Genomic DNA, 57,671 nt, shown 5'->3' with positions numbered 1-57,671 from the left:
TCGTCACCGGGCGCGGCGCCACCGCCGGCGAGGCGCTGGCCCTGCACATGGATGTCGACGTTCTGGCGTTCACGGGGTCGGGAGCAGTCGGGCGACGGCTGCTGGAGTATTCGGCGCGCTCAAATCTGAAGCGAGTCTATCTTGAGCTCGGCGGCAAGTCGCCGAACGTGGTCTTCAACGATGTCGTGGACATCAAGCAGGCCGCCAAGGTGTCGGCGAACGGCGTCTTCCGCAACTCCGGTCAGGTTTGCGTGGCCGGCTCGCGGCTGCTGGTACAGTCCAGAATCTATGACCGGTTCTTGAGCGAGCTGCTCGCGGTCACAGCCAAGCTCAGGGTCGGCGATCCCCTCGATCTCAGCTCCGATATCGGCGCCGTCAACAGCGATGCTCAATTGCGCAAGAATCTCGACGTCGTACGGCAGGCGGAGGAGGAGGGGGGAGAGCGGCTGTGTGGGGGTGAGCGGCTGCATGAGACCGGCGGCGGCTACTACATGGCTCCGACAATCTTCGCCGGTGTGAGCCCCGGCATGCAGCTGTGGCGCGAAGAGGTGTTCGGCCCTGTGCTTGCGGTGACGCGGTTCGAGGATGAGGACGATGCGGTGCGGCTCGCCAATGCGAGCGTCTACGGACTGGCCGCCGCGGTCTGGACCGGATCGCTCCGGACAGCGCATCGGATGGTGCGCGCGATCAATGCCGGCGTGGTGCATGTCAATACCTATGGCGGCACTGATCTGACGGTGCCGCTCGGAGGTTTCAGGCAGTCCGGCTTCGGCCGCGACAAGTCGCTGCACGCGCTCGACGAATACACCGATCGGAAAACCGCCTGGATTGCGCTATGACGCCGCCAGCACATCCGGCGCTCGACCGGCTGATCGACGCGGAGCAGGCGCGCTTCCTGCGCGAACATCCGCGCTCGGCGGCCGCGTGGCGGGAGGGGCAGCGACACTTCCTGTATGGCGGCCCGTCGCACTGGATGCGTCGCTGGGCGGGCGGCTTTCCGGTCTATGTCGATGCGGCGTCCGGTGCCCATGTCAGGGATATCGACGGTCGCGATTATGTCGACTTCTGCCTTGGCGATACGGGCGCGATGTGTGGCCACGCGCCCGAGGCCGTGACGCGAGCGGTTACGCGGCAGATCGCGCGCGGCGCCACGATGATGCTGCCGACCGAGGACAGTCTTTGGGTCGGCGCCGAGCTGTCGCGCCGCTTCGGTCCCCGCTATTGGACCCTGACGACCTCGGCAACCGATGCCAACCGCGCGGCCATTCGGATAGCACGCATGATCACCGGTCGTGCCAAGGTCCTGGTGTTCTCCGGCTGCTATCATGGCGGGGTCGACGAGGCGCATGTCGAACTTCGCGACGGGCGGGTCGGGCTGCGCAACATGATTCACCCAAATGCAGTCGCCTATGACGCCGTGGCGAAGGTGGTCGAATTCAACGACGTTGCGGCGATGGAGATGGCGCTTGCGGAAGGCGATGTCGCCTGCGTGCTCACCGAGCCCGTGATGACGAATTTCGGCATGATCCCGGTCGCCGACGGGTTCCACCGCGCCCTGCGCGAGGCGACGCGGCGCGCCGGCACCGTGTTGATCATCGACGAGACGCATACGTTGTCGTGCGGGCCGGGCGGCTACACCGCGCTTCACGGGCTTGCGCCGGACATCCTCGTCGCCGGCAAGGCAATCGCCGGCGGCATTCCGGCCGGTGTTCTCGGTCTCGATGAGGCCGTTGCCGAGCAGCTGTGGCACATCGTGCCACAGGTCAATCCGCGGCAGCGACAATCGGCGCACCTTGGGTTCGGCGGCACGCTGGCTGGCGGCGCGTTGGCGGTGGCCGCGATGCGTGCCGTCCTGGAGGACGTGCTGACGGCCCCAGCCTATGCACGCATGATTGGACATGCCGAATGCCTCGCCGCGCGGGTCGGAGACTTGATCTCCCGCAACGCTTTGCCCTGGCACGTGACCCAGATCGGCGCCCGCATCGAGATCATGTTCATGCCTGATGCGCCGCGCAATGGAGCCGACGTGATCGCGGCACGACAGCCGGATCTCGAGACGTTGATGCACGCCTACTACATGAACGAGGGCATCCTGATCACGCCGTTTCACGGAATGCTGCTGACCTGCCCTGCAACATCGTCCGCCGATGTGGACACGCATGGCGAGATTTTCGAGCGCTTCGTCGGGCTGGTCCGAGATGCAGGAGTGATCTGATCGTGGCGTCGCCGTTCGACCTGACGGAGCGCGTTGCTCTGGTGACCGGCGGCGGCCGGGGTATCGGCGCTGCGATCGTGACGCGGCTGGCGGAGGCGGGAGCTCACGTCGTGATCGCCAATCGCTCGCGTAATGTGGCCGAATCGCTCGCGGCCGATTTGGGCGGACGGCATCTCGCGGCGAGCGTCGCGGGGTTCGATAAACTCGATCGTGGCGGTCTGCACGAGCTCGTGAGTGACGTGGCTGGCCGTTTCGGCCGGCTCGACATTCTGGTGCACAACGCAGGCGGCTGTCCCTGGGCCGGCATCGAGGAGCTCGACGAAGACAAGCTCGATCAGGCCATGTCGATCAACCTCACCGCGGCCATCTGGCTCATCCAAGCGGCCGTGCCGTTCATGCGCACGCAGCAATATGGGCGAATTTTGGTGACTTCGTCGATTTCGGCCCGGCTGGCGATGGGGGGAGGCGCGCACTACTCGGCCGCAAAGGCAGCGATAAACGCATTCATCCGAGGCACGGCCTTCGAATTGGCGCGCGACGGGATCACGGCAAACGCCGTGGAGCCGGGGTTCATCGCCAAGCCCGGGCGAGGGACCTTTAGCACTCCCGAAAATCTGTCCCGGGTCGCTCGCCATATTCCGATGGGACGGATCGGGACTGCCGACGACGTTGCCTACGCGATGCTTTATCTCGCCTCCGAGCAGGCCCGCTACGTCACCGGGCAGACCATTGTGGTCGACGGGGGAGCGACGCTTCCCGAGACGGGCTTTGCAGTCGAACGACAATGGGGCTGATGCGCGAGCCGTTGGCGCCGCAGTAGCCGCGCGCCGCGGCGATTACTCATCAACAAATGAAGGCCAGTCGTGACACCGATCGACGCGAACGGGTCGCCGGGAGCGGCCCGTGGTCGTGTGCGGGGCGGCCGTCCGTCCGGCAGGTACGGGACTCGCTGCGTCATCAACCAAACGGCTGATTGTGACAGGCGGACGCGCGGAACAAGCTCAGGGCGCAATCGGGATCGGGGAATGAGCGAGATCAAGACTAGCGCCGACATGCTGTTCCGAAACGGGCGGATCTACACTGTCGATCCCGGCCGTCCCTGGGCAAGCTGCGCGGCGGTGAAGGCAGGGCGCTTCGTCGCCGTCGGCGAGGAATCCGACATCGAACCCTTCGTCGGCAGCGACACCGAGGTGGTGGATCTTGCGGGCCGTATGGCCATGCCGGGCATCGTCGACATCCACAACCACATCATGATGGGTGGTCAGGCCGATCTCTACGAGCTGCGCTTTTCGTCGAGCCATTCGATCAGCGAAATCGCGGGTGCCGTGAGGGGGGCGGCGGAGAAGGCGGCTCCCGGAAGCTGGATCGTCGGTGGACAGTTCGGCAACGACCTGTTGCAAAGGCTCAACACCGATGCCGCGGCAGCGGAGCTCAACGCTGCGAGCCTCGGCCACCCCGTGCTGCTGCGCGACGACAGCTATCACAATCGCTGGGCGAGCGCCGAGGCGTTACGGCTCGCAGGTGTCACCGAGGAGACGGAGAACCCCGTCGACGGCGAGATCGGCCGGGATCTCGACAGTGGCAGGCTGACCGGGCTGATGGTGGAAGCAGCCTCGGGCATCATCGAGCGCGCGCTCGCGAAGGTCGGCCATTACACCGCGGAGATGGACCGCGCTGCGGTCGCCCGTTCGATCGCCGTGCTGAACTCGTTCGGCGTTACCGGCTTCGTCGACGCCGCGAGCATGCAGCCGATCCTGGCCGCGCTGAAGGGGCTTGACGACCGCGGCGAGTTGTCGGCGTGGGCGGTCTGCGCCATGCCCATCGTGGAGCCCGGCTTCATGTTCGGCACCTCGGGCGAGGAACTGTTCGCGTTGCGCGATCAGTATCGCTCCGCCCACGTGAAGCCCGACTACGCCAAAATGTTTCTCGATGGCGTCCCCGGCGCCAAGACGGCCGCTTTTCACGAACCCTACGTGGCCGATCCCGTGCGCGGCTGCTGCTTTCGCGGCACCACCATGCTGACCGTGCCGGAGCTGATCCGCTGGCTCGGAAAATGCGAGAAGCTCGGCCTCGCGGCCAAGATCCACTGTGCCGGCGATGCCGCCGTCACGCAGGCGCTCGATGCAATCGAGGTGGTGCGCTCGTTCAACGGGCCGACGGCACTCATCCATCACGTCGCGCATGCGAGCTACATTGCGCCCGACGATATCCGGCGCTTCGCCGATCTCGGTGTCGCGGCCGACCTCTCGCCGATCATCTGGTTTCCGACGGTCTTCCTCGAGGCGCACAAGGCAGCGATGGGCGCGGAGCGGGCACAGCGGTTCTGGCCCAATCGCGATCTGAAGCTGGCCGGTGCGTTGATGGCCGGCGGCTCGGACTGGCCGGTCATCCCGAACCCGGATCCCTGGCACGGCATCGAAGGCATGGTGACGCGACGCAATCCAGCGGGCGACTTTCCCGGCCTGGCGCTCTGGCCCGAGCAGGCGCTCGACCTGGCAACAGTGATCGAGATCTACACCATCGATGCCGCGCGAGCCGCTGGCCTCGGCGGCTTCACCGGATCGATCGAGGTCGGCAAGTCTGCCGATTTGATCGTACTGAACCAGCCGCTCTTCGAGATCCCTGCTGATCAGCTCGCGGAAACGATTGTGCAGATGACCTTCTTCGAGGGGCGCAAAGTCTATGAGCGAAACCATGAGCAGTGACTCGCTCATTCCAATCACCGTTCTGACCGGCTTTCTCGGTAGCGGCAAGACCACTGTGCTGAACCATCTGTTGCGTCAGCCCGGCATGGACGGGGTGGTCGCGATCATCAACGAGTTCGGCGAGGTCGGCCTCGATCATCTCCTGGTCGAGACGAGCGAGGAGCGCTTCGCACTGCTCGACAATGGATGTGTCTGCTGCTCGGTCCGCGAGGATCTCGTCGCGCTGCTCGACGACCTGTCGTCGCGTCAAGCCAGAGGTGCGCTACCGCCGGTCCGGCGCATCCTGGTCGAAACCACCGGTCTTGCCGATCCGGTGCCGGTGCTGCACACGTTGATGACGGCGCCGAGCGTGGTCGCGCGCTATCGGATCGATGGTGTCGTGGTGACTGTCGACGCGGTCAACGCGATCTCCTCGTTCGAGAGGCACGAAGAAGCCGTCAAGCAGATCGCGATGGCCGACCGGATCTTGTTGACAAAATCCGATCTCGCCGAAGCTGGGACCCTCGCTGCGGTGGAGCAGTCGATCCGCTCCATCAATCCGACGGCCCCCGTCATCCGCGTGGCGCACGGAGCGATCGCGCCGGACGCCGTATTCGAGGCCGGCCTGTTCACGCCGCAGGTGCGATCGGAGCGGGTCGAAGCCTGGTTTGCAGCGGCCGCCGCGGCCCACGCGCAGCCGCATCCTGATCATCACGCGTACGGCAAGCGCATCTCTTCCTTCAGTCTGGTCGTGAACGAGCCGATCCGCTGGGCCGCCTTCTCGCGCTGGCTGGACTACGTCGTCGCGCTCAAGGGAGACGACCTGCTTCGGTTCAAGGCGCTGGTCAACGTCGAAGATCGGCCGCAAGGGCCCTTGGTGGTGCACGCGGTGCAGCATGTGCTGCATCCGCCGATCGCGCTGGAGTCATGGCCGTCGGACGACTGCAGCTCCCGCCTCGTGTTCATCGTCCGCGATATTGCCGCCCACGCCATCGAGCACACGCTCGCGCGTTTCGGCGAAATCAGTCGCGACAGCATTGCGCGGCCGGCTGCATGAGACCGGCGGCTTTCCATTAACGCTTGATTTGCAGGAGACATGTCGTGACGAAGATCGGTAGCGGGAAGGTCAGTCGGCGCAGCCTGCTCAAGGCCGCCGGAACGGCAGGATTGGCGGCGGCCAGCAATGTGCCGCTGGTGAATATTGCAGGAGCCGCGTCGAGTACCATCAAGATCGGCTGGTGCGGCTGCCTTTCGGGAGTACGCGCCCCCTTTGCCGAGCCGGATCCCTGGATCCACGAGCGGATGAAGGGTCTGGTGAAGGACGGTCTGAAGATCGGCGGCAAGAACTACGCCGTGGAGTTCGTGATCAAGGACGATCAGTCCGATCCCAACCGTGCGTCGGTGGTGGCCAGCGAGCTCGTACTGCGAGAGAAATGCGATCTCATCCTGGTCGAGGATGGCGATGCGGAGATCCCGATCGGCGAGCTGGCGGATGCGCGCGGCGTGCCGACGATTTCGACCATGCTGCCCTGGCAAGGCTGGATGTTTCCGCGCAAATCCACGCCCGATAAAGGCTTCCCCTACACGTTCCATTTCTTCTGGGGCGCCGACGACGTCGTGAAGAATTTCGTCGGCATGTGGCAGTCGGTCGAGACCAACAAGAAGGTCGGGACGCTCTACATCGACAATCCCGCAGGCACGGCGTTTTCCGATCAGAAGCTCGGCCTGCCGGCCGGCATCAGGCAGGCCGGCTTCCAGGAGGTCTCGACCGGCAGCTTCCAGATCGCAACCGATGACTTCTCCAATCAGGTGTCGACCTTCAAGAATGCCGGTGCGGACATCGTCTCGGGCTTTGCCTACGGCAATCATTGGGTCACGTTGTGGAACCAGGCCGCGCAGGCCGGCTTCAAACCGCAGATCTGCACCGTCGCGGCGGCTTTCCTGTTTCCAAGCGCGGTCAATGCGCTCGGCGACCGCGGCGACGGCATGTCGACGGAGGTGTGGTGGACGCCAGCCTATCCGTTCAGATCCTCGCTCACCGGCCAGAGTGCCGCCGAGCTTGCGGCCGAGTGGGAGAAGACGACCGGCAAGCAATGGACGCAGCCGATCGGCTATGCGCACGCGCTCTGGGAGGTCGGCTTCGCGGCGCTGCGCAACAGTGATCCCAAGGACAAGACTTCGCTGCGCGATGCCATCGCCGGGCTCGATCTCGAGACCGTCGTCGGCCCGGTCAAATTCAAGGGTAGCCCGATTAAGAACGTCGCGGTGACCTCGCTGTCGGGCGGGCAATGGCGCAAGACCAAGAGCGGCAAGTCGCCCTACGAGCTCCTGATCGTGCACAATGGCACCGCGCCGTTCATCCCGAAGCAGGCCGATCTCGCACTGCTGTCGAAGCTCGCCTGAGGGATGGCCGCGTGCTGCGCGTAAAGAATCTCTGCAAGAATTTCGGGGTCATCCGGGTTGCGGATGACCTCGACTTCGAGCTCGCTCGCGGCGAGTGCCTCGGCGTGATCGGTCCGAACGGCGCCGGCAAGAGCTCGATTCTGAACCTGATCGTCGGACTGATCAAGCCGGATGCCGGCACGATCATGCTCGATGGCCGCGATATCACCGCCGAGCCGCCGCATCGCCGGGCCCGGCTCGGCATCGGCCGCGCCTTCCAGATTCCGCAGCCATTCCCCCATCTGTCCGTCTATGAAAACGTGCTGGTCGCCGCAACCTATGGCGGCCGCCTGCACGGCGCCGCGGCCACCGACTGGGCCATGGAGGTGCTTGGCCGCACCTCGCTCGCCGGCAAAGCGGATCGCGTCGCCGGCGCCTTGCCGCTGATCGACCGCAAGCGGCTCGAATTCGCCAAGGCGCTCGCCTCCAGGCCGCGCCTGATCCTGCTCGACGAGATCGCTGCCGGACTGACCGAGCCGGAGGTCGAGCGGCTGATCGACATCATCGCGGGCGTGAAGGCCGATCACGCCATGATCTGGATCGAGCACATTCCGCACGCCCTGCGCGCCGTCGCCGATCGCATCCTCGTGCTGAATTTCGGTCGCAAGGTGCTGGATGGACCGCCTGCGGAGGTGATGGAGAGCCGGACGGTCAAGGAAATCTACATGGGGCTCACGGCCGATGACATTGCTTGAGGTGGCGGGCCTCGACGTCTTTCACGCCGATCTGCAGGCGGTGTTTGGTCTCGACTTTACGGTCGCCGAGCGCGAAGCCGTGGCGCTGGTCGGCGCCAATGGCGCTGGCAAGACCACCTTTCTGCGTGCGCTGGTCGGACTGATCGACAGCAAGCGCGGCAGCGTCCGGTTCGCCGGCGGCGACATCGTGAACATGCCGGCCGAGCGCATCGCGCGGCTCGGCCTCGGCATGGTGCCCGAGGGGCGCATGCTGTTCGATACGCTGACCATCGAGGAAAACCTCCTGATGGGGCAGGTGAGCAGGCGGCCGGGGTCGTGGACCCTGCGGCGCGTGTACGACCTGTTTCCGGCGTTGCAGGAGCGGCGCAACCACATGCCGCAGCAGCTCTCCGGCGGGCAGCAGCAGATGGTCGCGATCGGCCGCGCGCTGATGTGCAATCCGCGCCTGCTGCTGTGCGACGAGATTTCTCTCGGCCTGGCGCCGGTCATGGTGGAGCAGATCTACGGCGCGTTCGCCGACATTCGCAGCGAAGGGACGGCGCTGGTGCTCGTCGAGCAGGACGTCAAGCGCGCCGCGAGTGCGAGCGACCGCATCTACTGCCTGCTCAAGGGACGCGTGTCGCTGTCGGCGAGCGCAGGCGAGGTCGGTCTCGCCGAGCTGACGCAAGCCTATTTCGGAATGTAAGCGAGGGGACATGGCCTGGTTGGAGACGCTGGTGAACGGGGCGCTGCTGGGCGGGCTATACGGCCTGCTCGGCATCGGGCTTGCGCTCGTTTTTGGCGTGATGCGGCTGGTCAACATTGCCCATGGCGAGTTCATGGTGCTGGCGGCCTATCTCGCCGTGATGCTCGTCGGCCTGTTTCCGCAGGTGCATCCGCTGTTCGTGCTGATCCCGGTTGTGGTCGCGGCGTTCGGCGTCGGCTATCTCTATCAGGCAGCTATCATGAACCGGGTGGCCCGCGCGCCGGACCCGCTGGCGCCGCTCTTGCTGACCTTCGGGGTTTCGATCGTGCTGCGCAACCTGATGGTCGAGATCTTCGGCGCCGACGTCAGGGGATTGCAGCTCGGCGAGCTCTCCCGCGCGAGCATCAGTCTGTTCGGGCTGACCATCGGCGTCATGCCGTTGCTGACGCTCGGCGTGGCCGTGTTGTTGTTCCTGCTGCTGCAATGGGCGCTCAAGCGCACGGTGTTCGGCCGCATCGTGCGGGCCACCGCGGACCGGCGCGACATCGTCCGCCTGTTCGGCGTCAGGCCGGACATGGTCTACAACTACGTCATGGGCCTGTCGCTGGCGCTCGGCGCCATCGGCGGCGTGCTGCTGGCGGTTCGCTCAAGCTTCACCCCGTTCTCCGGCGTCGAACGCCTGCTGATCGCCTTCGAGGTCGTGGTGCTCGGCGGCATCGGTTCGTTCTGGGGCGCGCTGCTCGGCGGCATCGTGCTCGGCATGGCGCAGCTCGCCGGCCTGAAATGGGACGCGAATGCGGGCCTGCTCTATGCGCATCTGTTGTTCTTCGTGATGCTGCTGATCCGGCCCGCCGGCCTGGTCGCGAGCAGGGCGTGATCCGATGAGAGCAATCGTGATCTCCTCGACCATCGCGGCGGCGCTGCTCGTCGCCGGCCCATGGCTGCTCGGCGAGGGCACCTTGCGGTTTGCGACCGAGTGCCTGCTGGTGCTGGCGATGGCGCAGATGTGGAATCTGCTGGCCGGGTATGCCGGGCTGGTGTCGTTCGGTCATCAGGTGTTCGTCGGCATCGGCGCCTACGGTCTGTTCCTGATCTCCGATACGTTCGAGCTGTCGCCTTACTGGGTTCTGCCGGTCGCGCCGCTGGCCTGCGCGACCGTCGCTGCGATCATCGCGCTGCCATTGTTCCGGCTGCGCGAGGCGTATTTCTCGATCGCGATGTGGGTGTTCTCGGAGATTGTTGCCGCCCTCGTCATGAAGGCCGGCTGGCTTGGCGGGACGTCGGGCCTGCCGCTGAAATCGAGCCGGCTCATGGATCTCGACTGGTTCGAGCCGGCGCTGTTCTGGATGGCCGGGACGCTGGCGCTCGGGACAATCGGCGGCCTGTTTGTTCTGATGCGCTCCGGCTTCGGACTCGGCCTGATGAGCGTGCGCGACAACGATCTGGCGGCAATGAGCGTCGGCGTCGACGTCCAGCGCAATCGCTTCATCGTGTTCGTGTTGTCCGCCGCCGGCTGCGGGCTTGCCGGCGCGGTCTCCTTCCTGGGCAACCTCTATGTCTCGCCCGCCGCGGCGTTCGACGTGAACTGGGTGGTCTACATGATGTTCGTCGTGATGATCGGCGGCATCGGCACGCTGGAAGGGCCGATCATCGGCACGGTGATCTTCTTCGGCTTGCGCGAGCTGATCACCGACCAGCTCGGACTATCCGCCGGCTGGTACCTCGTCGCGCTGGGTTCGGTCGCCGTGATCATCATGTTGTGGTCGCCGCGCGGGCTGTGGCCGCCGCTGCGCGATCGATTCGGGCTCAATTTTCTCGGCGTCGGCCGGACAGCCCCTGCCGCGCCCGCGCTTGCTCCGCTGGCCGACAAGGCCGGACAAATGGGATAATGCGCCATGTCTGTGAACGGAATGCCGACCACCGCGACGGCTCCCGACGAGATCTGCTTTCTCAGCGCCACGGAGCAGCGCAAGCTGCTCGCCTCGCGGCGCATCAGCGCGCGCGAATTGCTGGACCTGCATCTCGATCGCGTGAAGCGCGTCAATCCATCCTGCAACGCCGTGGTCGCGCTGGATGAGGAGGGCGCGCGCCGTCAGGCCGTCGCCGCCGACGCGATAATGCCGCGTGGCGAGCAGGCCGGGCCGCTGCATGGCCTGCCGATGACGATCAAGGATTCCTTCGCCGTGTCGGGCATGGCCGCGACCTGCGGGCTCGAAGACTTGCGCGACCATCGCCCGCCGTCGGACGCCGTCGCCGTGGCGAAGATCCGCGCCGCCGGCGCCGTGATGTTCGGCAAGACCAACCTGCCGGCGGGAGCGGCGGACCACCAGTCCTGCAACACGCTGTTCGGCCTGACGCGCAATCCGTGGGACGGCGAGCGCACCGTCGGCGGCTCCTCCGGCGGTTCGGCCGCAGCGCTCGCAGCCGGCCTGACGTCGCTGGAGCTCGGCAGCGATATCGGCGGCTCGATCCGTGTGCCCGCGCATTTCTGCGGTGTCTATGGTCACAAGCCGAGCTACGGCCTCGTCAGCACCGAGGGCCACATTCCGCCACCGCCCGGCCATATCGCACCGGCTGAGCTCGGTGTCGCCGGTCCCTTGGCGCGCAGCGCCTTCGATCTCGAGCTGCTGTTCGACGTCGTCCAGGGCATGTCCGAGATCGAGGCTGCAGGGGCCGAGCTGCGGCTGCCGCGCGCACGGCATCAGGATCTCCGCGCCTTCCGCGTGGCGGTGTGGAGCGATGCAAAGTCCTATCCGCTCGACAATGGCTACGCGGCGGCGATCGACGCCTTCGTCGATGATCTCGTTCGCCTCGGCGTGACGGTCGACAGGGAGGCGCGTCCGCCGATCGATCCTGCTGCGAGCTACCAACTCTACCTGCAGACCTTGTTCGGCATCATCGGGGCCGGGCTGCCGCCGCCCGCCCGCGACGCGCTGCTCGCCGCGGGGGAGCAGGCGGAGCAGGGCAGCTACGCGCGCCGCGTCGCCGACGCGGTCAGCCAATCCTTGCCGCAGCATCTCGCCGCGGCGGAGCAGCGCCATCAGCTCTATCGCGCCTGGCGTCGCTTCTTCGCCGACTACGACGTGCTGATCTGTCCGGTGACGCCCACGGTGGCGTTCCCGCACGATGTCGAGCGGCTCGATCTCGCCGCGCAATTCACCCGTCGCCTGGCCGTGGATGGCGGCACAATTCCGTACATGGACAATCTGGCCTGGCCCGGATTGGTCACCGTCGCCAACCTGCCGGCCACGGCCATTCCGACCGGCCGCAAGGTCGGCAGCGTCCCCGCCGGGGTGCAGGTCGTGGGACCGTATCTCGGCGATCGCACCACGCTGAAGTTTGCCCAATTGGTCGAGCAGGCCCTGGGCGGCTTCGCCCGGCCACCCGGCCTCTGATTGGCTGTCAAAGGATCTGTCATGGACATCAGCACCGGTCGGCCGGTTACGCTTGCGCCCCGCGGAATGGTGACTTCGCCGCATGCGCTCGCTTCGAGCGCGGGGGTCGACATCCTGCGCGCCGGCGGCTCCGCGGTCGATGCCGCGATCGCGACCAGCGCCGTGCTGTCGGTGGTCTATCCGCACATGACGGGCCTCGGCGGTGACGCCTTCTGGCTGATCCATGACGGCCGCAGCGGAGCGGTCAAATTCCTGAACGGCGGCGGCAAGGCAGCCGGATCGGCCTCGCTGCCGGCGTTGCGCGAGAGAGGGATCAGCGAGATCCCGCTGCGCGGCATCATCCCGGCCACGCTGACGGTGCCGGGCGCGGTTGCCAGCTGGACCGAGGCGCATCGCGCCTTCGGCTGCCTGCCGCTCGCCAAGGTGCTCGAGAACGCCATCGCCTACGCGCAGGATGGCTTTCCCGTCACAGCCCGGCTGGCGAGCTTCATCGAGCTGATGCGTGACGAGCTTTGTCGCCAGCCGGAGGCGGCCGCGCTGTTCATGCCCGGAGGCGCAATCCCCGCGGCGGGCGCGAGGCTCGCAAATCCGGATCTCGCCCGGACGCTGCGCGCTGTCGCGGACGCGGGCTGGGCCGGCTTCTATGGCGGGCCGGTGGCCGACGAGCTGACGCGCGTCTCGCGCGAGGCGGGAGGCTTTTTTGGCGACAGCGATCTGGCACGGCAGCGGGCGGGCTGGGGCACGCCGCTCGTCGGCCGCTACCGCGGCGTCGAGATCTACAACACGCCGCCGCCGACCCAGGGCTTCTCGGTGCTCGAGATGCTCAATCTGCTCGAGCCTCACGGACTGCACGAGAAGGATCTGCTCGGTCCCGACCGCGTGCATCTGATGGTCCAGGCCAAGCAGATCGCCTATCACGACCGCGACCGCGTGCTCGCCGACCCCGCCTTCGTCGATGTGCCGGATCAGGAGCTCATTTCCAGAGCCTATGCGGACAGCCGCGCCGGACTGATCGATCCTCGTCGCGCGCTGCGCTGGGATCAGATTCCCTCCTATGGCAGCCTGGCCGGCGACACCGTCTATGTCGCGGTGGTCGACGGCGACGGCAACGCGGTCTCGCTGATCCAGAGCCTGTACGGTGCGTTCGGATCCTGCCTGGTCGCCGGCCGCACCGGAATCGTGCTGCAGAATCGCAGCGCGTATTTCTCGCTCGAGCCCGACCATCCCAATCGGCTCGAGCCGGGCAAGATCCCCTTGCACACGTTGATCGCCTCGATCGCCAAGCGCGATGGCCGGCTGTGGAGCGTGCTCGGCTGCATGGGCGCGGACGGGCAGCCGCAGATCCAGCTCCAGCTGTATTCGGCGATGATCGATCACGGCCTCGACATCCAGGAGGCCATCGAGCTGCCGCGCTTCCTCTCCGGCCGCTTCGGACTCGGCGAGGCCCGGGATACGCTTCACATGGAAGGCCGCTTCCCGGAGGAGACGGTCAGCGAGCTGGCGCGGCGCGGGCACATCATCAACCGCTGGGGCGCATGGAACGAGATGGCCGGCCACGCCCACGGCATTACGCGCGACCCGCAGAGTGGCATTCTGGCCGGAGGTTCAGATCCACGGAGCGACGGTGCGGCCCACGGTTGGTAGTTCGGCGCGGACGTCGGATGGGGGCGCGACCGCTGTAGCGTGGCCTGCCGTTTACCAGGTCGAGTGCGAAGACGCCTCAACTTGGCTTCCCGCCGTCGAGCGCTGCGCATCGACGATGAGCGACCCATTCAGTGAATTGGAGCCTCTTGCCGCGCTTCTTGAACACCCAGTGCGCTAGTGCCTTGGGTTAGTGCCTTGGGTTAGTGCCTTGGGCTGGCGAACAAAGTCGTCTCCAATCCAATGTGGTCCGAGAGATAGTCCTGCGGGCCGGGGGTGACGACCCAGCGAATGCGTGACTTGAAAGCGCGCCGGCGCACACGCGAGACGTCGAGATTGAAGCCGTGAAATGCAGTCGCACGTTCCATGAACAGGTAGTCGATCCTGGATCCGGTGGGATTCGCGTCGTCCGGCTGCATGTCGTCGCAGTAGTAATCGACATCGTCCGACATCGTTGGCGTGGCAAGGGCCGGATCGTAGGCTTGCCGATATGCCTCGCTGGCGCGATAGACCTTACAGTTGGTATTGAAGTCGTTGTAGATCGGCTCGTCGCCCTCGCCGTGACGGTCGGTCAAACCATCGCTTTTCATCGTATCGAACGGGACGGTCCACAGGTCATAAAAGCCGGCCTGCTCCATCGCCGCGACCAGATTGTGGTATTCGTCGGTGTCCGCGCCGATGTTGAAATCTCCGGCGACAATGGCCACGTTGGATGGAAGGTGCGTCGCCTTGATGAAGGCAATCAACTCGTCAATCTGCCTGCGCCTGACGTCGATCTTCTCCGCGTCGGTCGGGCCGGGCGACAGAAGGCCGCCGTCGCCGGCATAAACATGCGTCGAATATAGCTCGATCGCACCAAAGCCAACCGGGATACGCGTGAGCTGCACCCCCTTGTTCGCCCATTTGTCGGAATCGAACATGTAGCTCATCTCGCATCCGCCGGGCATGACTCGCGACACGCCGTCCGCGGCATAGACATGCCCACCGCCATTCTCGATCGTCCGCGTCGGGCTGAGTACGAGAATCCCACTCTGCAGCTGCTTGTAGGCGAGGGAGCCGGTCGGTCCCTCGACATGCTGCGCGGTGCCATGTGCCAGGATCTTATCCCTCGTATCCTGGTCCCAAGCCTCGACCAGCGATACGAGGTCGTAGGCGAACACCCTCCGGCCGATTTCGTCGGCGCGCTCGGGGATAACCGGCTTCTCCATGGCGCTCACTTCGAACACGCCAAGTACCGGCGCGACCATCTGCATCAGCAGCTCGAATACGACCTCCTCCGGGATCGAGAAGAGGCTTATCAGCCAGTCGAGGTCGGAACTGAGATGTTCGATGATGTATCCGCCGAGCGAGAGGCAGTCGCCCACCAGCTTGCAGGCATCGTTCAGCGGGTTGACGGAAACGCCGCAGACTTCCACGATCGGTGGGAAGATGCGGTCGCAGACATCTCCGATGTCGGCCCCGACCATCTCCAGTGCCTTGCCGATGAACTCGGCCGACGAGACCCCGAGACAAGCCGCGAAGTGGCCCACTCCCCCGGCAGCGGCGACGATCTCCTTCAGTCCGATCTTCGCGCGCAGGCACCAGATGTTGTAGTGCAAAAATGAAATTCGTGTCGTGGAGGGGCCCGACAGGCGCCAAGCTGCGTCGGCGAACGAAGCCGTCGGCAGGGTCGTTCCCGGTGCCGCTCCGGGGTAGCGCAGCCTGGACAAGAGGCTGTGCAGCGATTGCGGCGGGTGAAGTGCGTCGGCCTGCTGCGCGAGCTGATTGAACGACGTGGTGGGCATGCGCGCGTCCTCCTGACTGGTGAATCAGCTTGCCTGGAAGCGGTAGGCGAGCGTCGGCCAGGACAGCCAGCGTTCCGGCGCCCGTCTGACCTCCTGTTCGATCTTCTGGTTCACCCAGGCAGCGAGATCCTCCGGCTGCTTGCCGGCGGTGGGCAGTGTCGCCACCACCTCCACACGGTTGTCCCTGGGCGCTATCAGCGCCAGCGTGTAGCCGTTGCGGATCGCAAGCCTCAGAATGGCGGCCGGGGTCTTGGCGGGGCGCCCGAAGAATGGGCTGCGGATGAACTCGGTGCCCGGATGAATGTTGTCCATCATCGCGAACACGTTGCGGCCTTCGCGCATGTACGCGGCGAGCGCCGACGCACCGCCTTCGGCCCGGAAGTTCAGTGTGGTGCCTGCGTCCTTCAGCTCGGAGAGCCAGGGAGCATCATTCGATACCAGAACGACCACATGCTTTTTTTCCGCAGTGCCGAGCAGGCTCGCGAGCTCCGGGAAGTACCATCCGACAATCAGCAGCTTCTCCGATGCCGGCAGGTTCAGATCGATCTGCCGCGTCTTCCATGCACTTAGATTGCTCATGGCCTCGAGCCAGGCCCGCTGATGAGCCGAGCTGAAATCGGCGCGGGCGCGAGGATGGGGGGCGGCGAGCAGCTTGCCTGCCCAGGCAAAGGCATGGTCTGCGCAGGCCGGAACCGACCTCTCGACAGCGTCGACCTTCAATCCGTGAATGCCGCTCAGGACGGTGTGCAGATCATTGGGCATTTCAAGACCCCGCCAGTTCGCATGTTCTGAGCGCGGCCTGTCGCGCGCCAGAACATCCTACTTGATAGCTAACGGTCGCAGGCGCCAGCCGATGGAGCGTTGACGTGAATCAACCCGCGGCGGCCGAGTTGACGATATTTTAAGCTACATCTTCAACGGGAGGCGGCGAACATGACGAGCGACATCAAACTCACCGACACGTCGGTCATCCTGGAAGGATCAACGACTGTGCTGCAGAGCGGCAACGTCAGGATTCCCGTCGACGCGCAGGGCTATCCCGGCATGCTCAGAATCGAGTTTGACGGTGCGGAGGCCCACGCGGGGCGTCTCTTGTTGGCTCCGGCCTGGCTGGGGCGAGCGATGATGGTATGCAACGTCGAGACGGTGCAGCTCCAGAGCCCGAAAGTGCCCCCGGCGGCGCGCGCGGCGCTCTCGCACTCCCAGGCAGACGAGCTTGTTCTCAACGATGGCAAGCATTACGCGGGGGGCGTTTCGATTCACGGTGCTGCGAAACTCGAAGACATGACCGTTAAAGGCGCCGCGCGGTTCGAGAAAACCGTTGCCGCTCCAGACGGAATTGTGGCCGGTGGCGTTACGATCGCAGTCCCCGCAACGCCTGCACTGCAACCGGGTCCAGTTGCGAGCTCCCACACCAGCATGGAGATCAACTCGTCGACCATTCGTGTGACCACGACCCATGTCGGGATGATCGGGCATCAACCCGCGCCGGACGTCCTCGACCTGGTCGCGGAGATCCGCAGCCTTCGCGACCGGGTGGCCGCGCTGGAGAAGAAGGCCGGGGTTCCCGTGCCGGCCTAGCCTCGAGAGCCTCCTCGCGTTGGTCGCGCCGTGGCAAAGCCAAATGTCATGTGTTGGCGTGATCCAACACCGTACCATGTCGGATGATCGCGAACTTCATCAAGGTCGATTCCTCACGGCTGCAAACCATCTCTTGGAATGTCCAGTCAATGGCCGTACGTTGGTGGGCGGGACGGAATTAGCCCAAAGCAAACACCGTGGAGAACAGTTGGTCTGATGGATGAGGACGACCCGAGCGATCAAATCTCCCTCATCGAGCGGCGGATCGAACAGCTTGCCGAAATGGCCGAGCGGTGTCGAAAGATCATCCTGGCCTCGAAGATCGTCATATCCGGCGGCGCCGCATTGCTGCTCGGGGCGGTACTGGGCCTGCTCGGGTCCAATGCGGTCGTCGTCCTCGGGGCGATTGCCGCGGTGCTCGGCGGCATCGTTTCGCTCGGATCGAACGTGAGCACCTTGCGACAGACCATGGCGGCGATGGCTGCCGCTGAAACGCTGCGCGCGGACCTGATTGGCAGCATCGATCTTCGGCTGGTCGGCGAGGGGCGAGCGTAGCCCGAAATGCGATGGCTGCGGTCGCAACTACCGACATGGTCCGTCCATGAAAACTGACAGGGAGACCACATGCTCAAGGGGATCGATCCGCTGCTCAATGCCGACGTGCTCTACGCGCTCAGAGCGATGGGGCATGGCGACCGTCTCGTGATCTGCGACACCAACTTTCCGGCGGATGCGATCGCGCGGCAGACCGTCTTCGGCGAGTTGCTGCGCATCGACAATGTGAGTGCGGCCAGGGCCGTCCAGGCGGTGCTGTCGGTTCTTCCGCTCGACACCTTCATCGAAGATGCCGCCATCCGGATGGAGGTCGTCGGCAAGCCGGAGGAGGTGGCGCCGGTGCAGCAGGAGGTCCAGGCGGTGACCAACAGCGCCGAAGGCAGGCCGTGGCCGCTGGTCGGCGTCGAGCGCTACGCATTCTATGAAATGGCCAAGAGCGCCTACTGCGTGATCGCGACCGGCGAGCGCCGGTTCTACGGCTGCTTCATCTTCAGCAAGGGCGTCATCCCGCTGGATGGCGCATAGCGATCACGATGCGGGCCGGCGCGCCGCATCTGGGCAGGGGTGTGCATGCCAGTAGGTCGCGATCGGTCATCCGCCTCGCGTTCGACGCGTCGCGCCCGCCGCGGCTCAATGGGCGCCAGGGGAAGCGACCCGGCGAGAGGTCGGTCTTGCATGTCGCTGCGCTCATGGCGGCTACGGGACTGGTCACGACGGCATAAAAGGGAGTCCAGCGCCGGGCGAGCGCCACGAGACCTCGCCCGGTGCCGCGCCGAGGTTTCAATCAGAAGCGGCCTCAGCGGCAATTCCAGGTCGTGCCCTGCGCGCAGACCGCGTTCGGGCTGTCGCCGCCATAGACCTGATAGGGGTATTCGCCCTTGCGGTAGTAGCCATAGGCGTGGGGGTTCACGCCATAGTAGGCGGGAGCCTCGTAATAGGCCGGGCCGCCATAGACCGGACCATCGTAGTAATCATAGGCGTCGCGGCTTGCGGCGATCGCAAGACCGGTGCCGATGGCTCCGGCCGCCAGCGCCGCGCCGACGGCAGCGCCACCACCGCCGTGCCAGCGCCCATTCCGCGCATCGGCACTGGTCGGGGTCAAGGCGCCGATCGCGAGCGCAGTCAATGAAGCGATTGCGGCCGTGCGGCCGAGCAGAGATTTCTTGGTCGACATGTCAGGCCTCCAGTGAAGTGCGCCGTGATCGGCGGATGTCTTGAGGTGTCCGGCTCTGCCGAGAACTGTTGACGACTGTCAGAAGCGGGGCATGCCGGTAGACGGATGATCAGTTGCCGTGCTGGATCCGACTTCGCTTCAGGTGCCAGCGGCGCTCCCAAAGTGAATGTCAGGGTCCACCGCATTAGAACCGCTGCTGCCCTTTGGAGTTCCGGGTCGCCGACCGAACTTGTGCGCGTCGTCGAATCGCCGTGGAGGTGGGTCTGTCGGCGGATTGACTTCCTGGAACCTCGGCGTTACGTCTCCGGCGTCAGCAGGAGCCACTGATCGACCGTCTCGCAAGGGCCGCCGAAGCGGCTCGAGAGGTGGACGGGTGGATATCCGCGAGCCTGCATCGCAGCCTGGATGGGACGCGCGTGGTGAACTACGCGCAAAGCGTGGATCAAGACGCCGCAGCGCGCGTCATCGAGCACCTCATGGCGCGCGGCCTGATCCAGGGCAACAACGCTTTCGGCCAGGCCGACCCTGGCCTCTACGAAGTCGTCTCGACGCTCGAGCGAAAGAGCTGACGACCCGACCACGAGCGCTCGTCCATGAACAGATGCGCGTTTAGATGAGCTTGCGCGACACGTGCGATGGGCTTGCCGGGGCACCGGCCCGCTTGCCTGCGCCGTGAGGATGAAGCGACGGGTCGCCGCAACACCGGCGGCCCCCACGCAAAGCATGCGTTGACGGCCGAAATACCGTGCGCAAGACAACTGATCGATCGCTCAGCGCCAACGTGCTCCATCCGCTCACCGACCGTCCTGCATGAGCTTTTCGAAGCGGAAGAAGTCGCCGTCGTCAGGCATGCCTTGCAGCGGCGGCTGGTGCGGCAGCGGGTTGTAGGCGTTGTAGTACTCGACGATCTTAAAGCCGCATTTGTTGACATAGAAATGAATGTTGCGCTTCTCGAAATAGGGCGTGAACGTCTGCCACACCTTGGTGTCCGGATAGCGCGCCTCGATCGCGTGCCAGGCCCTTTGCCCGATGCCGCGGCCATGCTGCCGGATCGAGATGTAGAACAGATCGAGCGAATTGTGATGCGAGATTGGATCGATGGTCAGGACGGCGCCGCCGACGGGTGTGCCGTCCAACAGGATTTGATATGTCACGGCGCCCGCCGCGTTGACTGACTGTTCGATGTCGTCGTCGGAGGGGATCGATTGGTCCGGGACCGAGCCGACCTCGTCCATCACGGCGGCCGAGAAGGCCTCCCGCAATTCTTTCTTGAAGCCCTGCAGATTCCGGTTGTCCGCGATCTCGAGTGTCACGCGGCTCTCGCCGATGTCATGAGTCAAAGGCTCTCCTCGCTCCAAAAGCTGCCTATGCGACCTGCGCCACGTGATGTGAACGTCATCAAGCTTACCGCCGTCTGACATGGGCCGAACGGAATCGTCTGGTCGCGCCAGGCGCAAGCGCAGTGTGCCCGCCGGCACGCGCGCGGATCCGGCCGATGTGCACGACGGGCAATCCTCGCATGCCCTCCATGCGCCAACTGGCCGTCGTGCCAGTTTGTCGCGGACTTCTCCCTTGTCACGTCGGGCAAATCACCTCCACATTTCCGGACATCCCGGCTCGCTGAAGAGGGACGTTTCGCGATCGTCACGAGCGTCGAGCCGGAAGATGCGATGGGCGTGTTGCTCCGCAGCCTGGTGTCACAGCCGAGCCGACGAACGGAGCGACGCGACGGCGAAATCGTGTGGTCCTGGCATCGCGGTGCTGATGCCAAGCCGGCGGTGATGATCCGCAGGCGACGGGGGCAAGACAGCCGTTCCCCGGGGAGAGCTCGTATAAGCTGTCAAACCGTCGCGCAGGGAAGGCCGGATATTGGGCTGAACCTGTGGTTCTGCCGCGTGCTTCTTGTTGCACGCGGACCGCGGGTATCAGCCGATACCCGGTCTTCCCTGCGCCTCTTCTTCGTAGGAGAGGTCAGCTCCATGCAAAACTCGGGCGTACGCCGCCGCGAGATCGCTCGGCCTTGTCTGCAGATCGATCGCCCGAAGGAGGGAAGTGGTGGTGACGATGTCCCGCGCCGGCGTTGCGCAGGCTTCCTGCATCGGCGTCGTGTCAGCCCATCGTCGCGAGCCGCAGCGCCAGCGCGCAGGCGCGGTCGTATTCGTCGAGGTTGATCCATTCGTCTGTCGTGTGCGGCTCGTTCTGGCCGGTGCCGAAGGTCACGGTCGGGATGCCGTGGCGGACCATCCAGTTGGCGTCGAGGCCGCCATTGCCGGCGCGCAAGGTCGGCGTGGCGCCGATGTCGGCGACGGCCGCGGTGGCGCGCTTGACGACGGGCAGGGTCTCCTTCATCCGGAACGGATGATAGTCGGTCTCGGCCTTGAACTTGACGCGGCCGGACTTGCCCTCGCTGTTGGTGACCTGCTTGGCCGCCTTCTCGAAAGCCGTCTTGTAGGCCTTGGTGATCTCGCGGATGAATTTGGCATCGTGGCTGCGGCATTCGCCGCGGACGTGGACGTAGTCGGTCACGACGTTGGTGGCGTCGCCCGCGGGGCGGCCTTCGCCGCCGGTGACCGGGCCGACATTGCTGGTGCCAAGCCTCGCGGCCTTGCCCTTGCCCTTCACCACCTTGCCGAACCAGCCGCCGGCTTTGACGTCGGCGAGCGCGAGCGCCAGGATCATGGTGGCGCTGATGCCGCGCTCAGGCGCGACGCCGGCATGCGAGGCGCGTCCGAAGATCTCGACCTCCCAGCAGTCGGCACCGACAGCCCCGATCGTGACGGCGGAGGCGGAGCTGCCGTCGAAGTTGAACGCCATCTCGGGCCCGCCGAGGTCGTCGGTGTTGACGTGCCGCGCGCCATAGAGCCCGCTCTCCTCGCGCACGCAGAACAGCAGGGTGATCGGCGGATGATCGAGCCTCTCGCGGATCAGCTCGGCCGCGAGGGTGACGAGAATGCCGCAGCCGCAGCGATTGTCGCCGCCGAGCGCGGTCCTGGCCTGATTGACGATCTTGCGGCCGGAGATCTTCGGCTGCGCGCCGGCGCACAGCGGCACGGTGTCCATGTGGGTCATGAACATAACGCGCGGCTGGTTGTGCATCGTGCCGCGGCCGGGCAGCTCGACGATCAGGTTGCCGGTCTCGGTCGGCAGCGGAATCCGGGTGTTGGCATCATCGAGCCGCATCGCCTTGGCCGGGACCCCCGCCTGCTTCAGCGCCGCCATGATCTCGCGCCCGATCGCCTTTTCCTGTCCGGTCACGCCCTGCACGGCGAGAAAACGCATCAGACGATCGGTGGCGGCGGCGGTGTCGACGGACATGAAGCGATTCCCATGATGAACGATGTGTCCGGAGCATCCAGCCGGGCGGCCGGTTGCGCAAGAGGGCTCGCATTGGTTTCGCCGCCTGACTCTTTTCCGATGCCTCGATCGTCTTCATGTCATCTCGACATTGGAGCATCATCATGAGCCTGAAAGACAAGACGATCGTCGTCACCGGCGGAAGCCGCGGCCTTGGCCTGGGAGTCGTGGAGGCCCTCGTCGATCGCGGCGCCAAGGTGACCGTCGTCGCGCGCGGAACCGGCGCGTTGAATGCCGTCGCCGCCCGCCTCGGCGTGGCCACGATCGCGGCCGACGTCACCGACGAGGCCGCCGCGCATCGCATCGTCGGCGATATCCGCCCCGACATCCTGGTCTTGAACGCCGGAACGACGCCGCACATGGACCGGCTGGATCGGCTGACCTGGAGGGATTTCTCGGTTGCCTGGGACACGGACGTCAAGGCGGGCTTGTACTGGATCCAGGCGGCGCTCAAGCTCCCCCTGAAACCAGGAAGCCGCGTCCTGGTCGGATCGAGCGGCGCGGCGGTGGGCGGTTCACAGATGTCAGGCGGCTATGGCGGCGCCAAGCGCATGCTCTGGTTCATGGCGAAATACGCCAACGGCGTGTCGCAGGACGACAGGCTCGGCATCCGCTTCCAGGCGATCGTGCCGCGCATGATGATCCTCGGCACGGGAGTGGGGGATACGGCCGCGGGCGCCTATGCGGGCGCGATGGGCATCACGCCGGAAGCGTTCGTTGCCCGTTTCGGCGCGCCGATGCCGCCGCGCGCGTTCGGCGACCGCGTCGTCTCCGTGCTGGAGGACCAGCGCTTCGCCGATGGTGTCGTGTTCGGTCTGAACGGCGACGACGGCGTGACGGTGATGGAAGGAGCGGCAGCTTGAGTGACGGCGGACATGCTTCGCCCGGCGTGCGCAGCGCCGAGCTCGTGGCCCTGGCAGAGCAGCTGCGGCCGGAGCTGCATCGCTATTGCGCGCGCCTGATGGGCTCGGTGATCGACGGCGAGGACGTCGTGCAGGACACACTGACAAAAGCGCTCGTCGCGGTGAACGAGATGCGCGACGTCGCGATGCTGCGCGCCTGGCTGTTCCGGGTCGCGCACAACCGGGCGCTCGACTTGCTGCGCAGCCGTGTGATCCGGGCTGCCGAACCGATGGAGGCGGCCGACGGCGTCGCCGACGACACCGTGCCCGATGCCATGGAGATGATGATGCGCGAGGAGGCGGTGCGGACCGCGGTGTCGCGCTTCGCGGAGCTTCCGATCCCTCAGCGCAGCGTCCTGGTTCTGAAGGACGTGCTCGACGAGCCGCTCGCCGACATCGCGGCGCTGCTCGGCCTGACGGTGGACTCGGTGAAGGCGCATCTCGCCCGCGCCCGGGCGCGGCTCTCCGAGATCAACGCTCTGGCCGAGGCACGGCCGGCGGCGAGACCCGCCTCCGATGCGGTGACACGCTATGTCAGCCTGTTCAACCGGCGTGATTGGGACGGCCTGCGTGCGCTGCTGGCGCACGACGTCAAACTGCACCAGTCCACTCATCCCGTCCGTGTCGGCTCGGCCGATGTCGGGATGTTCTTCAGCATCTATGCCGGGATGGACGGCGTCTGGCTGGCGCCGGCCCGGCTGGAGGGCCGGGAAGTGATCGCCGTGTTCGAACGCCCGGGCGATCCGCAGCCCAGCTACTTCATGTGGCTGAGCTGGCGCGACGGCAAGATCAGCTTCATCCGCGACTACCGCTACGTCCGCTATGTCATGGCCGATGCAGAGCTGGCACTCGTCCCGCCGGTCTGAGCACCCAGACCTGCAAGGGCTTGATCCACATCAACGAGGGACGGTCGCGCCAGGAGCATCTTTTGCTAACAGAGGTCTGAGATGCAGCTCTTCAACTCGACGAGGGACTACGGCGCGATTCCGCAGACGCTGCATTGGCTGACGGTCGTTCTCGTGGCCGTCGCCTGGGCGCTTGGGGTGTTCGGTGACGTGCTGCCCAAGGGCGCGCCGCGCGAGTCCGGCCTGCTCGTCCATGTGACGGCCGGGATCGCGATCCTCATGCTTCTGGTGGTGCGCCTGGCTTGGCGGCTGGCCGACCCATCTCCGCCGCCGGAAGCGACCGAATTCGCCACATGGATGGGAAAGTGGCAGGATCCGGCCGCGCGTTTCGCGCACTACGTTCTCTATGCGCTGCTCTTTGCCGTGCCCGTCATTGGCATCGTGTTGCAGTTTGCGCGCGGTGAGTCCTTGCCGCTGTTTGGCATCGCCGAGATCGCGTCGCCCTGGCCCAAGGATCGCGCGTTTGCTCACAACGTCAAGGAAGTGCATGAAATTCTCGCCCACACCCTTGTCATCGTGGCCGCAATGCATGCGGCCGCTGCGCTGATCCATCACTGGATCTTCCGGGACCGGACGCTGCTTCGCATGCTGCCTCACTCGGACGATTAGGGAAGGCGACACGCCTGTCGGAAATCGTGGATTGCGCCGGTCGCTTCCGCCGCGGCCGTCACCGCCGTCTCGTGTCGAGCTGTGAGGTGGCGTCGCGGTGCCGTCGATGCGGGCATTGTTTCGAGAAATTGAAGACCCAATTCGGTCCAGGCGCCATTATCAACCGGCCTGCGAGCCGCCACATCGGCGTCACGAGCATCCGGTGGGCGCGACCCTCACGTCACGAGGACGGCGCCGAGGCAGCAAACGCGCCCGATGCCGTGGTCGTGAGGAGCGAACGGTGGACGGACAGCAAGCGCCGGGCGGATCCCGGCCGGGCATTGTGCATAAGGAGCGTTCGCCGGCGGACCCGCGCGCCACACCCAGGGGGGCCGCTGGACGTGCGCTGTGGCCGCTCGCCGGGCTCGGCCTGATGATCGGAATGCTCGTCGCGCTGCCATGGATGGTCGAATATGTGACCGTCGGCCAGTATCTCGTCCACACCGATGACGCCTATGTCAGGATGAACGAAGTCCCGGTCAGGTCGGCGGTGTCCGGCCGGGTCAGGGACCTGCTCGTGACCGACAATCAGGAGATCGTTGCGGGACAGGTTCTGGCACGGATCGAGCACCGGGACGAGCGCGCCGCGACGGTCGCGCTGAACGACGTCATCGCTCCCGTCGCCGGCGTCGTGGCCGCAAGCGGTCTCCATGTCGGGGACGTCGTGACGGCAGATCGGTCGTTGATGGCCGTGGTCACGCCGGGCGAGCCCGATATCATCGCTGCCCTCGCGGTCTCCGAGATCACCTATGTCGCGATCGGACAGGCGGTCACGATCGACGTGCCGGGCCTGCCTTCCATCCGGCTGTATGGACATGTTGCGGATGCCGAACTGATCGGCGCAGCGTCCGGCTCGCCGGACAACGAAGACCGGATCGCGCTGAAGATCCGCCTGCCGAGGGCGGCGATGCCCACCGGATTGAGATCAGGCATGGCGGTCGGTGCGACGATCCTGACTGGCCTGACCGGGACGGAGCGGATGGTTTCGCAGATCCTGCGGGAGAGGGCGCAGAAGAGCTGTCGCTGCGAGCAGGATCTCCAACCCGCGTCGATGCAGCGGCGCATCTGACCATGACCATCCCTGCGCAACCTCGAATGCCGCCGTGAACTTGGTAGAGAGGAACCTTGCGCGCGCCCAGCGAACGTTCCGCCGGTCTCAATCGCCCGCATCATGCGCGTTGATGACCGCCACGAAGGCCTCGCCGTAGCGCGCGAGCTTGACCGTGCCGGCGCCGGGGATGCTGGCGAGCTCCGCGACGGAGCGTGGATGGCGGGCCGCCATCTCGGCCAGCGTCTTGTCGTGGAAGATGACGTAGGGCGGGACGTTCTGCGCCCTGGCGAGCTCCATCCGCCGCACGCGCAGCTTGTCGAACAGCTCGCGGTCGATGTCGGGAAACGCCGTCGCGGTCTGGCGCTCCCGGACCTTGCGGTCGCGCTTCGCCTTCTTCAGCACGCGCAGGCTGAGCTGCGGCCTGTCGCGCAGGAACTGGCGGCCTTCGGGCGAGATCGACAGGCCGCCATGGCCGGCGACGTCGACGCTGATCAGGCCGTGGGCGACGAGCTGGCGGACGATCGAGCGCCAGGCGTTGCGATCGTGCTCCTTGCCGATGCCGAAGGTCGAGAGCTTGTCATGGCCGAGCCGCTCGATGCGCTCGTCGCTCTCGCCGAGCAGCACCGCGACGACATGCGCCTGGCCGAAGCGCTCTCCGGTGCGGTGGATGCAGGACAGGAGCTTCTGCGCGGCGATGGTGCCGTCGAAGGTCTCCGGCGGATCGAGGCAGATATCGCAATTGCCGCACGGCGCGCAATCGTCGCCGAAATAGCGCAGCAGCACCTGGCGGCGGCACTGGCAGGTCTCGGCGAAGCCGAGCAGCGCATCGAGCTTGCGGCGCTCGGTGCGCTTGCGCGCATCGGGCGCGTCGGACTCGTCGATGAAGCGGCGGCGCAGCGCGATGTCCTCCGCCCCGTACAGCATCAGAGTCTCGGAGGGCAGGCCGTCGCGCCCGGCGCGGCCGGTCTCCTGATAGTAGGCCTCGATGCTGGAGGGCAGGTCGGCATGAACAACGAAGCGCACGTCGGGCTTGTCGATGCCCATGCCGAAGGCGATGGTGGCAACCATGATCAGGCCCTGCTCGAGCTGGAAGCGGCGCTGATTCTTCTCCCGCGCCTTCATCTCCATGCCGGCATGATAGGGCAGCGCCGGGAAGCCGTGATCGCTGAGCGAGGCCGCGACCTCCTCGGTCTTGCGCTTCGACAGACAATAGACGATACCGCTCTCGCCCTCGCGCGATTTGAGGAAGGCCAGCATCTGCTGCATGCTGTTGACCTTCTCGGCCGCGCCATAGCGGATGTTCGGCCGGTCGAAGCCGGCGATGAAGCTGTTGCCGTCGCCGATGGCGAGATGCTCGACGATCTCGGCGCGGGTCGGCGCATCGGCCGTGGCGGTGAGCGCGATGCGCGGTATGGTGGGGAACAGCCCGGCGAGGCAGTCGAGGGCGCGGTATTCGGGCCGGAAGTCATGGCCCCATTGCGAAACGCAATGCGCCTCGTCGATCGCGATCAGCGACAATTGCGCGGTTTTGAGGCGCTCGAGGTTCTCGGGCTTGAGCAGCGTCTCCGGCGCCATGTAGAGCAGGTCGAGCTCGCCGCGCTCGATGTCCTGCCACAGCAGATCCTTCTCCGCGCCCCAGAGCCGCGAGTTGAGCGCCGCGGCCTTCACGCCGGCCTGCCGGAGCGCCGCGACCTGGTCCTCCATCAGCGCGATCAGCGGCGAGATGATCAGCCCGAGGCCGGGACGCGCCAGCGCCGGAATCTGGTAGCACAACGATTTGCCGCCGCCGGTCGGCATCAGCACGAAGGCGTTATGGCCGGCGATCACGTGCTCGACGATGTCGCGCTGCCGTCCGCGGAAACTGTCATAGCCGAACACGGTCTTGAGGATCGAGAGCGGATCGGCGGCCATGGCAACGCACTTCTTCGACGGACAGAGGGACTGGATAAGTCCCGTCGCAGCCCGCCGCCGTCAAGCGAAAGCTGCCCGCTGGCGCGCATTTCGGCCAGGCGATGTATGGGGCGGGGGACAGCGGCAGGGGGCGCGTTGGACAAGCCGAGGAGTTATGGCAGAATCGACTTGCATCGCATTATGCTCCTATCCTGATACGCGCATGGGCTCCCGGGGTGAGCTGACATGACCAATCGGATCATCACGCTGGCCACGCTGAAGGGTGGGAGCGGCAAGAGTACGGTCGCGACCTGCCTGGCGGTGCATTGGCACCTCGCCGGGCGCAGGGTGGTGCTGGTCGATGCCGATCCGCAGCGATCGGTGGTGCGGCTCGCCGAGCGGGAGCGTGCGCTCGCCGGCCTGCGCGTCGTCCAGGATGCCACCGAAGGCGTCTGGCGCACCGCCAAGGAGCTCGCAAAATCGGCGCTGGTGATCATCGACACACCGGGGTTCCGCACGCCCTCGACGCTCGGCGCCTTGGCCGCTGCCGATCTCGTGATCGTTCCGGTGAAGCCGTCGCCGCTGGATGTCGATGCCATGCTCGACACGCTTGCGATCCTGGTCAACGGCATCAGGGGCTGGCGGCCGCTGTTCCGTTGCCTGCTGACGCAGACGACGCGGGAGTCGGTGATCGCCAAGCACATTCGCGTGGAGATCATGAAGGCCGGTTTTCCGCTGCTCGACAGCGAGATGCAGAACCGCGTCGCCTATCCCGAGGCGGCGCTGTATGGCGCCACGCCGGATCTGATCGACGAGGGCGGGCGCGCGGCGCAGGACATCGCGGCGATCGCCGACGAGATCGATCGTCTGTTCCTCCACGAGGCCGCGGCATGAGCCGCAAGCTGCCGAAGGCGGTCGGCCGGACCATGGGGGAGATGCGCGGCACCGGCGCTGCTGATGGCGACGACGCGCAGGTCGCCGAGGGCAAGAGCGTGAAGGCCAAGGCGGCGCCTGCGGATGCCGGTTCGGACCCGGTCGACGAGGTGATCGCGCCGGCGCTGGTGCCCGGCGTGTCGTCGGCGGTCGTGCCGTCGCACCGGCAGCGCGGCCAGCTGATCGTCGAGCGCTATGCCGCCTATGCCGCCGCGGGTGGGCTGATCCCGATTCCCTTCGCCGGCCCCGTCGGGGTCGGGCTGATCGTGCTGCATATGCTGAAGAAGCTCGCCGAGGAGTACAGCGTGCCGTTCCAATACGATCAGGCGCGCCCGATCGTCGCCAGCCTGATGGCGGCTGCGGCGCCTGTGGTCGCGGGCGGCCTGACCACGGCGGCGCTGAGTCGTGTGGTGCCCGGCGCCAACCTGTACGGGATCGCGGTGTTCTCGCTGACGGCGATGACCACCACGCGCGTGCTCGGCGGCATCTTCCTCGATCATTTCGAGCAGGGCGGCAGCCTTGCCGACCTCGGCGCGTGACCGCTACGCGTCTCCATCGAGTGCGCGCGACCAGTCGGCGATCAGATCGGCAGCCTCCTCGAGGCCGGTCGAGAGCCGCACCCAGAATTCATCCGCCGGCTGTTTGGCGAACTGCCGCGGCGGCGGCTCCAGGATCGGCAGCACGAGGCTCTCGGCGCCGCCCCAGCCGAAGCCGAGCCGGCTCAGAGCGAGGCGGTTGATGGCGGCGATGACGTCGTCGCGGGCCTCGGCGGCGAAGGCGATCGTCAGCAGTCCGGCTGCGCTCCTGCAGTCGCGCCGCCACAGCTCGTGCCCCGGCGCGCCAGGCAGTGCCGGGCACAGCACGCGGCGCACGTCCGCGCGTGCGGCGAACCAGCGGCCGAGCTCGATCGTGGTGCGTAGCTGGCGCTCGCCGCGCAATGGCAGGCTGCGCAGGCCGCGCAACGCCAGATACGACTCCAGCGCGCCGGGTACGTGCCCGAGCTGCACGGCGATGTCCTTGAGCCGCGCGGCATGGCGGTGCGAGGTGACGAGGGCGCCGAGCATCAGGTCGGCATGGCCCGCCGCCTGCTTGCCGAGCGACACCACGACCACGTCGACACCGTGCTCGAACGGCCGGAACGCGCCGAACGCGCCCCAGCTGTTGTCGAGAATGGTGATGACGCCGTGCGATCGCGCCGCGGCCGCGATGGCAGGCACGTCCTGCATTTCCAGCGACAACGAGCCCGGCGATTCCATATAGACCGCGCAAGTCCCTGGTCGCAGCAGCCGGGCGATGTCTACCCCGACGGCGGGATCGTAGAACTCGATCTCGACGCCGAGGCCGCGCAGTACGGTCTCGCAGAACCGGCGGGTGCTCGAAGCGACGGTGTCGGCGACGAGGAGATGCTGGCCGGCGCGGGCGAAGGCGATCAGGGCCGCGGTCACCGCGGCGCTGCCGCTCGACACCAGGATGGCGCGTTCGCCGAGCTCGAGCTGGGCGACCGCCGTCTCGATCCTGCTGACGGCGGGCGTGCCCATGCCGCCATAGAAGAACACGTCGAACGGATTGGCCTCGGCCTCGTGCAGGGTCTCGACAGTGTCGAAGAACACCGTCGAGGCCGGCTGGATCGCGGGCTGCGGAGTCTGCCGCTCTGCGGTTGCTTGAACGGCACGGGTGGACAGATGGAGCTGTGGTCCGCAAGGCTGATCCGGCATCCCGGTCCCGGTCCGCGACGGGCTCAGTCTGATGGCATTGTTGTCAGTCACGGCCGGTGCCCTCCGCAGCGAGCATGTCGATCAGCGCATCGAGTTCGTCCTCCGACAGGGCATCGAGCTCGCCGTCGGACAGGATTGGCGTGTCGCCTGCCGGAACGGGCTCGGCGGAAGGCGCATCCGCCCGCATCGTTTCGAGATGCGATGCGAGCAGCCGCGGTGTCGGATGGTCGAAGATCACGGTGGCCGGCAGGCGGATGCCGGTGCGGCCCTGCAGGCGGTTGCGCAGGTCGAGGCCGCTCAGGGAGTCCAGGCCAAGCTCCGCGAAGCGCCGGTCGGGATCGATGCCATCGCCTGCATCACGCCCGAGCGACCGGGCGAGATCGGCCAGGACCCTGGCAAGCAGCGTCTCATCCGAAGGACGTGGCTCCGCGATCTCCGTCCGAGCCTTTGCTGGAACGTGCCGCTCGCGGCCGGCACGCAGCTCCGCGAGTTGAGGCGCCGCCGGGCGGCGCTCCAGGAAGCGATCGACATCGAGCGGCACCACGCCGATCTGCGCCGGATTGGCTTTCAGGATGCGCCAGAGCGCGTCGAGACCTTGCGCGGTGCGGATCCCGCCGATGCCGAGGCGCTGCAGATTGCCTTGATGGTCGTGTCCGGCCACGACGCCGGTCTCCGACCAGGCGCCCCAGTTGATGCCGATTGCGGCAAGCCCACGCGCACGCCGATGGGCGGCCAGCGCATCGAGCCAGGCATTGGCGGCAGCATGGCTGGCCTGTCCGGCCGAGCCGAGCAGCGATGCGGCGGAGGAGAACAGTACGAAGCAGCCGAGGTCATGCTGCGCAAACAGCCGATGCAGCACCAACGCGCCGGCCACTTTGGGATCGAACGCCAGGGCCAGCCGCCCCGGCGACTGTTCAGTCAACAGCGCATCGTCGAGCACGCCGGCCGCGTGAAACACGCCGCGGATGGGGACGTCGGCGGGCAATGAAGAGAGCACCGACTGCATTGCATGCTCGCTCGCGACGTCGGCCACCAGCGCATGGATCTGGATTCCCGCGGCGCTCCAGCCTGCGAGACGCCGCGCAATGGTCTCATCGGGCGGGCGGCGACCAAGCAGCGCGATGTTGCGCGCGCCCTTCGCGATCAGCGCTTCCGCGAGCGCCAGGCCAAGACCGCCATAGCCGCCGGTGATCAGTTGGATGCCGTCGAACGAAAGTGTGGCGGGCGAACCCTCGGTCCGCTTCGGCGGGGGCGCAATCCGCGGCACGAAACGGCGCCCGTTGCGGACCGCCTGAAGCGTTTCGCCCTCGTCGCAATCGAGCGCGGCCAGCAGATCGGCGCTGGTCGTGCTGGCGTCGATATCGATCAGTCGTGCGGCCAGATTCGGCAGCTCGAGCGCTGCCACTTTCATCAGCCCCGGCAGCGAGGCTGCGACCAGACCATCGACCTGGTCGCCCGGTGATGCAGCGATCGCACCGCGGGTCAGGATGCTGACGCGCGCGGGCGAGGACAGGCTTGCAGCAAGCTGCAAGGTGGCGAGACTGCGCGCCGTCGTGTCGAGGATCGCCGCGCGCATGGTTTCGACTGCGACGTCGGGAGCGCCGGCCGCATCCAGCGCCGTGCAGTCGACAACGTGAACGCGGCCCGTCGCTTCGGCCGCACGGCGATGCAGCTCGGGTGGTTGCAGCAGGCTGCATTGCGCGCCGGCTTCGGCCAGCACCTGCGCCAGCCGTGCCGCCTCACCTCCCTCGTCGGCCACGAGAAGCCATTCGCTTTCGGCAACGACATGGCCGGCGCGCGCGAGGATGACGGTCTGACCGAACGGCTCTGCGCCAAGCAGCGGTGAGATCTCGTCGAAGCCGTGTCGTGTGAGCATCCGGCCCCAGCCGGCGATGTCGAGCAAAGCATGGCCGGTCTTGCGCCGGTCGTCATCGAAGCGCCACCAGCCGTCGGTCATGCCGAAGGTCAGATCGAGCCAGCGCTGCGGCGTCACCGCTTCGACGAGCACCAGCAGACCGCCAGGCGCCAGCAATTGGCGCGCGTGGGCGAGCGTGACGGCAAGGTCTCGCGTCGCATGCAGCACGTTGGCGGCGACCACGATGTCGAAGCTTCGCAGCGTGAGACCCTGGCTCGCTGGCTCCGCTTCGATATCGAGACGCTTTGTCTCGATCTGCTCGCCGAAGCGGTCGCGTGCATCGGTCAGGAACACGGTGCCGATGTCGGTGAACACGTAGCGTGTGGCATCTCTGGGCAGCGCATCGAGCACGGCGGCCGTGGTCGCTCCGGTCCCGGCACCGATCTCCAGGACCTGGATCTGACCGGGGGCTGCCTGTTCGGCCCAGGACGCCAGCGCCTGCTTCAGCAGCGTGTTCATACAGCGCGTCGGCAACGGCTCAGAATAGAGCTCAGCGAGCTGGCGCGGATCGCCGGCGGGCGACAGCAATTCGAGCGGATCGAGCTTGCCGGTGAGCACCTCGTGCAGCCGGGGTCCGCAACGCGACAGCAGCCGCCACTCGGCGGCGATCGAGATGTCGGGCAAATTGGCGGGCGCGCGCGGCGGCAGCGGCCGGTCGGGCCGATCGACAAAGCCGGTGGATGTCGTGGCGATGAGGCCGGCCTCCGCCAACATCGACAGCATGCGCGCGAGCAGGGCGCGCTGGTTCGAAGCAATGCCGAAGCGCGCCGCGATCGTCTCCACCGAGCCGTCGAGCGCGAGGTGACGGCGCCAGCCGAGCGCATGGAGCGCGCCGGCGGCATAGCAAAGGCTGACCTCATCGAGCAGCCGTTGGCCGTCGCGATAGGCGACGTAGGCCGGCGTTGCCGCGAGACGTTCGCCTGTCGCGGCAACCGATGCCGCGATCTTGCGGACGGCGGGCCGGTGCAGCCGCTGCGCGCGCCAATGCTCGGCGATGAACCAGGCGTCGGGCGCGGCATCCGCGTGGGCCAGCCAGTCGGCCGGCATGGCGCGCGCTTCGAAGCCTTCGATCACGAGCCGCGTATCGCCCGTGTCCGAGAGCAGGCGCAGGTCGGCGGTGACGCTGTCGGCATCGCGGCGCGTCAGGCGCATGTGCCACCAGCCGGTCGCCTGGTCCGGACCACCCGTCCATCGCAGGCCGGCGCAACGCACCGGGACGATCGGCGCATTGTAGTCGTCGCCGAGCGCCGCGAGCAGCAATTGAAAGCCCGCATCGATCAAGCCAGGATGCAGCGGACCTGCTTCATCCGCGGTGAGATGATCGAGTGGCGCGCAGCGCGCCAGGGCCTGGTCTCGGCCGCGCCAGACCTGCTGCAGATGGCGAAAGCGCGGGCCGAGCGCGATCCCGAACCGGCGGGCGCGCGCATAGAGCGCGACGACATCGAGCGCGTCGGGGCAAGCGCCGCGGAGCGCAGCGAGATCGCTCGCGGGCGCAGCCCCGCTGACGTCCTGCAAGCGCGCTGTCAGGCACCGCCGCCATGCCGACTCATTAGCGGCACGGCCCATCAGTTTGAGCTGGCCGCCATCGGCATCGCCATCAGTGACGGCGATTTCCACCTCCACGTCAGCGCCACGCGGCAGCGTGAGGGGCTGTGGCAGCCTGATGTCGCTGAGGCTGCTGACGCCGAGGCGCATGGCCGCCTCGCGGGCGGCCGCAATCCATACGGCGCCGGCGACAACGATCGCGCCCTGCACCTCGTGATCGTCAAGCAGCGGCTGCAGCGAAGGGCCAAGCCGGAAATGAAACAAGGTCGCGTCGAGCGCGGCCGAGCGGACGAGAGCGCCGATCAGAGAGCGGGGCGTGCCGCTTGCGAGGTCGAACCAATAACGCTGCCGCTGGAACGCCGTGGTGGCGACATCGCGCTTGCGCCAGCTCTGCCGCGGCCAGAGCATCGACCAGTCGACGCTGCGGCCCGCGAGGAACGCCGCAGCGGCGGCGTGGCAGTCGGTCGTCCGTTCGGCCTCGCCGCTCAGGCTGCGAGCGACTGCGGAAGCCGCTTGCGAATTGGCGTCACCGCATGCAAAGGCGCGTAGCTGTCGCGCGAGCGCGCGGGGCTCGGATGCGATCGCCGTGAGGCGATGCGCGAACGCGCCGCGGCAGGTCGCGGCGGTCGCACAATAATCGCGGAGCTCGGCCGCCGGCAATCCGTCCAGCAGACCCGCGTGCTGCTCGGCCTGCTCGCGCAGCGCCGCGGCGGACTTTGCCGAGATCACCAGCAGCTCGTCGCCGCAAGGCGCCGGAATGGCCGGCACATCCGCGGGCACGGGCACCTCGATGACGAGATGGGCGTTGGTGCCGGAGAAGCCGAAGGCGCTGACGGCGGCGACGCGTCGGCCCGGCGGCAAGGGCGTCGGCTTGCGCGGCACTGCAAGCCGGTAGTGATCCCAGTCGATGTTCGGATTGGGTGTCTCGAAGTGCAGATGCGGCGGCACGATGCCGTTCCGCAGACTGAGAAGGGTCTTCATCAGCCCGGCAACGCCGGCCGCGGCTTCCAGATGCCCGAAATTGGTCTTCAGCGATCCAACAAGCAGCGGCTCGTTGCGCTCGGTGGCATAGACACGGCCGATCGCCCGCAGCTCGATGGGATCACCGAGCGGGGTGCCGGTGCCATGAGCCTCGACATAGGCGACGTCCGACGCAGCGAGGCCGGCGCGGCTGAGCGCTTCGCGCATGACGGCTTCCTGCGCCGCTCCGCTCGGCACGGTCAGGCCGCCGCTGGCGCCGTCCTGGTTGACGGCGCTGCCTCTGATGATGCCGAGGATGGTGTCGCCGTCGGCCTCGGCATCGGCGAGACGCTTCAGCACCACGACGCCGCAGCCCTCGCCACGGACATAGCCGTCGGCGCCGGCGTCGAAGGTGCGGCAGCGCCCGCGCGGCGACAGCATGTGCGCCTTGGAGAAGGCGATGCTTGGGACCGGGCTGAGGATCAACCCGACGCCGCCGGCGAGCGCAAGGCTGCATTCGTTCTGCTGCAGGCTGCGGCAGGCCTGGTGGATCGCGACCAGCGACGACGAGCAGGCCGTGTCGATGGTCATGCTCGGGCCGGTGAGGCCGAGGACGTAAGACAGGCGGCCGGCGGCCACGCTGAGCACCGTGCCGCTGACGTGATAGGGCCCGACCTTCTCGCGATCCTCGGGCGCCGCCTGCAGCGTTGCGTAGTCGAAAGTGCCGAGACCCACGAACACGCCGGCAGGGCTGCCGTAGAGCGCGGTCGGATCCTGGTTGGCGCGCTCCAGCGCCTCCCAGCTCACCTCAAGCAGCACACGCTGCTGCGGATCCATGGCATGGGCTTCGCGCGGCGCGATGTTGAAGAAGTCGGCATCGAAGCGATCGACGCCTGCGCAGAACGCGCCGTGGCGCGCGGTCATGTGCCCCGGCGTGGCGGGATCCGGATCGACGAGGCGAGCGTTGTCCCAGCGATCCCGGGGCGTCTCGGTCACTGCGTCACGTCCATTGGCGAGACTGTCCCACAGCTCCGCGGGCGTACCGGCGCCGGGCAGGCGGCAGGCCATGCCGACAATCGCGATCGGCGCCGGCGTCTTGAGGCGCGCGATCTCCGCCTCGAGGCGGCGGATCGTCAGCAGCGCCTGCTTGATGAGGGATGGGTCTCTGGGCTCTGGACTGCTCATGACCATCGCTACGTCAGGCCTGATAGGCCAGCCGCCGGCCGAAGCGGCGGACGGCCTCGTTGAACGCCTCGCGCTTCTGCCAGAGGCGCTGGCGCCAAGCCGGGCCCTTGGGCGGGCGCCGGTAGAAGGCGCACAGCGCGCCGTCGAGGAAGTCCTCGGCGGTGATCACCGGCTCGGCCGGTGCCTGCTCGCCCGGAAGCAGCGTGCTGCGATAGCATTCGGCGGCGAGTATGCGCATCGCACGGTACTTCTCGCGTGCGCTCGGCGCCGGTTCGGCCGCAGCCGCGCGCAGCCGCCGCGCGGCGGCCTTGCTCGCCTCCGCACGGCGCGGATCGAGCGTGCCGGCGACGATGTTCTGGATGTGGCAATCGCGGTGCACGCTGCCGATCAGGGCGACCGCGTCGGGATCGGTTACGCCGCCGAAACGGAAGCTCACCGACATCGCGGCATCGACATAGCCGACGTGATGCCACCAGAACGCCGGCATCAGGATGGTCTCGCCGGCCTCGACCACGACCTCGATGCCGCCGGCATAGGCGATCAGCGCCGCACGCTCGGCATCGTCCATCGCGTTGACCGCGACGGTCGAGAAGATGTCGATGGGAAACAGCTTGAAGCCGGATTTCGGCGGAAACAGCACGATGCGCTTGCGGCCGAACACCTGATGCAGCAGGACGTCGCGGCCGTCCCAGTCGGTGTGGAGATCGGAGGCGTTGCCGGCATTGGCGACGAACATCAGCGAATGCGCCTCGCTCGCGCTGCGCTGCGCGAGCGGATTGCCGTAGCCGCCATGCACTTTCTCGATTCCGACCGCACCGAGATTGCAATCGTCCAGGATTCTCTCGGGCGTCGGCTGCTCGCTGGTGAGCGCGCGCGTCGTGGGCTCGCGCTCGATCAGATCGAGATAGTCGCGCAGCAGGCCCGGCTTCTTGTCGATTGCGATCGGGGCGCTGCTGCCCTGCACGAAGTTGCGGATGTTGGCGAGATGCGCATCGATGTAGTTGACGCCGATCATGACCTGGAGGTCGCCGAGCGCCTCGCGCACCTTCTGCGCGTCGGTCAGCTCGCCGAGCAATTGTCCCTTGAACAGGCCGGAGATGACCGCCGGCTGGCGGCGCTCGAGCAATTCGTCCCGGCGTGCGGGCAGATCGGCGGCATCATAGGTCGCGATCACCGGCTGATCATGGCGAGATGACGTCATTGCAGTCGCTCCAGTTCCTGACGCAGCAACAGCTCGGCCTCTTCCTCGGACAGATCGTCGATCTCGGCCGTCGCGACCGGTTGAGGCATGGCAGGTGTGGACCGTGCAGCGGGATCCACAAACAGGCCGCCGAGATGGTCGAGCAGCGCCTCGATGGTCGGATAGTCGAACAGCAGGGTGGCATGCAGCGGCGCCCCCAGCCGCTCGCCGAGATCTTCGCGCAGCTCCAGGGCGGCAAGAGAATCCAGGCCGAGATCGAACAGCCGCGTCCGCGGCGCGATCGTATCGGCATCGGCAAGACCGAGGACCTGGCCGAGCAGCTCGCGCAGATGCCGCTCGATTGCAGCGCGGCTGCGGTCGGTCGCCGGGCGCGCCGCGATGGAGGACATGGCCGGCGTCGGGGACGCGATCTTGACTGCGGCTCTGCCGGAGGTCGCCGTGGATTCACCAGTCAGCCCGCGGCGGCTGGCGGCGCGGAACACGAAGCCCCTGGCTTCGAGCAGCGGCGTGTCGCCCATCATCAATTGCACGTTCGCCGCCGGAGAATTTCCCTGAGCGTTCGGACCGTCTTCGCGCCAGGCGACGCATGCAAGCGATGCCTCGATGCGGTGTGGCCAGAGGCGGAGCTGGTCGATGCGGAAGGGCAGGTGCGCGATGTCGCTGTCGCGGCGGTCCCAGAAGCGGCTGAGCAGTTGGAACGCGCTGTCCAGCAGCCCGGGATGAATGATGGCATCCGTGACATCGACCAGATGCGCGGGCCGCCGCAGCTCGGCTGTCAGCTCGCGGCCATCGCAGTGGATCGCATCGGCCCATTGAAACGACGGTCCGAGGTCGAAGCCCTGTGCCACGAGGTCGTCGTAGAATGCTCTACCATCGAGCGCGCCGGATCGAGCTGGCGCGCCGCCGTGCCGCTCCCAATCGCGGGGAGCGCTGAGAGGCAGATCGGCGCGACCGGTGACGTGGGTGGTCCAGGCCTCGTCGTCGAACGGATCGGAATCGGCGCGCCGGCTGATGAGGCGGATGCGATGGCCGCCAGGCTCCGGCGTCAGCACGAGCTGCATGACGATGCCCTGCGGTGGCAGGTGCGCGGCCTGCACCAGGGTCACGTCGCGCAAGGTCAGCGGGCCGGCTGCGGACAGTGTTCGCAGGCCGGTGAAGATCATGGCGAGATGCCAGGCGGCGGGCACGATGACCTCGCCGAACACGCGGTGCTCGATGAGGAACGGATCGCGTCCGGCGAGCTCGGTCTCGAACCGCGCCTCGCCATGCGACTGCGGAAGCGCGAGCCTGCGGCCGATCACCCGCGTGCTGTTCGGTGCCGGCGTGGCCGCCGCGGCGGCCGGCGCCAGGCGGATTGACCGCCGGTTGAACGGCGTATTGGGCAGCGGCACGCGCGGCGCCGGCGGTTGGCTGGCTGCGACATCGGCCGCCAATCCGTCGACCGCGAGCGCGGCCAGCGAATGGCGCATCTGCCAGGCATCGGCGACGCCGGGCGCGACGCTCGGCAGCCACGACATGTCGGCATCGGGCAGGGTCTGGCGGCCGAGCCCGATCAGGACCGGCTGCGGGCCGATCTCGATGACGGCGGCGACGTCGCGCTCCGCGAGCTGCCGCAGGCTGTCCTCGAAACGCACGCGCTCGCGCGTGTGCCGGCACCAGCGCTCGGGATCAGCGATGTCGTCGGCGTTCACGGCGGCGCCGGTGAGATTGCTGATCAGCTCGACGGTCGGCGTCATGAACCGGACCTCCGCCACCGCTTGCCGCAGCGCCGGCAGGATCGGCTCCATCGCCTGCGAATGGAAGGCGTGGGAGACGTCGAGGCGTTGCGCGGCCAAGCCGTCGCGGCCGCAGCGCGCGATGACATCCTCGATCGCCCGCGTCGGCCCCGCGATGGTCACGCTGCGCGGCGCATTCGTCGCCGTGATCTCGACCTCGCCGCCGTAGCGCTGCACCAGCGCGCCGAGCCGCCCGGCATCGGCGCGCACCGCCGCCATGGCGCCGCCCTCGGGCAGCGACTGCATCAGGGCCGCGCGCCGGCACACCAGGCGCAAACCGTCTTCAGGGCTGAAGGCGCCGGCGACGCAGGCCGCAGTGTACTCGCCCAGGCTATGGCCGAGCACGACATCCGGTACCACGCCCCAGGCGCGCCACAGCTCGGCCAATGCAAGTCCGAATGCAAACAGCGCCGGCTGCGCCCATCCGGTGCGGCGCAGTTGTCCGGGATCGACGTCGCCGAGCAGGAGATCACGCAGCGGCACGTCGAACTCGCGCGCGGTCAGCGCGATCGAGCGTTCGATGCTGTCGCGGAACACCGGCTCGGAGGCGTGCAGCGCGCGCGCCATCGCCGGGCGCTGCGCGCCCTGGCCGGTGAAGAGGAACGCGACCGCGCCTCCGCTGCGGCGGCTGGCCTCGCCGATCAGCAGCGCCGGATGCCGACTGCCCGAGACGGCTGCATCGAGCGCGGCTCGCGCCTGGTCAGGCTCATCAGTGACGATGGCGAGCCGGTGCCGCAATGGCGTCCTGTGCCGAAGCATGCTCGAACAAATGCCGGCGAATTCATTCTGGTTGACGCCCTGGAGCCGGTCGCGCATCGCACCGGCCAGCAGCGTCAGCCCTTGCGGTCCTTGCGCCGACAACAGCAGCGTCGACGCATGCGCAACTGAGACGGGCTCCGCTTCCGACCTGGGATCTGAACGCTCCACGACGACATGCGCATTGGTGCCGCTCATGCCGAATGAGCTGATGCCGGCAAAGCGCAACTCGTCGCGCGCGTCCTCCAGACGCGATGGCAGCGTGAATGGCAGGGCGTGCCAGGGAATGTCGGGGTTCGGCGTGCCGACACCCGGCTGCGGCGGCAGCTGCTGATGCTTCAGGATCAGCAGCGTCTTCACGACCCCGGCAAGGCCGGCCGCGGCTTCGAGATGGCCGATGCTGCTCTTGACCGATCCGAGCGGAAGCTCCGTCGTGCGCTGCGGCGTGTTGAACACGGCGGCGAGCGACTCAAGCTCGATCGGGTCGCCGAGCCGCGTGCCGGTGCCGTGGGTCTCGACATAGCCGACCGCCTCCGGTGGTACACCCGCCGCCGTCAGGGCGTCACGGATGACCTGCTCCTGCGCGATTGCGTTGGGCACAGTGAGCCCGCTGGCCGGTCCGTCGTGATTGACCGCGGCGCCGCGCACCACGCCGAGCACGTCGTCTGCGGCAGCGTCCTCCAGCCGGCGCAGCACGAGCACGACGCAGCCCTCGCCGCGGCCGAAGCCGTCGGCGTCGGCAGAGAACACCTTGCTGCGGCCATCCGGCGCGAGCACGCCGGTGCGCGACAGGAACAGCGTGACCTGGGGCGTCAGATGCAGATGCACACCGGCGACCAGTGCGAGGTCGCACTCGCGGTTCTCCAGGCTCTGGCAGGCCAGATGCAGCGCCACCAGCGAGGAGGAGCAGGCGGTGTCGAGCGACAGGCTCGGTCCGTTCAGCCCGAGCTCGTGCGACAGCCGTCCCGACGCGAAGCAGAGCAGGGCGCCCGTGCCGGAATAGGGACCGATGCACGCGGGATCGGCGCCGTAGAGCTCGCGCGGTCCATATTGCGGCTGGCCGATGCCGACGAACACGCCGGTGCGGCTGCCCCGCAGCGTGCCGATGGGCACGCCGGCATTCTCGATCGCCTCCCATGCGACCTCCAGCAGCAGCCGCTGCTGCGGGTCCAGCGAGGCCGCCTCACGCGGATTGATGTTGAAGAATTCTGGATCGAAGCCGTCGACATCGTCGAGAAAGGCGCCGCGCCGCACATAGGTGCGGCCGGGCGCGCGGCGATCGGGATCGAACAGAGCGTCATTGTCCCAGCGGCCCGCCGGCAGCTCGCCGATGGCATCGCGGCCGGAGCGGAGCAGATCCCAATAGGTGTCGAGGTCGGCAATGCCTCCCGGCAGGCGGCAGCCGGCGCCGATGATGGCAATGGGGGCGCGTCGTCGCGTCATGCCCGCACTCCGGTCAGCTCTGACGGCCGATCGAACAGCTCGGCGTCGAGGAAGGTTGCGAGCTGGTCCACGGAGCCGTGCCTGAACAGCGTGGTCTGCTCGATGCGGTGGCCAAGGCTGGCGCGGATGCGGTTGCGCAGGTCCAGCGTGGCGAGCGAGTCCATGCCGAGCGCGAAGAAGCCGCGCGTGCGATCGATCTCGGCAGCACCTGCGAAGCCGAGCACCGCGGCGACCAGGCCGGCAAGATGGTCGGCGAGCGCAGCACGGCGGCGGCGTGCGGGCAGGCGCGCAAGCTCCATCCGCAACCGATCGTCCGCCGAAGGCTCCGGCCGGACCACGCGCAACGGCACGGCGCCGGCCGTCGCGGCCGCCTTGGGCTGCGGCGCCACGAACGCATCGACCAGGGCAGGCGGCGCGTCGGCGCAGGCGCTGGCGAACTGCGCCCAGTCGACGTCCAGCACCGCGGCCTGCGGCAGATCGGTCCTGATGAGTTCGCCGAGCGCCGCGAGACAGATTTCACCCGGCATCTCGCGCAAGCCCTGCCGGGTCCACTCACGCCGCGTCGCCCGCTCGCCGGCGCCGACCATGCCGAGGCCGGACCACGGTCCCCAATTGATGCTGAGCGCCGGCAGCCCCGCCGCGCGCCGATGCTGGGCGAGCGCATCCAGTCCGGCATTGGCGGCGACATAGCCGGCGAGGCCGGGAGCGCCCAGCAGCCCGAACGCCGAGGAGAACAGCACGAAATGATCGAGCGGCTGGCTGCGGGTCAGCTCGTGCAGATGCCAGGCGCCGTCGAGCTTGGCCGCAAGCACCGCGCCGATGCGATCCCAGCTCTGGGTCTCGATCACGCCGTCATCATGGCTGCCGGCGGTGTGGAAGACGCCGCCGAGCGGCGGCATTTCGCGGCTGCATGCATCGAGCAATGCGGCGACCTCGTCACGCCGGCCGAGGTCGGTCGAGCGCAGCATCACCGTGACGTTCTGCGCCCGCAGCTCATCGGCAAGCGCGCGCGCTGCCGCCTCGGCCGAGCGGCTCGCGATCACGATGTGGGTGGCGCCGCTGGTGGCGAGCCAGCGGGCGAGTGCGGCGCCGAGCGCGCCGCCGCCGGCGATCAGCTGGGTTCGCCCGGTAAGATCCAGTGGCCTCGTCGCGGCCGTTGCGCCGGACGCGCGGAGCCGCGGCACGCGCGCGCGGCCGTTGCGCCATGCCATCAGCCATTCCGCCGGCGCGCTGTCACTGAGGTCGCCGATCAGCCAGTCGGCAAAGGCGGCGTCGCTCAGGGCCGAGGCGTCGATGTCGATCAGCCGCATGCCGAGCCAGGTCTGCTCACGGCCGAGCACGAGAGGGAGGCCCTGCAAAGCGGCGAGCGCGACGTCGGCCCGGTCCTCTGCGCTGGCCGCCATGGCGCTTCGGCTGAGCGAGAACAGCCGCCTCGGCGGTCGCGCGAGCCGGGTCAGCCGCTGCAACAATGCGAGCAGGCGTGGTCCCATCGTCGTCAGCCGCTCGGCCGGCGTGCTTTCGGCCGTGAATTCGGCGGACGACGCCCGCATATCGATCACGGCCTCGACGCCGTCGTCGAGATGGCGGAAGCCGTCGACATCGTCGGTCGCGACGATGCAGCGGACGCCGCGGCGGCCGAGCGATGTCGCGAGCAGTAAAGCCTGCGCGGCGTGATCGGCCAGCAGCAGCCACGGCCGTACCATCGACGCGGCGGGGCGGGGCGGGAGCTTGCGCGGCGGCGCGTCGATCCATTCGACCACGTGCAAGTTGCGTGTGAGGGTCTCGGCCGGACGCGCCGAGACGGCACGGACGAAGGTCAGGCCGCTGATGCGCAGCACCGGTGCGCCATCGGCCGTGGAGGCATCGAGGTCCACCACGGCGGCCCTGCCGTCGGCCGTGACGCTGCGCAGCCGCGCGTGCGACCAGGCGATGGTCCCTATGTCCCCGAGCAGGTCGATGCGCTCGCATCCGGCCGGAATGCCGCAAGGGATGGCAACCGGCAGCGCGGCCTGCGCCGCCAGCAGCGCCGCGTCCAGCCGTATCGCACCGGCGAGCGCTGGCGGCACGTCGGCGGCGCCGATATGCCCGAGCGCCTCGCCTCGGCCGGTCGTAAGAGCCGCGAGACTCGCGATCGCGATGCCCGGCTCGCAGCCTTGGGCACGCAGCCGTTCGGCGAGTCGATCGATCGTGTCGTCTGTTAGTTCATGCCGGAGCGCGTCGAGCTCTGCCGTCGCCGTGCCAAGCCCGTCCACGACGACGTCGCCGATCTCGGCTTCGGCATGAACCGTCCAGCTCGCCGCAGCGTTACGGCTTGCGATCCGCACGCGGCTCGTCCCGGCGCCCTGCGGCAGCAGCACGGTCTGCACGTCGACGCCGTGATCCGGCAGATGCAGCGGCCGATGAAAGACCAGCGACGACAGGCGCAGCGGCGCGAGGCTGATCGGGCAGGCTCCGCCGGGGCCGCTGCCATGTGCCTCGATCATCATCGCGAGCATCGCCGCCGCCGACAGCGTCGCGCTCTCGCCGATGCGGTGCGTCTCCAGGGCCGGCCACCGGCCGCCGCCGAGCCTGGTGGCATGAACCGCTCCGTCCAGCGCGAGCGGGATCATCGGACCGATCAGGGTGGCCGGATCGGGTGTCGGCACTTCGACGCGTGGGGATGATTGCGGTTCTGCGTCCGAGCTCGGGTCGATCCAGTAGCGCTTGCGCTCGAACGGCGTGGTCGGCAGTGCGACGCGCCGCGGCGGCCGGCAATCGAGGCCGCGCCAATTGATCTCAGCGCCCCGCACAAACAGCTCGCCTGCCGCCCGCGACAGGGTCTGCCACGCGGATTCCGTCGGCACCAGGCTCGGCAGCAGCGCGACCGCATTGTCGGCAAGGCAATCGCGGGCGACGCCGGTGAGCACCGGCCGCGGCCCGATCTCGATGAACACATTGGCGCCGAGCGCAGCGGCCGTCGCGATGCCGTCGCGGAAGCGGACCGGCTGGCGCACATGGCGCACCCAGTACAAGGGGTCCATCAGTTCGTCATCGATCGATCGTCCGGTGACGTTGGAGACGATGCTGATCCGCGGCCGCCGCGGATGCAGCTTGCGGCAGGTGTCGCCGAACGGCGCCAGCATGCCGTCCATCAGCGGCGAGTGACCCGCGCGCGAGACATGCAGCCGGTGGACCTCGATGCCCTCGCGGGCGAAATCGGCGAGCGCGGCTTCGACCGCGGCCGGCGCGCCCGAGATCACGCAATTCTGCGGGCTGTTGTAGGCCGCGATCACGACCTCCTGGCCGGCCACGCGGCGCTCGACGAAGGCGGCGTCGGCCAACACGACGCCCATCGCGCCGTCAGGCGTCGCCTGCATCAGCCGTCCGCGCATCGCGACGAGCTCGACGGCCTCGGCAAGGTCGAGCGCCCCGGCGATGCACGCCGCCGTCACTTCGCCGAGGCTGTGACCCATCACCACGGCCGGCGTGATGCCGGCGTCGATCCACAGCCGCGCGAGGGCATATTCGAGCGCGAACAGCGCGGGCTGCGCGTAGCGCATCTGCGCGATCATGTCCGGCTCGCCGGGGGCGGGGTTCATGATCTCCAGCAGCGGCCTGTCGAGGAACGGCGCAAACAGCTCAGCGCATTCGTGCAATGCGGCAGCAAAACCCGGATGGCTGCCGGCGAGCTCCTCGGCCATCCCCGGATATTGCGAGCCCTGTCCGGTGAACAGGAAGGCGACCACGGGCGCCTTGCCGGCCGTGCCCGCCATCACGTCGGAATACGGCTCTCCTGCGAGATGGCTGCTCAGCTCGCGTTGCCAGTCGCCCGGGCCACTGCCGACGATCGCGAGCCGATGCGGCTGCGCGCTGCGGCCGGCGGCCGCAGTCGCGGCGATGTCGCCCGGCGCCTGCGTGCCGCCGACGGATGCGAAATGATCGAGGTAGCGGCGCGCGAGCTCGTGCAGCGCCGCGGGCGAGCGCGCCGAGAGGACGAGCAGATGGTGCTGCCGCGGATCGTCGGGACGGTCGTCCGGCCGCGGCGCTTCGGCGAGGACGACGTGCGCGTTGGTGCCGGAGAAGCCGAACGAACTCACGGCGGCGCGGCGGCGCCGGCCGTCGCGCCGCTCCCAGGCTTGCAGTTGGATTGGAATGCTGGCCGGGATCGCTGAGAGATCGAGCAGCGGGTTGATGGCGCCGAGATGCAGTTGCGGCGGGATCGCGCCGTGACGAAGCGCAAGCACCGCCTTCATCAGTCCGGCGAGGCCCGCGGCCGCCTCGGTGTGGCCGATATTGCTCTTCACCGAGCCGATCAGCAGCGGATGCTCGCGGCCGCCATGCACGGCGGCCAGCGCGTTGAACTCGATGGGGTCGCCGAGCGGCGTGCCGGTGCCATGCGCTTCGACATAGTCGATGTCGGACGCGGCGATGCCGGCATCGTCGAGCGCGCGGCGGATGACAGCCTGCTGCGCCAGGCCGTTCGGCGCGGTGAGGCCGTTGCTCGGGCCGTCATTGTTGACGGCGCTGCCTTCGATCACAGCGAGCACGGGGTTGCCATCGACCAGCGCGTCGTCGAGCCGCTTGAGCGCGAGCACGGCGCAGCCCTCGCTGCGCACATAGCCGTTGGCCTCGGCGGAAAACGGCTTGCAGCGTCCGTCGGGTGCCAGCATGCTGGCCTGCGAGAAGGCGATGCTGAGCTCGGGGCCGAGGATCAGGTTGACGGCGCCTGCCAGTGCCATCCGGCAATCGCCGGCGTGCAGCGCCTTGACCGCGAGATGCACGGCAACGAGGCCGGCAGAGCAGGCGGTGTCGACCGACAGCGCCGCGCCCTGCAGCCCCAGCGTATAGGCGATGCGCCCGGAGGCGATCGATCCAGCGTTGCCGGTGCCGTAGTGGCCGTCGAGCCGTCCGGCGGCGCCGGCGATGCGCTCATAGTCGTGTCCGAACAGGCCGATCAGGACCTGAGTGTCCGAACCGGCGAGGGCGGTGGGATCGATGCCGCCATGCTCCAGCGCCTCCCAGCTGCATTCGAGCAGCAGGCGCTGCTGCGGATCCATCGCCGCCGCCTCGCGCGGCGACAGCCCGAAGAATCCGGGATCGAACTGATCGACATCGGCGATGAACCCACCGCGCCTCGTCGTGATGCGTCCGGGACCGCCGGCGGGATTGCAGAGAACGTCCGCATTCCAGCGCGTCGCCGGGACATCGGTGATGCCATCGCGGCCTTCGCTGAGCAGCGTCCATAACTCATCCGGGCTGGTCACGTTGCCCGGGAAGCGGCACGCCATCCCGATGATCGCCACCGGCGCCGCGGTCTGGCCTGTCTGCTGTTGGCGAGCGGTCGATGATGAGGCGCTGCCGCGCGGGGCGGCCGCACGTTTCGGCGCAGAGGATGGCGCGATCAGGCCGTTGACGATCTGCTCCGGCGTCGGATGACGGAAGAAGAAGGTGGCATCGATCGCGGTGCCGAGCGCGCGGTTCAGCCCGGCCCTCAGGCTGTGCAGGTCGAGCGAGTCCAGCCCCATCGCATGCAAGGTGCGTCCAGGCGCGAAATCTTTCGCGCGCGCCGGCCCCAGCACATCGCGCAAGGTTGCGGCGACGATCTCGGGCAGATCACGCGCGCTGACGATGGGCTGGCCGGCGCTGCTCGTGGTGATCGCATCCAGGCGGTCCGCGTCGTATTCGATCAGCACGCCGGCCTCGCCGCCTGCGGCGTAGCCGGGGAAGGCGCCGGGCAGCACGTCGACGATGCGAGCGCCGCGCGCGGCATGGAAACGCAGAATCGCGTCGACCGGCAGCCCGTTGGCATCGCGGCGGGCGACATAGGCGGCGATGATGTCGTCGTCAGAGGCCGCGAAGTCCCGGCACAGCGTCACGCCGACGATCGTCGCCGCGCCGGCCGCGCGGGCGAGCCGCAGCGCCAACTGCACCAGCGCCTCGCCGAGGCCGGTCTGGGCGTGATCAGGATCGACGCAGACTCCGAGCAGTTGCGCAACCATGCCGTCGGGCGCGTGCAGCGTCTCGAACTGTTCCGCGGGCAGATCGCGCAACGTCCGCGCATCTGCGATCCGCTGCGTGTAGATCGCACCGATGATGCGCTCCTGCCGCAGCACCACGATGTGATCGCCAGAAGCCTGGTGGATGCGCCGCAGGAGGCGTTCCGGCCGGCTGCGCAGCGGCTCCGGCCAGCAGGCCGTATCCAGTGCGACAAGGCCGGCGAGATCGGTTTCGCGGGCCGCGCGAACCACGATGCCCGACTGATCCGCCCCGGTGTCGATGGCGAACCAGGCCCGCGCCTCATCGTAGGTTGGGCTCGGTGCGGGAATGCGCTGCTCGGCCACGGCGCGCTGCAGGCGTTGGAGGATCGGCGCCTCGAGCGTCACATGCGACTGTGGTGAGGAACGATGCTCGGTCATGACTGATCCACCCGCCGGGCCACGCGCTCGGCATGAAGGCCGCGCATCAGACCATCATGATCGCAATCGAGCTCGATCAGCTCGAACTCTCCGCCGATCAGCTCGCGCCAGCCCGCAGGCGCAGCCGGATTGCCGCGCACACGCGCGTGGAAGAAGGTGGCGTGTCCGATGGTGGGCGTGGGCTGATAGGTGCCGAGCAGCTTTCCGCAGCGGACATAAGCCTCGACGATCTCCTCCACCTGGGCGGCGGTGATGTCCGGCGGAAACTCGCCGCTGCGGCTCAGCACCGCGGCGGCTCTCGCATAGTCGAGCGTCGCGTCGTCGGAGGCCTCGCCCGTGAGGTCGGCGATGATCTCTGCCTTGCTGACCTCCCATCCGCCCGCGGGCTTGACCGGCGCGTCGAGCAGCAGCAGCGACGCCACCGTCTCTCCCTCCGCCGCGAGCTGGCGGGCGATTTCGAAGGCGGCCACGCCACCGAAGGACCAGCCCATGAGATGATAGGGGCCGTGCGGCTGAACGCTGCGGATCTCCCGGAGATAGCTCTGCGCCTGCTCGACGAGGCTCGCCGGCCCCGCGTTGCGGCCGGTGACATCCTGCAGTCCGTAGACCGGGCGTGGCACCGACAGGCGCGAGACGATGTCGAGATAGCAGAACACCGTTCCGGTCGCCGGATGGATGCAGAACAGCGGCGGCTCGGCGCCGTTGCCGCGCAGCGTCACCAGTGCCTTCGCCGGTTGCGCCGGGACCGTGCCGCGCAACAGCCGCGCCATGCCTTCGATGGTCGGGTCGGCGGCAATGTCGCCGGCTCGCAGCTTGAGGCCGAACTCATTGCGGCAGCGCGCGATCAGTTGGATCAGGATCAGCGAGTCGCCGCCCAGCTCGAAGAAGCTCGTGGTGACGTCTATCGACGGCGTCTGCAGCAGCTCCTGCCAGATCGCCTGCAGCCGGAACTCGATGTCGTCGCGGGGCGCGATGGTGCGACCATCGGATGAGGCATCCGGTCCGTGCATCGTCGCCAGCGCACGCCGGTCGATCTTTCCGGCCGGGTTGAGCGGCAGGCTGTCGAGCCGGATGAACTGTGCCGGCAGCATGTAGGACGGCAGGTGCTCGGCGAGATGGCGGCGAAGTTCGGACGGTGCGGCATCCGCACCGCTTTTCGCTGACCACCAGCACACCAGACGCTGATCGCCGCGGCTGGCCTCGAGACCGACGGCCGCGGCCTCCACCGTCGCGTGCCGGCGCAACACCGCCTCGATCTCGCCCGGCTCGATGCGGAAGCCGCGCAGCTTGATCTGAGCGTCGCTGCGGCCGAGGAATTCGAGGGTGCCGTCGGGAAGCCAGCGAGCGCGGTCGCCGGTCCGATACAGCCGCTCGCCCGGTCGGCCGAACGGGTCGGCGATGAAGCGTTCGGCGGTCAGGCCCGGTCGATCGAGATAGCCGCGCGCAAGGCCGCGGCCGGCGACGTAGAGTTCGCCTGCGGCACCGATCGGCAGCGGAGTGAGCCTGTCGTCGAGCACGTGGCAGCGCAGGCCGAGGATCGGGCGGCCGATCGGCGGCGTGCGGTCGCCGGCGAGCGGAGCGCTGAGCGAGGCGCACACTGTCGTTTCGGTCGGGCCGTAGCCGTTGATGAAGGTCCGGCCGGGAGCCCACAGCCGTGCCGTCTCGGCCGGGCAGGCCTCGCCGGCAACCACCAGCACGCGGCAACCGTCGAGATCGCGCGGTGCCATGACGCCGAGCGCACTCTGCGGCAGGGTGGCATGGCTGACGCCGTGCCGCCGGGCGAAGTCGGCAAGAGCGTCTCCCGGCAGGTCATCGGGCGAGCCGACCACGAGCGCGGCGCCGCTGCCCAGCGCCATGCAGATCTCCCACACCGAGGCGTCGAAATTGGGCGAGGCAAATTGCAGCACGCGATCGCCAGGCCCTGCGCCGAACGCGGCGCGCTGGGCGCGAATCAGGTTAGCGGCGCCGCGATGCGGAACCATGACGCCCTTCGGCCGTCCGGTCGAGCCGGACGTGTAGATCACGTAGGCAAGGTCGTCGGCCGAGATCGCGGGCCGCGGCTGGCGCGGCTTATTGCCGGTCGCAGCAGGCACGTCCTGTTCGTCGATGCCGATGCGGCGGACTGCCGGAGGGAGCCAGGCCGCCGCGCCATCGGTCAGCACGCGCTGCACGCGGCTGTCAGTGATGATGAAGCCGAGGCGGTCGGGCGGATAGGACGGATCCAGCGGCACGTAAGCGAGCCCGGCCTTGAGAGCTGCCAGCGCGGCGGTCACGAAGCCGGCCCGGCGTTCGCAGGCGATGCCGATGAACTCACCCGGGCGCGCGCCGTCATCGCGCAGCCGGCCGGCCAGGCGATCGGCGGCGTCGTGCAGCTCACGATAGGTCAGGTGGCCGAAATCGCCGATCAGCGCCGGCTCGTCGGCATGGTCCCGGGCGGTTTCGTCGAGCAGCTCGGTCAGCGTCTCCTCGGCAAGGACCACCGGCGTGGTCGCGTTCCAGGCCGCGATCTGCTGCAGATCCCTGGCGTCGGCACCGAGCAGGCGATGCAGCGGCAGATCGCGGTCCGCCGCGGCCAGGCGCTCGATGACGGCGATGAAGTCGTCGGCCAGTCGCGCGATATCCTCCGCCGCGAACCGGCCGGCGTCGTAGCTGAACGCGAGCTCATAGGAGTCGCCCGGCATGACGGCGACAGCCAGGGGATAATGCGTATGCTGTTCCACGGGCAGCGCGCGAATGGAGAGATCGTCGAGCATCCCGTCCATCGACGTGGCCGGCTGGTTCTCGAACACCATCAGGGTCTCGAACAGCTCGCCCTCCGCGCGCTCGGTCCAGCGCATGATGTCGCCGAGGCCAGCATATGCGTAGCTCATCCGTTCCGCCTGCTCGGCATGAAGCCGCGCCAGCCACTCGCCGGCGCTCGCCTGCTCCGTGAGCCTGATCCGCGCCGGGACCGTGTTGATCAGCAGCCCCGCCATCCGCGCGATGCCCTCCACTTCCGGCGGGCGCAAGGCGATCGTGGTCCCGAACACCAGATCCTCGGACGAGCACAGGCGCGACAGCATCATCGCCCAGGCGCCCTGGAGCAGCGTGTTGGCGCTGACATGGTGCCGCCGTGCCGCATGGCGCAACGCGGTCGACCTGTCCTCGCCGAGCATCCGCTTCAAGGCGCGCTGGCCGCTGCCTCGGGCTGGCGTCGGCAGCGAGATGCGGGCCATCGTCGTCGCGCTGGCAAGGTGCTGGCGCCAGAAGCTCGCGCTCTCCTCGCGATCCCGTTGGGCGAGCCAATGGACGAAGGCGGCAAACGGCGCGCGCGGCGGCAGCGCCTCGATACGGCCGGCGGCAAGGGCCGCGCGCGCAACGAACAGGTCTTCGAGCACGAGCGACAATGACCAGCCATCGAGCAGCACGTGATGATTGCTGATCACCAGGGCGTGGCGATCCGGCGCGAGGCGCAGCAGCATCAGCCGCAGCAGCGGCGTGCCGTCGAACCGGAACGGCGTCGTCATGTCATGCGCCAGGAGATCGCGCAGCGTCTGCTCGGGATCGTCGTCAGTGCTGAGATCGCGCGTCTGCCATGGTGCCTCGGCATCGGGCCTGACAACCATGACGTAGCGGCCGTCACGCTCGCCGATCGTCGTCCGCAGCACGGCATGGCAGGCCACGACCGCCTTCCAGGCGGCGTGGAGGACCGCTTCATCGAGGCTGCCCGTGATGATCATCGCGGTCTGCATGCGATAGGCGCCGGCCGCGTCGTCATCGAGGCTGTGGCGCAGCAGGCCGAGCTGCAACGGTGTGAGCTGCAGCTCTTCCGTCTCTGGCCACGAAATATCCGGCGTGCGGACCGCCGGCGCCGCTGCGGCCTGATGTTGCACATGGGCCGCCAGGCGCGCGACCGTCGGCCGCCGGAAGATGTCGCGCGCACTGAAGACGAGGCCGGCCTGGCGCGCGCGCATCACCACCTGGATGGCGAGGATGGAATCGCCGCCGAGCGCAAAGAAATCCTCGTCGATCCCGATGTGATCCTGATCGAGCACCGCGGCCCAGATCTCCACGAGACGTTTTTCGGCGGCGGTGCCCGCCGCACGATTTGTGCGCTCGGCCGCGTCCGCTTCGGACCAGGGCAGCGCGGCGCGGTCGACCTTGCCGCTGCGGCTGCGCGGCAACGCCGGCAGATCGATGATGCGCGACGGCACCATGTAGTCCGGCAGGAACGAGGTGAGATGGCCGCGCAACGCGTCGAGCGAAGGGCAGTCGTCCTGTCGCGGCACCACATAGGCGACGAGCTGCGGATTGCCGCGGGCTTCGCGCACCATCACGCAGGTGTCTGCGATCTCCGGATGACGCTGCAACGCGTGCTCGATCTCGCCGGGTTCGATCCGCAGCCCGTGGATCTTGATCTGGTGATCGACGCGGCCGAAACATTCGAGCACGCCGTCGCCGCGCCAGCGGCCGCGATCGCCGGTGCGATAGAGCCGCGCGCCGGGCGGGCCGCCGGGATCGGCGATGAAGCGTTCGGCCGTGAGACCGGGCCGGTTGCAATAGCCGCGCGCGAGCCCGACGCCGCCGACGTAGATCTCGCCTTCGACGCCGGGCGGGACGTCCGCCAGCCAGTCGTCGAGGATGCGGATGACGGTGTTGGCGATCGGTTTGCCGATCGGCGGCCGCCCGCCGTCGTCGGCCGAGAACCGCATCATGGTCGAATAGATCGTGGTCTCGGTCGGCCCATAGTAGTTATGCACGGTGGCGGCGCGGCAGGCGGCGAGACGGCGCAGCGTCGCCTCGGTCAGCGCTTCGCCGGCGCTCACGACCTTGAGCCCGGCGAGCGCGCCGGGCACCGCGGCGGTCAGCATGTTCCACACCGTCGGCGTCGCCTGCATCGTGGTGACGCCGGCCGCCGCGATCAGCGCCGCCAGCCGGTCCGGAGCGGTGGCCTCGTCCTCGGCCGCCAGCACGACGCAGCCGCCGGTGACCAGCGGCAGCAGCAATTCCACGATCGAGATGTCGAACGCCGCCGTGGTGGTGGCGGCGAAGCGATCGTCGGGCGTGAGCTTGAGCTCCGACTGTACGGCCGCCAGCAGGTTGCCCAAGCCGCGATAGGTGACGGTCACGCCCTTGGGCCGGCCGGTCGTGCCGGATGTGTAGAGCAGGTAGGCGGCCTGGAGCGGATTCGCCTGATGCAAGGCGGGCGCGGCAGCCGCAGCGCCGAGATCGATCGCGAGGACTGGCACCGGGGCTGGCAGATCCGCCGACGCGTCGGCAGTGATCGCAAGCGCGGGACGGGCGTCATCCAGCATGTAGCCGATGCGATCGCGCGGCAACGAAGGATCGATCGGCAGGTAGGCGGCGCCGATCCGCAGCACCGCGAGAATTGCGATCAGCAGCGCGGGGGAGCGCGGCAGATGCAGCGCGACGAGATCGTCGGCGCCGACGCCGCGCGCCGCAAGCTGGCCGGCGAGCCGGCCGGACATTGCATCCAGCCGCGCATAGTCATACGTCTCGTTGCGCCAGATCAGGCCGGGCGCGGACGGCGCGATGCGGGCCTGCCGCAGAAAGCCATCCAGGAGGTGGCCCGCCGGCTCCGGCTGCGCGGTCATATTCCAGGCCGCAATCCGCGGATCGCGGCTCGCGTGGGCTCCCAGCACGCGGCCGATCGGCATGTCGCCATCGTCAGCGAGAGCCATGAGCAGCCTGCGCAGCTCCGCAATCAGCTCGGTCGCGGACGCGCCGTCGAACAGACCGGGCCGGACGTGAAGCCGCAGCGTCAACCGCGGTCCGGGCAGCACCGTCAGGCTCAGCGGATAGTGGTTGGCGTCGCGCCCCTGCACCCGGGTGATGCGCAACGCTTCGGCATTGTCGATGGCATCAGCCAAAACCGGATAGTTCTCGAACGCCAGCAGCGTATCGAACAACGCGTCGGTACCGAGCATCTGCTGGATCTCGCCGAGGCTGAGATGCTGATGGGCGATCAGCGCTGCCTGGCGATCCTGCAGCTCGCTGAGAAACGCCTTGATCGTGCGCGCGGGCGACACGCGTGCGCGCAACGGGACGGTGTTGGCAAGCAGGCCGACGATCTGGTCGGCGCCGTCGAGCGCGGCGTCACGCCCGGCGACGGTGATGCCGAACACGACGTCGTCGCGATGGGTGCGCGCCGCGAGCCACAGCGCCCAGGCGCCCTGCATCAAGGTGGCCAGCGTGATCCCGAGCGAGCGCGCCGCCGCGACCAGCCGCTGGGTCTCGTGCTCGTCGAGCGCGACGTCGGTTTGCGTTGCCGTGGTCTGGCCCGGCAGGTTCGGCGCGACCAGCAGCGGTCCGCTCCAGCCGTCGAAGGCCGCGCGCCAGGCCGCCAGCGCCGCGGCGCGATCCTGACGGTCGAGCCAGTCGAGATAGCGGCTGAACGGCACCGCCGGCTGCAGCTCGGCCGTCCCGTGATAGAGCTGCATCAGCTCGCGCAGCACGATCGGCATCGACCAGCCGTCGATCAAAATGTGATGCAGCGTCAGGATCAGCACGTTGGTCGCGCCGGCGCTGACCAGGCTGCTGCGCAGCAAGGGCGGAGCCGCCAGGTCAAAGCGGCGCGTCAGGTCGTCGTGGCGGACTTGATCCAGAGCCGCCTGCAAGTTCCTATCAGCGTCGACCGTCAGTTGACGCCAGGGCAGATCGACCACCGACACGACGCTCTGTGTGAAGCCGCTGCTGTCGTCGGCCCGGAACGCCGCGCGCAGATTGTCGTGCCGCGCGATCAGCGCGGCGATCGCGCCGCGCAGCCGGTCGCGATCGAGCTCACCTGCAAACTCCACTTCGAGCTGGACGACATAGACGTCGGCACGGACGGGATCGGACAGGTTCTCGTAGAGCAGGCCGCGCTGCAATGGCGACAGCCGGAGCTGACGGACCGACGGCTTTGCGGCCGGATGCGGCGCGGCCGGCGTCAGTTCGGCAAGGCGCTCGAGCAGGGCGAACCAGCGCGTCGCGAGCACCTGCACGACGTCGTCATCGACGAGGCTTCGGTCGCTGGACCAGGTGGCGCTGAGGCGGGCGTCGGCGCCCTGGCCGATCACCACCGTGTTCAATTCGATCGCATGGGCCGGACGCAACTCGGCCTGCTCGACGAGGTCGCCGGGCAGTGCCGTCGGGATGATGCTCCAATCCGCAACATGATCGGTCGAGAAACGGCCGAGATAGTTGAAGCCCGCCTGCGGCGTCGGCAGGCGGGCGAGCGTCCGCGCCGCGTCCTCGTCCAGGTAGCGCAGCAGGCCGAAGCCGAGCCCGTCGTCAGGGACGTCGGCGAGACCGGACTGCACGGCGTGCAGCGCGCCGAGCAGGCGTTCGGCGTCGCCGGCGGTGGTCGTGGAATCTCCGGCGGGAAGGTCGAAGCGAACGGGATAGAGGCTCGTGAACCAGCCCACGGTGCGCGACAGGTCGATGGCAGGGTCGAATTCGTTGCGGCCGTGGCCTTCGAGGTCGATCACGATGGTCTGCGCTGCCGCATCGCCATCGGCGAGCGTCGTGACGAAAGCCGCAAGCAGGATGTCGAGCACCCGCGCGCCGAGCCGTCGCGGCGCCTCGCTCATCACGCGCGCAGTCACCGCTGCCGGCAAGGTCAGCGTCAGATGCTTGACGCTGTTCGCAACGGGCTGGCGGGGCGGCGTCAGCCGCAGGGGAGCGGCGCTTGCCGCCAATGTTCGCTGCCAATGCGGCAGCTCTGCCTGCACGGAGGAATGTCGCGACCGCGCTTGAAGCAGCCGCGACCACTGCCCGAAGCTGGTGCCGAGCGCAGGCAACTGAGCCGGCTGGCCGGCCGTCGTAGCGTGCCACGACGCGGCGAGCTCCTCGATCAGGATCCGCCACGACACGCCGTCGACGGCGAGATGATGCAGTACGAGCAGCAGCGCGTCGTTATCAGCTACGCTGGCCGTGAATTGAACCGCCTGCAGCATCACGCCGCCTGCGGGATCGAGACGCGCCTCGGCAGCGCCGATCTCCTGGCTGATCCGCTGCGCGCGCTGCTCCGGCGTCAACGCGGCGACATCGATCTGGCGCAGCCGGCGCCGCGCCAGCGCTGTGTCGGAGGGCGCGATGTGCAGCGACGGCCTGCCATCGATCGGATCGAATGCGAGGCGGGACCGCAGCATGGCATGGCGCGACAACGTGGCATCGAGCAGGGCGATCAGTTGCTGCGACGTCAGGCCGCGCGGCAGCCGCACGGTCATGCTCTGGCTGAAGCGGTCGACATTCCTGCCGCGCTCGAGCAGCCAGCGCATGATCGGCGTCAGCGGAATGGGGCCGCCGTCCGCGCGATCGTCGGCGGTGACCTGCTGGGCCGCGGTTGCAACGCTCGCGAGCTTCGCGATCGTGCCCTGCTGGAACACGTCGCGCGGCGTGATCACGAGCCCGGCGCGTCGCGCGCGCGTCACCATCTGGATGCTGGTGATGGAATCGCCGCCGAGCGCGAAGAAATTGTCGTCGATGCCGATCGTGTCGTGGCCGAGCAGCTCGGCCCAGATCGCGGCGAGCGCCTGCTCGGTGGCGGAGCGCGGTGCGCGATGGGGCGCCTCGGAGGCAGCAGCGAGATCGGGCTCGGGCAAGGCCTTGCGGTCGAGCTTGCCGTTCGGGGTGAGCGGCAGCGCATCGAGGCTGACGAACAACGCGGGCAACATGTAGTCCGGCAACAGGCTGCCGAGATGGCTGCGCAACTCTGTGACGGACGGCGCAACGCCGTCGCGTCCGACCACATAGGCGACGAGGCGCCGCCCGTGCGGATGCTCCTGCGGCACCACCGCGGCAGCGGCGACGCCGTCGTGCCGTCGCAGCGCCGTCTCGATCTCGCCGGGCTCGATGCGGAAGCCGCGGATCTTCACCTGTTGGTCGGCGCGACCCAGGAACTCCAACGTGCCGTGGGCCTGCCTGCGCGCGCGATCGCCGGTGCGGTACAGCCGGGTGCCCGGCGGTCCGAACGGATCGGCGATGAAGCGCTCCGCCGTCAGATCCGGACGGTTGAGATAGCCCTGCGCAAGCCCCGCGCCGGCGACATACACCTCGCCTGCAACCCCGATCGGTACCTCGTTGAGCTGGGCGTCGAGCAGGTGAATGCGCGCGTTCTCGATCGGTGCGCCCATCGGCGGCGGCGCGTCGCCCGACAACGGCGCGCTGATGCTGGCGCAGACCGAGACCTCGGTCGGGCCGTAGGCGTTCAGCATGCGGCGATGTGGCGACCACAGCGCGACGAGATCGCCGGGGCATGCTTCGCCGGCGACGACGAGGACGCGGCAGCCGGCGAGATCGTCCGGCTCCATCACGCGCAGCGCCGTCGGCGGCAGCGTCGCATGGGTCACTGCGCAGGATTGGACGAGCGTCGCCAGGGACGGTCCGGGGCGCAGCGTTTCTGCGTCGCCGGTGACGATCGCGGCGCCTTTCGAGAGCGCCGTGGCGATCTCCGAGACCGACGCGTCGAAGCTCGGCGAGGCGAACTGCAGGACGCGGTCGCCGGCTTCGATCTCGAACGCGGCCGTCTGGGCGTGGACCAGATTGACGAGGCCGCGCTGGGGGATGGCGACGCCCTTGGGTCGGCCTGTGGAGCCGGAGGTGAAGATGACATAGGCGAGGTCATCGGGCAGCGGACGGATTTGCGGTCGCGCCGGCGGCGGTCGCAGCAGCGCGGGATCGTCGAGCCGGAGCTGCACGAGATCATCGGGCAACGCGGCGGTGCTGCCGTCGGTCAGCACCAGCTGTAGCCGGGCGTCCGCGGCCATCACGCGCAGCCGCTCGGCCGGATAGGCGGGGTCGAGCGGCACATAGGCGTGTCCCGCCTTGAGCACGGCGAGGATCGCGACGATCAGCTCCGGCCCGCGGTTGAGCGCAATGCCGATCAGCGCGTTGGTCGCCGGAATGCGGGCAGCGAGGTGTCCCGCGAGATGATCGGCGCGGCGGTGCAGATCGGCATAGGAGATCTCGCCGCCGGCATGGATGATCGCGGGGCGTTCGGCATGGTCGCGCGCGGCGGCATCGAGCAGATCGAGAATGGTCTCGTCGGCGGCGCGGGGCGCTGCCGTCGCGTTCCACGTTTGTAGCTGGCGCCGTTCGTCGGCGCCGAGCATTGCGAGGCTGCTGAGCCGTGCCGCACCGTCGGCCCTCGCCATCGCACCGAGCAGGGTCGCGACATGGCCGGCCAGCCGCGCCATGCTGGCGGGGGCGAACATCTCGGCGTCGTATTCCAGGATGCCTTCGAGGCCGCCGTCGGCGGTCGGCTG

At 68.0% G+C, this 57,671-nt stretch carries 34 protein-coding genes (1 of these 34 running past the window's edge); 22 read left to right on the top strand and 12 right to left on the bottom strand.

Translation table 11 applies throughout. The features are described from left to right. The 12 genes from ACQR10_RS30995 to ggt all read left to right on the top strand — a co-directional run. Window positions 1–839: the 3' portion of an aldehyde dehydrogenase gene (locus ACQR10_RS30995; RefSeq protein WP_315805001.1), read on the top strand. The gene continues 646 nt to the left of window position 1, outside the view; the window shows 839 of its 1,485 coding nt (coding positions 647–1,485); the start codon falls outside the window, past its left edge; the stop codon is at window positions 837–839. After that, window positions 836–2,215: a transaminase gene (locus ACQR10_RS30990; protein ID WP_316218597.1), complete on the top strand. Its 1,380-nt coding sequence runs from the start codon at window positions 836–838 to the stop codon at window positions 2,213–2,215. The genes ACQR10_RS30995 and ACQR10_RS30990 overlap by 4 nt, the downstream gene beginning before the upstream one ends. 2 nt (window positions 2,216–2,217) lie before the next feature. Continuing rightward, on the top strand, window positions 2,218–3,009 hold the full coding sequence (locus ACQR10_RS30985; protein ID WP_315804999.1) for an SDR family oxidoreductase: 792 nt from the start codon (window positions 2,218–2,220) through the stop codon (window positions 3,007–3,009). A 231-nt stretch (window positions 3,010–3,240) separates the two neighbouring features. Continuing rightward, a complete protein-coding gene (locus ACQR10_RS30980; protein ID WP_315804998.1) occupies window positions 3,241–4,920 on the top strand; it encodes an amidohydrolase in 1,680 nt (559 codons plus the stop codon). Next, window positions 4,910–5,956, top strand: coding sequence for a CobW family GTP-binding protein (locus tag ACQR10_RS30975; protein ID WP_434839049.1), 1,047 nt, complete (start codon window positions 4,910–4,912; stop codon window positions 5,954–5,956). Before ACQR10_RS30980 ends, ACQR10_RS30975 begins: the two co-directional genes overlap by 11 nt. 44 nt (window positions 5,957–6,000) lie before the next feature. Continuing rightward, window positions 6,001–7,302: an ABC transporter substrate-binding protein gene (locus ACQR10_RS30970; protein ID WP_316218600.1), complete on the top strand. Its 1,302-nt coding sequence runs from the start codon at window positions 6,001–6,003 to the stop codon at window positions 7,300–7,302. 11 nt (window positions 7,303–7,313) lie between these two features. Beyond that, window positions 7,314–8,036: an ABC transporter ATP-binding protein gene (locus ACQR10_RS30965; protein WP_434839050.1), complete on the top strand. Its 723-nt coding sequence runs from the start codon at window positions 7,314–7,316 to the stop codon at window positions 8,034–8,036. Continuing rightward, window positions 8,023–8,721 (top strand): ABC transporter ATP-binding protein, encoded by a 699-nt coding sequence (locus tag ACQR10_RS30960; protein WP_434839051.1) that lies wholly within the window; start codon window positions 8,023–8,025, stop codon window positions 8,719–8,721. The genes ACQR10_RS30965 and ACQR10_RS30960 overlap by 14 nt, the downstream gene beginning before the upstream one ends. A gap of 10 nt (window positions 8,722–8,731) precedes the next feature. Continuing rightward, window positions 8,732–9,598: a branched-chain amino acid ABC transporter permease gene (locus ACQR10_RS30955; RefSeq protein WP_315804993.1), complete on the top strand. Its 867-nt coding sequence runs from the start codon at window positions 8,732–8,734 to the stop codon at window positions 9,596–9,598. 4 nt (window positions 9,599–9,602) lie between these two features. Then, window positions 9,603–10,610, top strand: coding sequence for a branched-chain amino acid ABC transporter permease (locus ACQR10_RS30950; RefSeq protein WP_315804992.1), 1,008 nt, complete (start codon window positions 9,603–9,605; stop codon window positions 10,608–10,610). Between the two features lie 6 nt (window positions 10,611–10,616). Then, window positions 10,617–12,116, top strand: a complete 1,500-nt coding sequence (locus ACQR10_RS30945; protein ID WP_434912190.1) for an amidase — start codon at window positions 10,617–10,619, stop codon at window positions 12,114–12,116. Between the two features lie 21 nt (window positions 12,117–12,137). Next, complete coding sequence (gene ggt, locus ACQR10_RS30940; RefSeq protein ID WP_434839053.1) at window positions 12,138–13,760, top strand: gamma-glutamyltransferase; 1,623 nt, start codon at window positions 12,138–12,140, stop codon at window positions 13,758–13,760. Window positions 13,761–13,960: 200 nt separating this feature from the next. On the opposite strand, the gene ACQR10_RS30935 is transcribed toward ggt, so the two are convergent. Both ACQR10_RS30935 and ACQR10_RS30930 read right to left on the bottom strand, forming a co-directional pair. Next, a complete protein-coding gene (locus ACQR10_RS30935; RefSeq protein WP_315804989.1) occupies window positions 13,961–15,541 on the bottom strand; it encodes an endonuclease/exonuclease/phosphatase family protein in 1,581 nt (526 codons plus the stop codon). A 24-nt stretch (window positions 15,542–15,565) separates the two neighbouring features. After that, window positions 15,566–16,303, bottom strand: coding sequence for a hypothetical protein (locus ACQR10_RS30930; protein ID WP_434912189.1), 738 nt, complete (start codon window positions 16,301–16,303; stop codon window positions 15,566–15,568). Between the two features lie 171 nt (window positions 16,304–16,474). On the opposite strand from ACQR10_RS30930, the gene ACQR10_RS30925 reads away from it, so the two are divergent. From ACQR10_RS30925 to ACQR10_RS30915, 3 genes are all read left to right on the top strand, one after another. Next, entirely contained in the window at window positions 16,475–17,122 is a 648-nt protein-coding gene (locus ACQR10_RS30925) for a hypothetical protein (RefSeq protein ID WP_316239066.1), read from the top strand. A 216-nt stretch (window positions 17,123–17,338) separates the two neighbouring features. Next, window positions 17,339–17,677: a hypothetical protein gene (locus tag ACQR10_RS30920; protein WP_315804986.1), complete on the top strand. Its 339-nt coding sequence runs from the start codon at window positions 17,339–17,341 to the stop codon at window positions 17,675–17,677. Window positions 17,678–17,746: 69 nt separating this feature from the next. Then, complete coding sequence (locus ACQR10_RS30915) at window positions 17,747–18,202, top strand: RbsD/FucU family protein (RefSeq protein WP_434839057.1); 456 nt, start codon at window positions 17,747–17,749, stop codon at window positions 18,200–18,202. Between the two features lie 271 nt (window positions 18,203–18,473). On the opposite strand, the gene ACQR10_RS30910 is transcribed toward ACQR10_RS30915, so the two are convergent. After that, window positions 18,474–18,851 carry a hypothetical protein gene (locus ACQR10_RS30910; protein WP_315804984.1) on the bottom strand — a complete coding sequence of 126 codons (378 nt, stop codon included), beginning with the start codon at window positions 18,849–18,851 and terminating at the stop codon, window positions 18,474–18,476. Between the two features lie 416 nt (window positions 18,852–19,267). Between ACQR10_RS30910 and ACQR10_RS30905 the strand changes: the two genes are divergently transcribed. Continuing rightward, entirely contained in the window at window positions 19,268–19,420 is a 153-nt protein-coding gene (locus ACQR10_RS30905) for a hypothetical protein (RefSeq protein ID WP_315804983.1), read from the top strand. 225 nt (window positions 19,421–19,645) lie between these two features. Here the strand turns inward: ACQR10_RS30905 and ACQR10_RS30900 are convergent, their stop codons facing one another. Together ACQR10_RS30900 and ACQR10_RS30895 are read right to left on the bottom strand one after the other, a co-directional pair. Further along, complete coding sequence (locus ACQR10_RS30900) at window positions 19,646–20,329, bottom strand: GNAT family N-acetyltransferase (RefSeq protein WP_434885219.1); 684 nt, start codon at window positions 20,327–20,329, stop codon at window positions 19,646–19,648. A gap of 631 nt (window positions 20,330–20,960) precedes the next feature. Next, on the bottom strand, window positions 20,961–22,166 hold the full coding sequence (locus ACQR10_RS30895; RefSeq protein ID WP_434912188.1) for a M20/M25/M40 family metallo-hydrolase: 1,206 nt from the start codon (window positions 22,164–22,166) through the stop codon (window positions 20,961–20,963). A gap of 143 nt (window positions 22,167–22,309) precedes the next feature. Between ACQR10_RS30895 and ACQR10_RS30890 the strand changes: the two genes are divergently transcribed. The 4 genes from ACQR10_RS30890 to ACQR10_RS30875 all read left to right on the top strand — a co-directional run bounded on the left by ACQR10_RS30890 (window position 22,310) and on the right by ACQR10_RS30875 (window position 25,729). After that, a complete protein-coding gene (locus ACQR10_RS30890) occupies window positions 22,310–23,068 on the top strand; it encodes an SDR family oxidoreductase (protein WP_434912187.1) in 759 nt (252 codons plus the stop codon). Then, window positions 23,065–23,973, top strand: a complete 909-nt coding sequence (locus ACQR10_RS30885) for a sigma-70 family RNA polymerase sigma factor (protein ID WP_434899173.1) — start codon at window positions 23,065–23,067, stop codon at window positions 23,971–23,973. The genes ACQR10_RS30890 and ACQR10_RS30885 overlap by 4 nt, the downstream gene beginning before the upstream one ends. A gap of 81 nt (window positions 23,974–24,054) precedes the next feature. Then, window positions 24,055–24,621: a cytochrome b gene (locus ACQR10_RS30880; RefSeq protein WP_315804979.1), complete on the top strand. Its 567-nt coding sequence runs from the start codon at window positions 24,055–24,057 to the stop codon at window positions 24,619–24,621. Between the two features lie 202 nt (window positions 24,622–24,823). Continuing rightward, the gene (locus tag ACQR10_RS30875; protein WP_316218611.1) at window positions 24,824–25,729 is read left to right on the top strand and encodes an HlyD family efflux transporter periplasmic adaptor subunit; all 906 of its coding nucleotides are present in this window, start codon (window positions 24,824–24,826) and stop codon (window positions 25,727–25,729) included. A gap of 87 nt (window positions 25,730–25,816) precedes the next feature. Here the strand turns inward: ACQR10_RS30875 and recQ are convergent, their stop codons facing one another. Further along, window positions 25,817–27,622, bottom strand: a complete 1,806-nt coding sequence (gene recQ, locus ACQR10_RS30870) for a DNA helicase RecQ (RefSeq protein WP_316218612.1) — start codon at window positions 27,620–27,622, stop codon at window positions 25,817–25,819. A gap of 225 nt (window positions 27,623–27,847) precedes the next feature. Here recQ and ACQR10_RS30865 point away from each other — a divergent pair, with 225 nt between their 5' ends. Together ACQR10_RS30865 and ACQR10_RS30860 are read left to right on the top strand one after the other, a co-directional pair. Then, complete coding sequence (locus tag ACQR10_RS30865) at window positions 27,848–28,495, top strand: ParA family protein (protein ID WP_316218613.1); 648 nt, start codon at window positions 27,848–27,850, stop codon at window positions 28,493–28,495. Next, complete coding sequence (locus ACQR10_RS30860; protein ID WP_315804975.1) at window positions 28,492–29,073, top strand: hypothetical protein; 582 nt, start codon at window positions 28,492–28,494, stop codon at window positions 29,071–29,073. The genes ACQR10_RS30865 and ACQR10_RS30860 overlap by 4 nt, the downstream gene beginning before the upstream one ends. A 3-nt stretch (window positions 29,074–29,076) precedes the next feature. Here the strand turns inward: ACQR10_RS30860 and ACQR10_RS30855 are convergent, their stop codons facing one another. Genes ACQR10_RS30855 through ACQR10_RS30830 form a run of 6 tightly spaced genes read right to left on the bottom strand, consistent with a single transcriptional unit; the run spans window position 29,077 to window position 57,620 of the window. After that, window positions 29,077–30,300, bottom strand: coding sequence for a trans-sulfuration enzyme family protein (locus tag ACQR10_RS30855; RefSeq protein ID WP_316218615.1), 1,224 nt, complete (start codon window positions 30,298–30,300; stop codon window positions 29,077–29,079). After that, window positions 30,293–35,854: a type I polyketide synthase gene (locus ACQR10_RS30850; protein WP_316218616.1), complete on the bottom strand. Its 5,562-nt coding sequence runs from the start codon at window positions 35,852–35,854 to the stop codon at window positions 30,293–30,295. The genes ACQR10_RS30855 and ACQR10_RS30850 overlap by 8 nt, the downstream gene beginning before the upstream one ends. A gap of 13 nt (window positions 35,855–35,867) precedes the next feature. Beyond that, window positions 35,868–37,055, bottom strand: coding sequence for a cupin-like domain-containing protein (locus ACQR10_RS30845; protein WP_316218617.1), 1,188 nt, complete (start codon window positions 37,053–37,055; stop codon window positions 35,868–35,870). Continuing rightward, window positions 37,052–41,029, bottom strand: a complete 3,978-nt coding sequence (locus ACQR10_RS30840) for a type I polyketide synthase (protein WP_316218618.1) — start codon at window positions 41,027–41,029, stop codon at window positions 37,052–37,054. Before ACQR10_RS30840 ends, ACQR10_RS30845 begins: the two co-directional genes overlap by 4 nt. Next, window positions 41,026–47,424 (bottom strand): SDR family NAD(P)-dependent oxidoreductase, encoded by a 6,399-nt coding sequence (locus ACQR10_RS30835; protein WP_316218619.1) that lies wholly within the window; start codon window positions 47,422–47,424, stop codon window positions 41,026–41,028. Before ACQR10_RS30835 ends, ACQR10_RS30840 begins: the two co-directional genes overlap by 4 nt. Further along, the gene (locus ACQR10_RS30830) at window positions 47,421–57,620 is read right to left on the bottom strand and encodes a non-ribosomal peptide synthetase (protein ID WP_316218620.1); all 10,200 of its coding nucleotides are present in this window, start codon (window positions 57,618–57,620) and stop codon (window positions 47,421–47,423) included. The genes ACQR10_RS30835 and ACQR10_RS30830 overlap by 4 nt, the downstream gene beginning before the upstream one ends. Window positions 57,621–57,671: the final 51 nt, after the last annotated feature.

Origin of the sequence: Bradyrhizobium sp. HKCCYLRH2060, from assembly GCF_051168135.1 — a bacterium.
Taxonomy (GTDB): Bacteria; Pseudomonadota; Alphaproteobacteria; order Rhizobiales; family Xanthobacteraceae; genus Bradyrhizobium.
The sequence above is the reverse complement of the archived record's forward strand: the minus strand, read 5'-3'. Positions and strand labels throughout refer to the sequence as shown.

Bases quoted from the DNA above. Each gene is read 5' to 3' on its own strand.
- ACQR10_RS30890 (WP_434912187.1), top strand. From the start codon at position 22,310: ATGAGCCTGAAAGACAAGACGATCGTCGTCACCGGCGGAAGCCGCGGC.
- ACQR10_RS30945 (WP_434912190.1), top strand. From the start codon at position 10,617: ATGTCTGTGAACGGAATGCCGACCACCGCGACGGCTCCCGACGAGATC.
- ACQR10_RS30980 (WP_315804998.1), top strand. From the start codon at position 3,241: ATGAGCGAGATCAAGACTAGCGCCGACATGCTGTTCCGAAACGGGCGG.
- ggt (WP_434839053.1), top strand. From the start codon at position 12,138: ATGGACATCAGCACCGGTCGGCCGGTTACGCTTGCGCCCCGCGGAATG.
- recQ (WP_316218612.1), bottom strand. From the start codon at position 27,622: ATGGCCGCCGATCCGCTCTCGATCCTCAAGACCGTGTTCGGCTATGAC.
- ACQR10_RS30935 (WP_315804989.1), bottom strand. From the start codon at position 15,541: ATGCCCACCACGTCGTTCAATCAGCTCGCGCAGCAGGCCGACGCACTT.
- ACQR10_RS30835 (WP_316218619.1), bottom strand. From the start codon at position 47,424: ATGACCGAGCATCGTTCCTCACCACAGTCGCATGTGACGCTCGAGGCG.
- ACQR10_RS30830 (WP_316218620.1), bottom strand. From the start codon at position 57,620: ATGTTCGCCCCCGCCAGCATGGCGCGGCTGGCCGGCCATGTCGCGACC.
- ACQR10_RS30925 (WP_316239066.1), top strand. From the start codon at position 16,475: ATGACGAGCGACATCAAACTCACCGACACGTCGGTCATCCTGGAAGGA.
- ACQR10_RS30850 (WP_316218616.1), bottom strand. From the start codon at position 35,854: ATGAGCAGTCCAGAGCCCAGAGACCCATCCCTCATCAAGCAGGCGCTG.
- ACQR10_RS30910 (WP_315804984.1), bottom strand. From the start codon at position 18,851: ATGTCGACCAAGAAATCTCTGCTCGGCCGCACGGCCGCAATCGCTTCA.
- ACQR10_RS30865 (WP_316218613.1), top strand. From the start codon at position 27,848: ATGACCAATCGGATCATCACGCTGGCCACGCTGAAGGGTGGGAGCGGC.
- ACQR10_RS30895 (WP_434912188.1), bottom strand. From the start codon at position 22,166: ATGTCCGTCGACACCGCCGCCGCCACCGATCGTCTGATGCGTTTTCTC.
- ACQR10_RS30840 (WP_316218618.1), bottom strand. From the start codon at position 41,029: ATGACGCGACGACGCGCCCCCATTGCCATCATCGGCGCCGGCTGCCGC.
- ACQR10_RS30915 (WP_434839057.1), top strand. From the start codon at position 17,747: ATGCTCAAGGGGATCGATCCGCTGCTCAATGCCGACGTGCTCTACGCG.
- ACQR10_RS30950 (WP_315804992.1), top strand. From the start codon at position 9,603: ATGAGAGCAATCGTGATCTCCTCGACCATCGCGGCGGCGCTGCTCGTC.
- ACQR10_RS30990 (WP_316218597.1), top strand. From the start codon at position 836: ATGACGCCGCCAGCACATCCGGCGCTCGACCGGCTGATCGACGCGGAG.
- ACQR10_RS30880 (WP_315804979.1), top strand. From the start codon at position 24,055: ATGCAGCTCTTCAACTCGACGAGGGACTACGGCGCGATTCCGCAGACG.
- ACQR10_RS30930 (WP_434912189.1), bottom strand. From the start codon at position 16,303: ATGCCCAATGATCTGCACACCGTCCTGAGCGGCATTCACGGATTGAAG.
- ACQR10_RS30845 (WP_316218617.1), bottom strand. From the start codon at position 37,055: ATGACGTCATCTCGCCATGATCAGCCGGTGATCGCGACCTATGATGCC.
- ACQR10_RS30920 (WP_315804986.1), top strand. From the start codon at position 17,339: ATGGATGAGGACGACCCGAGCGATCAAATCTCCCTCATCGAGCGGCGG.
- ACQR10_RS30975 (WP_434839049.1), top strand. From the start codon at position 4,910: ATGAGCAGTGACTCGCTCATTCCAATCACCGTTCTGACCGGCTTTCTC.
- ACQR10_RS30955 (WP_315804993.1), top strand. From the start codon at position 8,732: ATGGCCTGGTTGGAGACGCTGGTGAACGGGGCGCTGCTGGGCGGGCTA.
- ACQR10_RS30960 (WP_434839051.1), top strand. From the start codon at position 8,023: ATGACATTGCTTGAGGTGGCGGGCCTCGACGTCTTTCACGCCGATCTG.
- ACQR10_RS30860 (WP_315804975.1), top strand. From the start codon at position 28,492: ATGAGCCGCAAGCTGCCGAAGGCGGTCGGCCGGACCATGGGGGAGATG.